Origin of the sequence: Mesorhizobium sp. M0047 (genome assembly GCF_040323315.1) — a bacterium.
Classification (GTDB): domain Bacteria; phylum Pseudomonadota; class Alphaproteobacteria; order Rhizobiales; family Rhizobiaceae; genus Mesorhizobium.
Window position 1 is genome coordinate 1 of record NZ_JAMYUW010000003.1, and the last position, 57,671, is coordinate 57,671.

Below are 57,671 nucleotides of genomic sequence, written 5' to 3' on the forward strand. Positions count from 1 at the left end.
GAGGCAATTAGCAGATACGGCGCAAGTCTGGAGCGGTCATGTATTCGGCCTTTGATGCGGTCGATTTGTTGACCGCTGGCCCTCAAGGGTTACGCGGATCGGGTTCCAATCATCCCAGCGCGCTTTTGTATCGCGATGACGAAGGCGGAGTGTCCCGACCCAGGTCCTGACCATTTTGCCGTGCTGCCTTTTGCTCCTTACGCTGTTAGGGGCCTCGATTGCGGTTTATGCCGCAGCCGGTGCCCTGTATTCCTGTCCCGAGTTCAGCATCGCCCAGATGATGCGGGCGGTCTTGGCTGCCTGGGCGACGACCGCGACCCTGACCGGCCGCCTGGCCAGCAGGCCACGAATCCAGGTCGAGCCCTTGTCGGGCTTGGCCCTGACCTGACGCAACCAGGAACTGGCGCCGAGAATGAGCAGCCTTCGCAAGCCGCCATCACCGGCGCGGCTGATATGACCTGTCAGCCTGTGCTTGCCGCCGGTGTCGTGGTTCTTGCGGGTCAGACCAACCCATGCGGCGAAATCCCTGGCCGAGGCGAATTGACGGCCATCGCCGATGGCGGCGATCGTCGCATGCGCGATGATCGGGCCGACGCTGGGGATCGTCGTCAGGCGCAGAGCCGCCCGCTGCTGCCTGACCTGAGCCAGGATCTGCTTGTCCAGCTTGCCGATCTCACCATCCAGCGCCCGCCATTGCCCGGCCAGAGGTGCCAGACAGATCAACAGTGCCGCAGGGATGGCTTCATCCTGCGTTTCGATGAGCAGCAGCAGCCTCTCGATGCCCGCCGCCCCCTGAGGGCTCGCAAGGCCCATTTCGTAGAGATGGCCGCGAATGGCGTTGGCCAGCTGCGTGCGCTGGCGCACCAGAAGATCCCGCGAGCGATGCAGCGCGCGGGCATATTGCTGTTCGACCGTCTTGATCGGCACGAACCGCATGTCGGGCCGGCTCACCGCCTCGCAACAGGCTTGCGCATCGCGGGCATCGTTCTTGTTGCGCTTGACGTAGGGCTTCACATAGGTCGGCGGCATCAGCTTGACCTCATGGCCCAGTGCGCTCAGCGTGCGGCCCCAATGATGGGCCGAGCCGCAGGCCTCCATGCCGATCAGCGCCGGCGGCTGTGCGGCGAAAAACTTCACCACCTGCGCGCGGCGCAGCTGGCGCTGCACCACCACGTGCTCAGTCGCATCCACACCGTGCACCTGAAACACATTCTTGGCCAAATCGATTCCAAATCTGATAACTTGCATGTCGGACGGTCTCCTCCGCTGGGGGTTAATCACAACCCAGTTTGGCACATTCGATGCCGCAAGGGGCCGTCCACCCATCATCCCAGTCGATCATGGTGTATTCCCGCACCGCGCGGTGCGCCTTCCAAAGCCCGTGTCTAACACATCGAACAGCAGTTCGGGCGGTCATCATAGCCTATGTCGACGAGTGCGCCCCAATTCCGACGGCGGACACCGATCGTCGCGGTTGGCGTCAATCGTCCAGCCGGATCGATTTCGCACCACCGATGTGCGCGCTTCCGCACTCAACAACTGACGCCGGCGGACCCATTTCGAGGTCCTCGGGGGCAGATGCTGTCCCGACACCACGAAAGGAGAAGTCATGGGAAAGCTTGAGGGTAAGGTTGCAGTCATCACGGGCGGCGCTACCGGCATCGGACTCGCCGCAGCGAAGCGCTTCGTCGAAGAGGGCGCCTTCGTCTTCATCTTCGGTCGCCGGCAGGAAGCGCTCGACGCCGCTGTGGCGGACCTTGGGCCCAATGCCCGGGCGGTGAAGGGCTCGGTCTCCGATGGGGCCGACCTGGACCGGCTCTACGCGGCGGTCAAGGCCGAGCGCGGATCGCTCGACATCGTCTTCGCCAACGCCGGGGCGGGAAGCCCGCTTGCGCTCGGCAAGATCACCGCCGAGCACATTGACGAAACCTTCGACATCAATGTGAAGGGTACGATCTTCACGGTCCAGAAGGCGCTGCCGCTGATGGGCCAGGGCGGTTCGATCATCCTGACCGGATCGAGCGCCGGCACGACGGGCGCCCCGGCATTCACCGCCTACAGTGCGAGCAAGGCGGCAGTGCGCAACCTCGCGCGGACCTGGGCGGAAGACCTGAAGGGCACCGGCATCCGGGTAAACGTGCTGTCGCCCGGGGCGACGGCAACCGAACTCGCTAAGGAAGCGCTAGGCGAGGAGGGCCAGAAGGTCTTCGCCTCGATGACTCCGCTACAGCGCATGGCCGATCCGGCGGAGATTGGAGCGGTGGCCGCCTTTCTCGCGTCGTCGGACAGCAGCTTCATGACCGCCAGCGAAGTCGCCGTCGACGGCGGCCTGGCGCAACTCTGACGCACCGCGCCCGTCCGGCGCTCCATTCGCTCGTTCGGAGCGCCGTACGGCGTGATAAACCCAAGGAGAATAGATATGAGCTACGCAATTATCGGTTTCGGCAATATCGGCCAGGCTTTGGCCAGGGCGTTTGCCCGTAAAAACATAGACGTGACCGTCGCGAGCCGCCGGCCGCCAGAGGCGTTGGTGCCGCAGGTTCGGGCGATTGGACCCACGGTCGTCGCCAAGTCGCTGCAGGAAGCACTCGAGGCCGACACAATCATCTTGGCGGTCCCGTTCGGGGAGCATCGCGAGGTTGCGAAAGCCCTGCCGAACTGGAAAGGCAAGACGGTCATCGACGCAATGAACGCGTTTCCTGTCCCTGAAGAGCTGGACGGCCTCCCGTCCTCCGCATTCGTCGCGAAGGGCTTCACCGGCGCCAAGCTCGTAAAAGGTTTCAATCACCTCGTTGCGGCCACCCTGGCTGCCGATCCGATCGTCGAGGACGGGCACCGGGTCGTCTTTCTGTCGAGCGACGACGAGGACGCGATCGCTCCCGTAGCCGCCCTGGCCAAACAACTCGGGTTCGCACCCGTCAAGTTGGGAAAGCTCAACGAGGGTGGCGCGCTGGTACACGCACGCGGCCGCACTTGGGGCCAGCTCATCTTCCAGGATTTGTTCAAGAAGGAGCAGTAGTCGATCTAAGACCGTGTGACTTGGCCCGAGAATTGGTCGCGCGCGAACTTCTTCGAGCAGCGCGCGATCCAGCTTTACCGGATCCGAGCACACGGAATAAGGACGAAGAGACACGCGATCTATGGGCACGTTGCAGTCAGCCCGGTCGGGTACCCCCCCGGCGAACGCCTCGATCAGCGGCGCATACCTGTCGAGATCCGGCTGGCTTTCAAAGCTGTGAACCGCGTTCGTTACTGCCCAGGGTAGCTTCTCGGCGGTGAAAACCTCGATAAACGGCCGATACCAGCGGTGATCGTCGAGCATCGTCGCACGGACGTTGACGAGCCAATCGAGGCCATGCGGGCGCGTGCACACCCAGTTCTTGCAGTGTGGGCAATAGAGCTGCTGGTGGATGCCGTGAAGACCACCACGCGCGAGCTCGCCTTGCGTGATCGTGAAGCCTTCGCTCGGCATTGCAAAACTCAAAGAGTACGCGCTCGCCGTCAGCCTTTGGCAGCCGGTGCAATGACACGCCAATGTCAACAGAGGCGGCTTGGTTATGCGAAAGCGAATCTGACCGCACATGCATCCACCATCCCAAGGTAGCTTCCAGCCTTCCATCGTTGTTCCTTCCAACTCTTGGTCCAAGGCGGCCCGCCGTTTCCCTGTATTTATACGTCACAGAACGACGACCCCATCGCGGTTGTTGCGCCGCCCGGCGCCGACCTAAATACGACCGGGAATCCGTTGCGAGAAAAATTCAGTCACCCAGCGCACGCGTGCCGGAACAAGGCGGCGCTTTGGCCAGACAAGATTTATATCCCTGACATCGACTAGAAATTCTTCGAAAAGCGAAATCACGTCCGGATGCTGCAGGTCATCGGCAAGAGAGACTTTGGCGAACATACCGATTCCCATGCCCGCCAGCACAGCAGACCGGATCGTTTCGACACTATTCGATGAAAGATTCCCACGAACCGGCACGCTGAATTCGCCGTCTGGTCCGCAAAACGGCCAATTGGTGGACTCTATAAGCCCATTATAAAGCAAGCAGTTGTGGTTCACGAGTTCGGCAGGGGTCCCGGGCACCCCTCGTTCCTTGAAGTATCGACGGGATCCAACGCACACCAATGGGGTACGAGCTACGCGCGTGACGACCGCGTCTGGTTCGTCGACTGGCCCCACCCTGATCGCCAGATCAATCCGGTCTTCCACCATGTCTCGCATCGAATCCGACAGGATGAGATCCAGCTGAAGGCCGGGGTTGAGCGAGAGAAGGACGGGGATAAGGGGCAGGATGTGAAGGCGACCAAAGGTGGCGGAAACGGCGATCCTGATTGGGCCGGAAACGTTGAGCGTGCTGCTTGTCAGTTCGCTGTCGGCGTCATCCAACTCCCCGACAAGGAGCTTGGTCCGGTCATAATAGCGTTGCCCTTGGTCCGTGAGGCTCACATTTCGCGTGCTTCTATTGAACAGCAACACCCCCAGCCGCTTCTCCAGCGCGCCGACGGCCTTGCTGACGGCCGGTTGTGAGTCGCCGGTTCTCCGGGCGGCAGCTGTGAACCCGCCTGCTTCAACGACCGCGATAAACGCACTTAATTCCTGAAAGCGGTCCACGTCATTCCTCAGAAGAATGAATATTATGTATTCTTAGCCAATTATGCGGCATCTGAACATTGTCTATATCTCGCACACCACGAGCTAGAGGTGACAAGTCATGAATATCGACTTCCAAGGTCGCAAGGCCATTGTAACGGGCTCCACGGTGGGCATCGGTCGCGCAATTGCCGAGGGACTGGTGCGCGCGGGCGCTTCGGTTGTGATCAACGGCCGCGGCCAGGAGCGCGTCGCCACGGCGGTCCGTGAGATTCGTGAGCTTTTCCCGGGTTGCGATGTGACGGGCGTTGCCGCCGACCTGGAGACTGCCGAGGGGGCCAAAGCCTTGTTCGCGCAGGCGCCGGACGCGGATATCCTGGTCAACAATGTGGGTACAGCGCGTCCGAAGACGTTCTTCGAGCTTGCTGACGACGACTGGCTGAGCCTTTTCCAACTCAACGTCATGAGCGGCGTCCGCGCGGCGCGCCACTATGTGCCGAAGATGATAGGGCGTGGCTGGGGACGCGTCGTGTTCATCAGCAGCGAGTCCGCCCTCAACGTCCCAAAAGAGATGATCGACTACGGCATGACCAAGACGGCGCAACTCGCCATCTCCAGGGGGCTCGCGGAAGCGGTTGCCGGGACGGGCGTGACGGTCAACGCGGTCCTCCCTGGTCCAACGAGGTCCGAAATCCTGTCCAATATGATGAGCGAGTTGGCGCAGTCGCAAGGCATCACGCAAGATGAGGCGGAGCAGATGTTCTTGAAGACAATGCGTCCTACGACGCTGATCAATCGCCTTGCGACGACCGAAGAAGTCGCAAACATGGTCGTTTATGTCTGCTCAGAGCAGGCGTCAGCGACCAGTGGCGCCGGGTTGAGGGTCGATGGCGGTGTCGTTCGGTCAATCGTCTGAGGGCGCTGTCGGTTACGCCATGGCCAAGGCTAAGCGTGGATGAGTGTCCTCGGATCTTCGTCTAACCTTATCAGTCACAAGTCGCCCGCCGCACACGTAGGATTGATGCTCTACTCGCGAATCTCTGGCCGTCGAGCCGGGCTGCCGGCGGTCACTCCCTCTTCTCCAAGCCATGGGGTTTGGCTCACTTCTCGGCGAAGGTGTTCAGTATCGGCGTCATCACCTTCACATGCTCGTCGATCCGCTCGAGCACCTTTGCCGGGATCACGTCGCGCTCAGGCAGACGCAACCAGTGCTCGTTGACGAGTTCGACGGTCTCGACCACTGCCTTCAGGACTGCCGGCTCCGGAAGCCTTGCACGGTTCGCAAATGCCTTCCATCGCGGTGCTGCTAGCGCCTTGAACGAGCGCTCCCCTCCAAGCGAAAGCGCCATGGCGTCGGCGGGAATATATGGCACGGTGGACAGGACGTCGTAGATTGGTGCAAGCGCCGGCTTGTCACCGTTTCTGGGATAGATCAACGACCAGTTCTTCAGGTGCATGTCGCCATTGCCGGTGATGACGGTCAGTGCCAGGCGGCGGACGAATTCGAGAGCCGCCGTAGGCGAGACGGCCGCGCCAAGGGCCGAGGCTATGTCGTGATAAGCGGCGCCCTCATATTTATGCGAGGGATAGACGCCGAAGACCTGAGCGAAATCCTCGATGTGAATCCTCTCGCCCTCAGCGCCGCGATCGAAGCGTTTGACGAGAAGGACCTTGCCCTCTGACAGCGTGTTGAATTCTTCGGGAATATCCTCGAAATCGGACTTCTCGACAAGTTCGCGTTCAGGCACCTCCATGCCGATCGCTGCGGCCAACGCGAGGTTGGCGAATTCATTTTCGGAAATGCCTGGAAACGCCGTCGAAGGGAACTTGGCGATGTATCGGCCTTGCTCGTCGTCCATCGGCAAGGTCAGGCCGCTGCCTTTTCCAGTGTTCTTCATGACCGACAGCTTCATCTGCACGCCGGCAAGTGAGAACCGAGCCTTGGGCTTATCTTTTGAAGCATCCTGCGGGACCGCTATCGAGCCATCACTAGGCAATGCCTGCACGGCCCCTGGCAGATCGGTGCCGAGTGCTGCAAGCAGATCGAAATCATTGCCTGGTCGCACATTGCCTTCGTGGTGCTTTTCCATCGCCTCGCGTAGCTTCTCCTCCGGTAGGAGGTTCGCGAAAAAAGCCGGCAAGGCGCCGGCCAGAGGCTTCGGATTTTTCCGCAATCCTCCCATCGCTGCCCGGAACGACAGGCTGAGAACCGGCAAGCCGCCCGTCGCGCGGTAGGCCTCATCGAAGTTGAACGCATTGAAATCGCCCGGCGTCCTGACGAGTGTGCCGACCTTCAGGGTGTCCAGGAGCACGTCCAGCGACGGGATCGTCTTAGGTGCGTGAAAGACTGGAGCCATGATCGTCATCGTCAGATTGAGGAACAAAGGCGGGCAGGTCGTCATCATCATGCGGGCGCAACAGAGCCTGGACAGCCGGCACCATGACTTGCGGAACCAGCATCATTTCCAGACCGAGCGCGCGAGCGACATTCATGAGCGTCGTCGCACGCGCCGCTGCAGCTCCCTTTTCGATATCGCGATAGCGGGGACGGGATATGCCCGCCAAATCAGCGACCTGCTCCTGTGTCATGGTTGCGGCGAGCCTCGCATGTCTGAGAACCCTCCCGATTTCACGTAGAATTTCCGATTCAGAGGTCATAATTGAAATGATGCCTATACGATCCACAACCATGTGTAATGATCTGCAAAGATATCTCATTCAGTAAACATGTCAACCTTTTATGATCCGTTAACATATCATCTTTAGAAGCTATGGTGCGCAAAGAGATCAATTCCTCACTCGGGACCTGCCTTTGGCTCTCGGTTGATATCGACCTCCGCGCGACCTCACTGGCGACGAGATCGATGCGGCGATCATCGAACGAACCAGTTCATCATCAGCATCGCGGCCTTCAGCACGAAGCTCTCGGCATCACGTGAAACTGCAGCGAAGCGAGTCAGGACCAGTTCGAAGCTCTGGCCGCCTCCCAACAACAACGAGGTCAAATATGATCAAGAAGCTTGATCGAATCGCGTTCTGACGACGTGTCAACAGTCAACGCCGGTCTTGACGAGACGCGAGAACAAAGCGAAAACATCCAGGATGGGTTTGGACAGGTGGCGATCGCCTATGCAAATTGCGAATGACTCGGCGGATCTGTTCCGTCACGTGAGCGCCGAGAAGGCTGCATTCTACCGCTGCATCATGGACGTCTTCGCGGCGGCCAAGCGGCAATACCGCCTGCAGTTGAGGCCCGACGAAGTGCTTGCCGAAGCCCGATGGTCGGCCGGGCCGCCGCGCATCGAGGAAGTGAATACGGCGCTTACCCAGCTTGCAGAATGGGGCAATCTCGAATCACATCCCGATACCGCACGGGTTTCCAGCCTCAGCGACTTTTACCGCGCACGCTTTCTCTACCGGCTCTCGCAGGGCGGCGAGGCGGTGGAATCTGCGTTGGCGGTCTTCGTGCAGACCTTGCAACGTCGCGCCGAACTGCAAACCGTGGCGCTCGAAGATATAGCGAGCCGGCTGCAGGCGCTTCAGGCATTGGCCGGCGCGGCCGAACCCGACGTGGCCAAGATCCACTCGCTGCGGGATCTGGTGCGTGTATTCGAAGGCTTGGCCGAGAACGCGCAGGCGTTCATGGCCGGCGTCGCTCGCAGCATCGAGCTGCAGCAAGCCGAGGCGGTGGCGGTTGCAAACTACAAAAAGCGGCTGATCGACTATCTGGAACGTTTCATGGGCGACTTGGTGCGCCGTTCCGACACCATCGCGCGCCTCATCCTGGCTTTGGAACCGGGCGTCGATGCCCTGCTTGGGCAGGTGGCCGAGCGCGAATCGCGCGACGCGGCTCCCGGCGGCGCGCAGGATCAGGCCGAGTCGCGGAACGGCTACCTGCGAGCCTGGCGAGAACGCTGGAAGGGTCTGCGCGGCTGGTTCCTCAGCACCGGCCACGAGCCGCCGCAAGCCGAACTGTTGAGGGCACGGGCGCGGTCCGCCATCCCGCAGCTTCTCGCTGCGATCGCTGCGCTCAACGAGCGGCGCAGCGGCCGCAGCGATCGCTCGGCGGACTTTCGCCTGCTCGCCGGCTGGTTCGCCGCTTGCTCCGACAATAGCGAGGCACACCGGCTTGCGCGAGCCGCCTTCGCGCTTAATCCGGCGCGGCATTTCTCGCTCAACGCCGACGCGGACGCCGAACTGCCGGCCAGCACCTCCTGGGCCGACGCCGCACCGCTCAGGATTCACCCGCGTCTGCGCGAATATGGCGAAGCCACCCCGCGCGGACCGCTGCCGCGCGTGCGCGACCGCGCCGAGGAGCGTGCGCTCCTGTCGCTTCAGCTCGCAGAGGAATCGCTCCAGGTCGAAGCGGCGCGCAAGCGCCTCGCCACCAGCCGCCCCGCACGGCTTTCGGATCTAGGAGAGCTCAACATGCATGCCTTCGGCCTGTTCCTGGGCCTGCTCGGGGAGGCGCTGAGTGAACAGGCCGGGCCGGAGACGCCGGTGGAGCGGCGGACGGGCGACGGCTTGCTGCACATCCACCTGAAGCCGCTCGCCCCCGACAGCCGCGCCATGATCGAAACGCCGCGTGGCGTCTTTGCCGGGCGCGACCATCTGATCACCATTACACCCTTGCAGGACGGTCGATGAAAGCGGCGAACGGCTCCAACGACAGTCGCAGCATCGGCCTGCTGCAGCAGCGTTTCCAGCGCGAGGAGTTTCGCGCCTGCGTGCGCGCCCTTCTGATGACGCCGCTGATGGGTCCGGCGCATGAAGATTTCGCTGGCGTACGCCGCCAGGCCGAAGCATTGCGCGAATGGTTTTCGCGCGAGGCGGGCTGGATACTGCAGGTCGAGCGCGAGGGCGCGCGCCTCTACAAGCGGCCCGGAGATCTCGCCGACCCCATGCGCGGCCTTCCCGGCTACGACCGTCGCCGCTACGTTCTGCTTTGCCTCGCCTGCGCGGTGCTCGAACGCGCCGACCCGCAGATCACCTTGCGGCTGCTGGGAGAGAGGCTGCTGGAACTCGCCGCCGAGCCGGCGCTCGACTTCACCTTCACGCTCGAGGCGCAACATGAGCGGCGCGAACTCGTGTCGGTGTGCCGCACCTTGCTGGGCCTCGGGGTGCTGCACCGCGTCGCCGGCGATGAAGAAACATTCGTGCGGGCCGGAGGCGATCAGGCCGATGCGCTCTACGACGTGCAGCGCCGCATGCTCGCCGGCATGCTGGCGGCGGTGCGCGGCCCGTCCACCTGGACGCCGGAAGAAGCGCCGGTGACGCTCGAAGCGCGGTTGCGCGCCATGGTCGACGAGCATGTAGCGGACAGCGAGGAAGGCCGGCGCACCGCACTGCGCCACCAGCTCGCACGTCGGCTTCTCGACGATCCGGTCGTCTATGTCGAGACATTGGACCCGGAAGCCCGCGCCTACTTCTTCAACCAGCGCGGAGCCATGGCCGCCCGCCTGTGCGATGCAGCCGGCCTAGTGGCGGAGCAGCGCGCCGAAGGTTTGGCGCTGGTCGACGAAGCCGGCCTGCTGACCGATGTGGCGATGCCGGCCGAAGGCACCGACGCCCATGTGACGCTGCTCGTCGCCGAGCATCTGGCCGCTGGCCAAAGGCAGCGGCGAAAGGATGGCGCCTACACGACGCAGGCACCCGTCATGCGAGAGCACGACATTGCCGACTTCCTGCATGAGGCTAAAGGCAAGTACGGACGCTACTGGCGCAAATCGGCACGCGAGCCCGGCGCCGAACGCGAGCTCGCGGCAATCGCTATCGATCGGTTGGAAAAGCTGCAACTGGCGGTACGAAAAGCCGGCGCCGTACACCCGCTGCCGGCGCTCGCCCGCTTTGCGCTGGGCGAGGCCGAAATTCGCGAAACCCGCGATGCGCCAGCCCAGGCCACCGGCTCTCTGTTCGGACCGACATGAACGACCGCTTGAACCTGCTCATTTCGCCATTGGGAAAGCCCGCGTTGCCTACACCGACGCGGCAACGCTGGCAGCCTCTGCGGCTGGGTCTGGTGGAGCTCTATCACTATGACAGCGAGGAATTCTGGTTCCGCGACGGCCATCTGCTGCTGCGCGGCAATAACGGCACTGGCAAGTCCAAGGTGCTGTCGCTGACACTGCCGTTCCTGCTCGACGCGCAGCTCAAACCCTCACGCATCGAGCCCGATGGCGACGCCGGCAAGAGGATGGCCTGGAACCTGCTGATGAACAGCCACGACCGGCGCAACGGCTATGCGTGGATCGAGTTCGGTCGCGTCGCCGAAGACGGCACACCGCATTACCTTTCGCTCGGCGTCGGCCTCTCGGCAACGGCCGCCCGCTCCCAGGTCGACAGTTGGTTCTTCCTGCTGGAAGACGCCGACGGCGCGCCGCGCATTAACCAGGATCTGTGGCTGACGAGCGAGCATCGGATCGTGCTCACCAAGGAGCGCCTGCGCGATGCACTTGAAGGCCGCGGCCAAGTGTTCGACACCGCCGCCAGCTATCGCCGCGCGGTCGACGAGCGCCTGTTCCATCTGGGCGCCAAGCGCTACGACGCGCTGATGGATACGCTGATCCAGCTTCGCCAGCCGCAGCTTTCCAGGAAACCAGACGAAGCCGCGCTGTCGAACGCGCTGACCGAGGCCCTGCCGCCGCTGGCGCCCGAACTGCTCGGCGACGTCGCCGAGGCGCTCGGGCAACTCGAGGAAGACCGCCGTCAGCTCGACGAATATCAGGCCCTGGCCAAGGCGGTCGGCCGCTTCGAGGAGCGTTATCGCGTCTATGCCGGTACGCAGACCCGCAGGCAGGCGCGTCTGCTGCGCCAGGCCCAGACGGAGTTCGACAATGCCAGCCGGGCGCGCGGCGAAGCCCAAGCCCGGTTCGACGAAGCGCAAACGCGGGAGGCGCTCGCCCAGACGGCCCATGACGATTCGGAAATCACCCTGGCGCGCGGGCGGGCGCGGCTCGACGCCTTGCGCTCCGATCCGACGATGCAGGACGCCAATCGTCTCGAAAGCGCCGAGAAGGAGATGGCGGCACGCCGGCAGGCGATGCAGAAAGCCGCGGCGGCGGTCGAGCAGGCAGGCCGGCGGCTGGGACTCAGCGCCGAAGAAACCAGCCGCACCGGTCGGCGCGCCGAACAGGCGGAGCGCGCCTTGGCCGAGCTGCGCCGGCAAAGTGCCGTTCACGCCGACGCGGCAGGCATCGCCGGCCAGCACACCGCAAGCCCGCTTGCCACATTGGAGGCTTCCGCGCTGGTCGAGTTGAGGCAGCATGCTTTCGACAGAGCCTGCGACGAGCTTCGCAGCCTTGTTGCCGGCCGGCGTGAGCAGATCGCCCTTCTGCGTCGCCGTCACGGCGAAGTCGCGCAAGCCGAGGCCACCTATATGCGGCGTCGCGAAACCCAGGACGAGCGACAGGTCGAAGCCGAAGAGGCTGCTGAACGTCGCACGCAGGCCGATGCGGAGGTCGAACGTCAAGGCCGGGACCTGATGGAAAGCTGGGATCGCTATTTCATCGGCCTGAAGCAACTGCGAGTCGATCCAGACGCCAAATTCGCGGCCCTGACGACCCTGGCGGAATGGGCCGCGACGCCGCAAGGTGACAATCCCGCCCGGCACCTGCTGCAATCGGCGCATGAAGCGACAAGCTTCGCGCTGACGCAACGTCGCGCGGCGCTCGACGGCCAACGGCAGACGCTGGAGGCGGAACGCGGGAGCCTCGACGACGAACGCCAACGCCTGGAAGCCGGCGACGACATGGCGCCGCCCCTGCCCTATACGCGCGACGCCTCCGTTCGGGGCGCGCGTCAGGGCGCGCCGTTCTGGCAAGTGTTGGATTTTCGCGACACGGTGGCTGCGCCGCAACGCGCCGGCCTCGAAGCCGCCGGCCTGCTCGACGCGTGGATCTCGCCGGACGGCCACCTTCAGTCCGGCGATGATGGCGCGCCGCTATACGACACGCAGGTGCTGGAACGGCGAAAGTCTTCTCCATCGCTTGCCGACTTTCTGGATGTCACCGTGCCGGCCGGCAGTACGGTACCGGCCGATGTCGTCGAGCGCGTGCTGTCCAGCATCGCCTGCGCGGATAACGACCCTGTCGATACCGAGGCCTGGATCGCCGCTGACGGCCGATATCGTCTCGGCGCCCTGACCGGCGCCTGGGGCAAGCCGGCGGCGGTCTATATCGGACACGCAGCCCGCGACGCGGCCCGCACGCGGCGGCTGGCCGAGATTGCCGAGCGCCTGACGCAGCTTTCCGACGAATTGGCAGCGGTGCAGGCCACGGCCGGGCAGATCGTGCTGGACCGCGAGCAGACCGACGAAGAATGGCGCAAGGCGCCCGCCGACGAGGTGCTGCGCAGCGCTCACTTGGCCGCCGCTGCCGGCACCCGCGCCGCGCGCCTCGCCAGTGAAAGGCTTGCCGAAGCGGATATGCGATTCCGCGAGGCCGAACAGGCACTCAAGGCCGTGCGCGAACAGCTCGCGGCGGATGCCGCTGACCTGCGCCTGCCCGGATCGCCCGAGGCGCTGCCCGCCGTCGAAACGGAGGTGGATCATTATCGCGACACGCAGGTCCGGCTCGAGCAAGCCGCCCACGAGCTGCGCCTGGCGCTGCCCGAATGGCAACGGCAATTTGCCCGGGAGAACGAAGCGCGGGACGATCTCCAGCAGCGCGAGCAGGAGTCCGCGGCGGCCCGCGTGGAAGCCGAAGAGGCCCTTGCCCGGCTCGAAGTGCTGCGTGACATGGTCGGCGCCAAGGTCGAGGAGTTGCAGCGGCAGCTCGCCGAAGCACGTGTCGCGGTCGAAGCCGGAGAGGTTACGCTAAAGCTGGCCGGTGACGCCCTGCGCAAGGCGGGAGAGACGCGGGCGGTGGCGAACCAGCAGGCCGAGACCGCGACCAGCGTCTTGCACGAGCGCGGCGAGGCGCGCGCCCAGGCGATCTCCAAATTGCAGCAGTTTGCCGGCACCGGCCTGCTGTCGGCAGCACTGCCGCGTGTCGAACTGCCGGACATGGGGGCTCAGTGGACGATCGATCCGGCGCTGACCCTGGCCAGGCGGACGGAACAGGAACTGTCGACCCTCAAGGACGACGACGAGGCATGGGCGCGCGCTCAGCGGCAGATCGCCGAGGAATTTACCGAACTGCAGCGCACGCTCGGCGCGCTGGGCCACCAGGCCCGGGCCAACCCCAGCGACTGGGGGTTCAGCGTCGACATCATCTACCAGAATCGGAGCGAACGGCCGGACCGACTCGCCGGCCGACTCGCCGACGAGATCGCCCAGCGCAGCGAATTGCTGACCGCTAGCGAGCGGACCGTTCTTGAGAACCATTTGCAAGCCGAGATCGCCGCTGAAATCCAGCGTCTGCTGCAAGCCGCCGAACGGCAAGTCGATGCCATCAACGGAGAGCTGCACAAGCGCCCCACCTCGACCGGCGTGCGCTATCGCCTGCTGTGGCAGCCGCTGGCCGAGGAGGAAGGTGCGCCGGTGGGCCTCGACGTGGCGCGCAAGCGCCTGCTCAACACCAGCTCGGATCTCTGGTCGGCGGAGGACCGGCGAGTCGTCGGCGCCATGCTGCAGCAGCGCATCTCGGCTGAGCGGGAACGTGCCGATTCCAGCAGCGGAAAGGACAGCGGCACCCTGCTCGACCAACTTGCCCGCGCGCTGGACTATCGCCACTGGCACCGTTTTCGCGTCGAACGCTGGCAGGAGGGGCATTGGCGCAAGCTTTCCGGACCCGCCTCGAGCGGCGAGCGGGCGCTCGGCCTGACGGTGCCGCTGTTCGCCGCGGTCGCCAGCTTCTACAGCCAAGGCAGCTATGCCCTGGCGCCGCGGCTGATGCTGCTAGACGAAGCCTTTGCCGGCATCGATGCGGCGAACGTCGATCCGCAAGGACTTGGAACGGCGGCCGAAACGGGATATCGGCGAGCTACGCAAGCGCGCCAGCAAGGCCACCCAACGTCTACCCGCGCACCACTGATTTCGCTGGTTTCGACTTGCCGGTTCGCCCGGGGTTAGCGCGCGCTGTCGATGATCGAGCCGCCGGCGATACCGGCGTATTCCTTCCAGGTGGTCTCGTGAGTCGGCGGCGTGATGCTCGCTTTCTTGAACGCTGCCTCGTCGTAGAACATGGAAAAGGAGTTGAGACCGAGGCCGACGCCCCAGAGCTTGCCGTCGATCGTCGTGAGGTCCAGCAATTGCTTGTCGAAGTTGTCCACCTTCAGCGCGCCGGGAACGAACTCGTCGAGAGCCAGACATGCGCCGCGCTTGGAATAGTCCGAAATCGTGCTCGGTTCGAGCTGGAAGACGTCCGAGACGTTACGGCCGGCCATCGCAGTCGCCAGCTTCGTCCAGTACCCGTCGCCGCTGATCGTCTCGCCGATAACGGTGACATCGGGGTTCTTCTCATGGAACAGCCTGGCGACGGCGACCGTGCGTTTGGCGCGGTCGTTCGAACCCCACCACATGGCCCTCAGGGTGATATCGTCCGCAGCCCAGGTGGCCTGCCCGGTTGCGCCGAGCGCGAAGCCTGCCATTGCGCCTGCCGAGCCCAACAGAAATGAGCGGCGACCTATTTGCATTTTGAGATCCTCCCCTGTCCTGCCTGCGCAATCCTCGGCGAAGCTTAATGCAAAGCAATTGCGTAGCGCAAGGATTTTTCTTGATCTTGCATATTTGCATAATTTGCGCAATGTTCGCTCCATGATGGAAAATCAAACAAGGCGTCTCCGTCAGGCAGACATCGCCAGCAAGGCGGGGGTTTCAGTCTCCACGGTCTCCCGCGTGCTCGGCAACGAGCCCGGCATCAGTGAGGCCGTGCGCCGACAGATCCTGCAAGTCGCAGCCGACCTCGGATATCCGGCAAGGACTGCCTCCGCGGCCGTTCCCGGATCCCTGGCGCTGATTGCCAGCGACGGCGTTACCGGCGGGCTCAGCGTTTTCTATGAAGGCATTGTCGACGGGCTGCGCGGCGGTGCCGCCAATCGCGGCATGCCGTTCGGGATACGGCTCGTGCGCGAGAACAGGATAACTCCCGAGGTTGTCGCCAGTCATCTCGAGAGCGCCGGCGCCGACGGGCTGTTTCTGGTCGGTATCGATCCGACCGACAGCCTGCGGAGATGGCTCGCCGAAACGGGGACGGCGATGGTTCTCGTCAACGGAACGGACCCGCTTTTGCAATTCGATGGGGTCTCGCCCGCGAACTTCTTCGGTGCCTATCTGGCAACGAAGCGCCTGCTTGCCGCGGGACACCGCCGTATCCTTCATCTCACCGGCTCCCAGCGGCATACGATCCGCGAGCGCGAACGCGGTTTCGAGGCGGCGATCGCCTCGGTCGAGGGGGCAGAAGGCCGGTTGCTCCGTCTCACATTTCAACGCAGCGCCATCACCGAGGCGCACGAAGTCACTGCAACTGCGCTCGCGGAGTATCCCGGTTTCACCGCGGCGTTCTGCATGAACGACTTCATCGCCGTTGGTGTGCTGGAAGCCGTGACGGAGGCCGGCCGGCGCGTGCCCGATGACTTCGCCATTGTCGGCTTCGATGACCTCCCTTGTGCGGGCATGACCAATCCCCGGCTTTCCACCATGCGTGTCGACCGTGCCGCCATCGGGCGCGAGGCCGTCAGTCTGATGATCGCGCGCCTTGGCGACCGAAACGCTCCTGCCCGCCAAGTCTGCCATGCCGTCGTTCCCGTTGCCGGCGGCTCCCTGCCGAATGACCAATAAACGCGTGAGGCTGAAGGCACGTCGATGACTTACGATCCTGTCAGCGCCAATCCGCTCGCCGGCAATCCGCTCGCGACGCGCGCGGACATGCGGCGTGCGCTTGCCGATCTGTTCGATCCGCTGCTGCCCTATTTCTCCGTGGCAAACGCGCGCGTACGTCTCGACGCGGCTGGAGCCCATTTCGACCGCGCGGCGGCCGACCTCGAGGGCTTCGCACGGCCGCTCTGGGGGCTGGCGCCGCTCGCCGAAGGCGGCGGGGAATTCGCGCATTGGGATCGCTACGCCGAGGGCATCGCCAACGGCACCGATCCTGATCATCCCGAATACTGGGGCGCGGTTCGCGATAAGGACCAGCGCATGGTCGAGCTCGCCGCACTCGGCTTCGCCCTTGCCCTGGTCCCCGAGAAAATATGGAACCCGCTCGACCGGCGCGCCCGTGCCAATGTGATCGCCTATCTCAAACACGCCCGACGTTTCGACTACGCCGACAACAACTGGAAATTCTTCCGGGTATTGGTCGATCTCGGTCTCGATCGGCTCGGCGTCGACTATGATCGCCAGTTGACGGACACTTATCTAAATCAACTTGACGGCTTCTATATCGGCGACGGCTGGTATCGCGACGGCAATGTGCGCCGCATCGATCATTACATTCCATTCGCCATGCACTTCTACGGGCTCATCTACGCCCGCCTCGCCGAAGATGAGCGCGCCGACCGCTTCCGTGAGCGCGCTGCCTTGTTCGCGAAGGACTTCCGCCACTGGTTCGGCGCGGATGGCGCGACGGTGCCTTTCGGCCGCAGCCTGACCTATCGCTTCGCCTGCGCGGGCTTCTGGTCGGCGCTCGCCTTTGCCAATGTCGAGGCCCTGCCATGGGGCGAGATCAAGGGGCTCTGCCTTCGCCATTTGCGCTGGTGGGCCGACAAGCCGATCGCCAACCGCGACGGTGTGCTGCCGATCGGCTTCTGCTATCCCAACCTGCTGATGTCGGAGAGCTACAATTCGGCCGGCTCGCCCTATTGGGCCTTCAAGGCGTTTCTGCCGCTCGCACTTGGCGGCGATCATCCCTTCTGGACCGCGGAGGAAGCGCCCGCCGAGACAATGGCCGCGGCTGTGCCGCTTCGCCATCCCGGCATGGTGATGATGCCCGCTGGCAGCGACGTCGTCGCGCTTTCCTCCGGTCAGGAGAACCTGCAAATGCGCTGCGGCACGGAGAAATATGCAAAGTTCGCCTATTCCTCGCGTTACGGCTTCAGCGTCGAGGCCGACGAGCGTGGCTTCGCGGGCGGCGCTTTCGACTCGGCGCTCGCCTTCAGCGAGGACGGCGTCCACTACCGTGTGCGCGAGACGAACGAGGACGCGAAACTGGCAGGGGACCTCCTCTATTCGAAATGGTCGCCTTGGCCCGACGTCACCGTCGAAACATGGCTTCTGCCGTCCGCTCCCTGGCACATCCGCGTCCATCGCGTCACCACGCCGCGCCCGCTCATGACGGCCGAAGGCGGCTTCGCCATCGCGCGGCGGGATCTCGATGCGGATACGCTCGAGGCAACCGGCGGGGCTGCCTACGCGATCGGCGCGGAGGATCTTTCCGGCATCGTCGACCTCGGATCGAGCATCGCGCGCGAGGGGCTTTGCCAGAAAGCTCTTCCCAACACGAATCTTATGGTCGCCAAGACCATCGTGCCGCAATTGCGCGGCACGATCCCGGCGGGCGAAACAATGTTGGCCTGCGCAGTGCTTGCCCTACGCGACACGGCGGCGGCCGGATGCATATGGGCAGCGCCGCCGGGCGCTCCACCGGTCGCAGAGCTCACTGCACTCGTCAGGGATAAGGGTGAAACGGTCAGCGCGATCCAGGCACCGGGGCATATGCGGTGAAGCAGCCAGCCATTACCTTCGCCATGCAACCGGCCCGCACGAAGCATGTCGTCACGCCAGAGATCATCGAGCGGCTGGCGGCCGCGGGACGTATTCTCTCCTCCGAACCGTTCGAGGATTTCGCCGATCCGCGAGCCAAACGGCTGCTTGCCGAAACCGAAATCCTGATTACCGGCTGGGGCTGCCCGCTTATCGGCAGCGACGTCCTCGCATCAGCGCCGCATCTGAAACTTGTCGCGCATGCCGCGGGAACCGTGAAAGGACTTCTCGATCCCTCCGTTTTCGAGGCCGGCATTGCCGTGACGCACGCAGCACAGGCGAATGCCGTGCCTGTTGCCGAGTTCACGCTTGCCGCAATCATATTTGCCGGCAAGCGGGTATTCCGCTTCCACGAACTCTATGCCGTGGACCGCAACCGCCATCGGGTGAACCAGATGCAGGCTGAGGCGATCGGAAATTACCGGCGGACGATCGGCATCGTCGGCGCTTCCCGCATCGGGCGTCGGGTCATCGAACTTTTGAAGCCGTTCGACTACAGCATCGTCCTTTACGATCCGATGATGGATGCCGCGGAGGCGGCGCGCCACGGTGCGGAAAAGGTCGAGCTGAACGCACTGATGTCGCGTGCCGACATCGTGACGCTGCATGCTCCCTCCCTGCCCGCGACGCGGCACATGATCGGCGAGGCCGAACTTGCCCTGATGAGAGACGGAGCCACGCTGATCAACACGGCGCGTGGCGCCCTCATCGATGAAGCCGCCCTGTTGACGACGCTGAAGGCCGGCAGGATCGACGCGATCATCGACGTCACCGATCCGGAAGTGCCCGAATGGAGCTCGCCGTTTTATTTGCTGCCCAACGTCTTTCTGACACCGCATATTGCTGGCGCGGTCGGGCTGGAGCGATCACGCCTAGGCAACATGGCCGCCGACGAGGTGCTCCGTTACATAGCGGGCAAGCCGCTGCTTCACGAAATCCGCGGGCAGGACCTGGAGCATATCGCATGACGTGTTTCGAGCCGGCCCTTTGTAGCGTGACCTTTCGCGCGCTTCGACCGATGCAAATCGTTCTGCTCGCGCGCGAAGCCGGGCTTGCCGCGATCGAATGGGCAGGCGATGCTCATATGCCGCCAGGGAATTTGGAAAATGCTGCCGAGGTCGGGCGGATGAGCCTGGAGGCTGGATTCGCCGTATCCTACGGCTCCTATGTCGCGCCGCCAGACGACGATCTGAAAGCCTTTGAACAGGCTCTAGAGACAGCCGAAACCTTGGGCGCGGCCAATATCCGCATCTGGCCGGGCGCGCGCAATCGCAACTCTTCGGACTATACGACTGAGGAAGTCCGTTCCGCCGCGTACCTGATCCGGAATATGGGCGCCGAAGCGGCAAAACGAAAGATCGCAGTCTCGCTGGAATATCACCCCAACTCGCTGACAGATGCGACGGACGCCGCGCTCAGGCTGATCGAGACCGTCGCGCATGACAATGTCTATCTCTACTGGCAGCCGCGACCGGGACTGCCTCTCAATGAGGCGCTGTTCGAGATCGTGCGCATCGGGCATCACGTCTCACACATCCACGTCTTCGCATGGGACCGTGACGGCAAACGCTTTTCGCTTTCCTCCGCGGAAGAATATTGGCGCGCCGTCATCGAAGGGCTGCCCGTCTCGCGTTGGAAAGGGCGGCGTTTCGCGATGCTGGAGTTCGTGGCCGGCGATGATCCGGACGCTTTCCGCACCGATGCGGCAACACTCAAGGCGGTGCTCGGAGGCTGACTGCCACCTCTACCGTCAGACGAGCAGTCCGCTGCTGTCGTTGCCCCACAGGTCGGCTATGGAGACCGGCGACCCCGTGCGGCTGCTCCGGAAGGCGGCAATCCCGCAGAGAACCGACATCGCGCCCGCGCGCGAGCCCGCGCGCTGTTTCAGCTCGTCGTTCGGCCTGCGGCTGAAAAGCATGTTGCGCAGCCGGTCGTCGCCACCATAGTGGCCACCGCTCGAATGCGGCACCCAGATGCGCTCGACGCCGTCGAAGTTTCTCATGACGACAATCTCGTCGGCGGGCGGCGTCGTCCATGCCTGCGCCTCGTATTGCCGAAGCTCGATGCGCCCCTCGTGACCGTTGAAGGCGATGTGGTGGCCTTCGATCGGCATATAGGTGTTGAGCGAATAGGAGACATCGACGCCATTCCGGTAGCGGATCGAGGCGACCATGGTGTCGGGGATGTCGATGCCTTCGCGGAAGACGCAGGCGTCGCGGACATAACCGTCGACGGTCGACGGGTCCTCGTACAGCCGCTCGAGGAACGGGTCCTTTGAGATGTCGAAGAAATAGTCGCACTCGCCCTTGTGCGGACAGGTACGACAGCGCTCGCCGCGGAAAGGGCCGTTCCTTCCATAGTGCCTCAGATCGGCTAAGGCCGACACCTTCTCGGGATCGGAATCGAGGTACCAGTTCAGCAGGTCGAAATGGTGGGTAGCCTTGTGGACAAACAGGCTCCCCGAATATTCCGAGAAGGCGTGCCAGCGCCGGAAATAGTCGGCGCCGTGGCTGGTGTCGAGATACCAGTGGAAATCGACCGAGGTTACCTCGCCGATGACGCCGGAATTGAGCAGTTCCTTGATGCGTGCCGCCGTTGGCGCGAAGCGGTAGTTGAACGAGATATCGACACGCTTCCCGGTGCGCCGTTCCGCCTCCAGGATGCGCTTGATCTTATCGACGGTGGTTGTCATCGGCTTCTCGCTGATGACGTCGGCGCCGGCTTCGAGAGCCTTGATGATGACCTCGTCATGGGTGGAATCGCGCGTGCAGACGATGACGAGTTCCGGCCTCTCCGACCGGAGAAGTGCGTCGAAATCCGTGTAGATTGGCGCGCTTGCGCCCATGTAGTCGCGCGCCCGCTCGGCCCGCATAGGATTGAGGTCGCAAATCGCGACCAGTTCGACCGCGTCGTTCCATCGCTCCAGGAGGTCCCTGCCCCACATCGTCGTGCCGCGGTTTCCGGTTCCAACGAGAGCGTAACGGGTTCTCTTCGACGTCGGCATGATTCCCTTCCGGTTTCGACGGCGTTTCAGCACACCGTCCGGAAACGTTCGACAACCGTATCCAGCACGACTTCGCCCGGTTTCTTCCACCAGTTTTCCGCGGAAAAGATCTCCACTTCCTGCGGCCCGTGGAAACCGGCCGCCTCGACCTTGTCGCGAATCCCCGGCAGGTCGATGATGCCATCACCCATCATGCCGCGGTCGAGAAGCAGGTCGGTGGTCGGCACGAGCCAGTCGCAGATGTGATGGGCGAAAATCCGGTTTTCCCGACCGGCTCGCGCGATACCCTCCGCAAGTTCGGGGTCCCACCAGACATGGTAGACGTCGATCGCCACACCCACATCCGGCCCGAGGCGCCCGGCGAGATCGAGTGCCTGCTTCAGCGTGTTCACACAGGCCCGGTCGGCCGCATACATCGGATGCAGCGGCTCTATGGCGAGCGGCACGTTCGCGACGCGGGCATGCGGCAGAATGGCATTGAAGCCGTCCTCGACCATCTGCCGCGCTGCGGCGAGGTCGCGCGAACCCTTCGGCAACCCGCCAACGACGAAGATGAGACAGTCGGCGCCGAGTGCTGCGGCCTCGTCGATGGCCCTTAGATTGTCGTCGATGGCGGCCTGCCTGCCGGCTTCATCGGCTGCAGGAAACATCCCGCCGCGGCAGAGGCCCGTCACCTTCAGGCTGTTCAAATGGACGATGCGCGCTGCCTCGTCGAGCCCGACAGTGGCAACCTGATCCCGCCACGGCGCAATCGCCGTGATGCCTCGGGCAAGGCAGCCGTCCACGGCCTCGGCAAAGCCCCAGCTTCCGCGCGTGGTCGCAAGATTGATGGAAAGGCCCTCCACCGTCATCAGTGTCCTCCCCCAGACATCGGCGTCATCGCGTTCCAGTCAGGTTCCACGGCCGAGCCGAGGCCGGGGGCGGCGATCACCGAGCCGATCGCCATGCGGCCTTTTTCGATGCGCAGGCGCGTGCGGCCGTCCTGCGTTCGGTAGAGATCGGCGTGAGCGCGCGCAAAGGCCGTCTGCTCGGCCTCCGGCGCCCCGGCCATGCCGTCGACATAGTGGTGGCCGTTGCGCTCGACATGCGTCATGCCCATCAGGCTGGCGAGCGCCAGATCCTGCTGCACGGCGAGCCCGCCTTGTGTAGTCAGGTCTTCGGCGGACATGAAATAGTTAGGTCCGCCTTGCGCGTTCCAGTGCTCGACCCTCGTGCGATTGAGTAGCGCGCGGTAGAAACCCTTGCAGGATTTCGACGAGATCCCCGTATAACCGAGACTGCGGGCGGTGACGAAGGCGTCCATCGTCGCGTCCGACTCGTCGATCTCGACCGGCTTGAAGGCAGCGAGCGCGGCAACCGATTTTTCAAAAGCATGGGCACGCGCAATAGGTTGCTCGATGAAAAGAACGGATCGCGCAAACTGAGCGAGATTCGGCCTTGCCTGGATGCGCGCGAGGAGTTCGGCAACCTCCTCGGCCGACGCGAACTGCTCGTTGCCGTCGAGCGTCACTGAATAACTGCCGACTTTCGCATCGAGCAGGTCTGCGATCCGGCCGAGACGCTCGACGTCGGCGTCCAGGTTTCCCGACACCTTCACCTTGAAGAAAGTCAGGCCGTAAGCGTCGATCGCCTCTTCGAGACTTTCGGGAAGGCCATCATTCAGTCGGCCATCGGCACGCACCTCGCCGGCTGTTATGGCGTCGACGAGGCCGACGGTATGGCGTGCAGCGATCGTCTCCGGCGGCTTCAGCCCGGAGAGAAAGGCTGCAAGATGGAAGCCTTCGAGATCGGGTGTTGTTGCGGTATCGATGCCCGGCAGGTTTGCGTTCACCGCCTTCGCGACCGACGAACCCTCCAGCCGACAAAGCGCATCAAGGATCGCCCGGTCGGCGAGTGCAAGTCCGAAGGAGGCGACGAGGCCGTTCAGGCCTTCAGCGGCCGCACGCGCGTGATGCCCCTTCTCGACATCGGTATGGAGACCGAAGGCGGTTTCTTGGCCCGCCGCGCTCAAGGCGTCAAGGGCGAGAACGAGCGAGCGGCGAAGTTGGTTTTCGTTGTCCGCATTCGTCAGGTCCGGGGACTTGTCGAACCATTTCGGCACCATCAATTCAGCCGCCATTCCAACCATGGAGCGGCCCGCGGCATCCTCGATGCGCACGCGCAGGAACGCCTGCCGTGCCTTGCTGAGCGTCGCGGCACCGAAGCGAAACGGCAGGCGCAAATGCGCCGGCCGTTCGAAAGCCTGCGCTTCGACGAGACGGATCTTCAAAGGATCGGTCATAGTCTCAGGCAATTCCCTGCGCCGCGAGAAAACGGCCCATGCGGTCGCTGGCATCGTCCGGATCCGCAAGGACATTCGCCTTGTCGGCGAGGCGGAAGAGTTCTGCGAGGTGGACGAGCGAACGGGCGCTCTCCTGCCCGCCAATCATACGGAAATGGTCCTGCAGGCCGTTCAGATAGGCAAGGAAGACGACGCCCGTCTTGTAGAAGCGGGTCGGCGCCTTGAAGATGTGGCGCGACAGCGGAACTGTTGGCTCCAGGATATTGAAGAAGGTATCGGACTTGCCGTTGCCGAGCGCGGCTAGACCCGCGGAAGCTGCAGGCGCTATCGCATCGAAGATGCCGAGCAGCGCATCGGAGAAATGCTCGCCGTCGCCGGCGATCAGTTCGGCGTAGTTAAAGTCGTCACCCGTATACATCCTGACGCCCGCCGGAAGGCGCCTGCGCATGGCGACTTCCTTCTCCTTCGACAGGAGCGAGACCTTGATGCCGTCGACCTTGTCGGCGTGTGCGGAAATGGCCTCGAGGCAGGTGTCCATGGCCGCCCAGTGGTCGGACGATCCCCAATAGCCTTCAAGCGCGGGATCGAACATCTCGCCGAGCCAGTGAATGATGACCGGCTGCTTCACCTGGCCCAGAATGCGATCATAGACCTTCAGGTAGTCGTCCGGCCCCCTGGCGGTGAAGGCAAGCGCGCGCGAGGCCATCAGGATAATCCGCCCGTCCATTGCCTCGACTTCGGCGATCTGATCCTCGTAGGCGCCGATGACTTGATCGATGCCGAGCCCCGGCGCGGGCGCGAGATGGTCCGTGCCCGCTCCGCATGCGATCAAGGCATCAGGTCGTCCGTTCGCTTCGGCAAGCGAGCGGCGGATCAGTTCCTTCGCCTCACCCCAGCCGAGGCCCATGCCGCGCTGCGCGGTATCCATTGCCTCGGCAACGCCCAGGCCGAGATCCCAGAGCCTGTGCCGGAAGGCAAGCGTGCGCTCCCAATCAATCGCAGGATCGAGCCAGGGATCGCTATTGGCTAACGGGTCGGCGACGACATGCGCGGCGGCGAAGGCGACGCGCGGAAAATCGGACGCGGAGCGCCGCTCGAGAGCGATCGGCGTTCCGCTCGTCTCGTAGGTTTCGATCGTGCGATCAGTCTTTGGCAATCGAACCGTCGTCATCGTCAGACCTCCAAAGGCTCGACATCGAGCCACCGCCGCTCTTGCCAGGATTTCAAGCCGAGTACGGCAAGCTGAACGCCCTTCGCCCCCTCGACCAGCGTGTATTGCCACGGCGCATCCTCGATGACATGGCGCAGGAACATCTCCCATTGAATCTTGAAGCCGTTGTCATAGACCTGATTGTCGGGCACCTCGTCCCAGGTCCTGTAGAAGTCGATCGTCTGCGGCTGGTCCGGGTTCCAGACCGGCTTCGGCGTGTTGACGCGGTGCTGCGTCCAGCAGCGGGTAAGGCCCGCGACCGCAGAGCCGTGCGTACCGTCGACCTGGAAGGTGACGAGATCGTCGCGGCGCACGCGGACCGTCCAGGACGAATTGATATGAGCGATCACGCCGCCTTCGAGCTCGAAGGTTGCATAGGCGGCGTCGTCGGCATCGGCCGCATATGGCTTGCCGTCCTCACCGACGCGTTCCGAAATGTGGGTCGCACCGAGACAACTCACCGCCTTCACGGAACCGAAGAGATTATCGAGCACGTAGCGCCAGTGGCAGAGCATGTCGAGGATGATGCCGCCGCCGTCGGCTTTGCGGTAGTTCCACGACGGACGCTGCGCAGCCTGCCAGTCTCCCTCGAAGACCCAGTAGCCGAACTCGCCGCGCACCGAGAGCATCCTGCCGAAGAAGCCTGAGTCGCGCAGCATCGCCAGCTTGCGCAGGCCTGGGAGGAAAAGCTTGTCCTGCACCACGCCGTTCTTCAGGCCGGATGCCTTCGCTTTCCTCGCGAGCGCGACAGCCGTTTCGAGATCGTCGGAGATAGGCTTCTCGCAATAGATGTGCTTGCCCGCGTCGAGCGCTCGCGAGATGAGATCGGCGCGCATTAGCGTGGTGCCGGCATCGAAAAATAGGGTGTCATCCGGATTGGCAAGCGCCGCATCGAGATCGGTGGTCCACCGCTCGATCCCGTGGGCGCGCGCAAGCGCCTCGAGCTTCCCCCCGTCGCGGCCGACGAGGATCGGGTCCGGCATGACCCTGTCGCCGTTCGCCAGGCGTAGTCCGCCTTCCGCACGGATGGCGGCGATGGACCGGACCAGATGCTGGTTCAACCCCATCCGTCCCGTCACGCCGTGCATGATTAGCCCGATTCTTCGCATGAGCTCCTCCCAAATTCGCGCCGGCACGAACCACCGCTTCAACGACGGAACGTGCGAGGTCGACCGTTTGTCGGTAGTAACTATCTGGTTACAAGATCGCTCGCCAAAGTCGGATTTGTCAATCGTCGGATGAAAGTTTTTGTGAGGAGGTCAGGCCCGGATGGAGGAAAGAGTCACCGCGACGATGTGCTCGCCCCAGGCTTTGAGCGCCTCGAACTCCGACAGGTCACGCTCGAAAATCGTCGACAACGTATGGCGGTTCGAAAGGTAGAAGAAGCCGAGGGCGGCAATCGTCAGGTAGACGGAGACCGGATCGATGTTGGGCCGGAAAACACCTTGCTCCGCGCCGCGCCGGAGCACGTCGGAAAGCTCGCCGATGAAGTGCGAGTGCATTTCCGTGATCTTCTTCGAACGTTTGAGAAAGCGCGCCTTGTGCAGGTTCTCCGTGACGAGGAGGCTCAGAAATTCCGGATGCTTCAGGAAGTAGTCCCAGGTGAACATTGCCAGCTCGCGTATTCCCTCCTCGGGATCGCGGTGCGCAAGGTCCAGATGCTTTTCGGCGCTTCTGATCGAAGCATAGGTCGCCTCTAGAACCGCCAGGTAGAGCGCCTCCTTGTCACCGAAATAGTGGTAGAGCATGCGTTTGTTGGTCTGTGCGCGCGCCGCCACAGCATCGACACGGGCGCCGCCGAAGCCGTTCGCGGCAAATTCCTCGGTCGCGGCTTCGAGGATCGCCGCATGGGTGCGCTGGGGATTGCGCGAGGCCCCCCTGCGTGGGCCTTTCTCCGCTTTTTCGCCACTGTCGACTTCCTCCGCGGCGAATTGCCTGCTTCCGCCGCCCACCTTCTCCGTCGCCATATGCACCTCTCTTGCTGCGCTATCTGTCTGAAAATAGACCGTTCTCACTTTTCGCCAAACGCCTGCCGGCATTTGCCTTTCGATTGTCGCTTGACAGCCAAACGGATTCTATCCAACTTGTAACCAAATAGTTATTTGCTGAAAAGCAAGTTCGAAAGTTCATCACCTGAGCTGGGAGGAGACCAGGATGACCTTCACGATCGACCGCCGCCAATTTCTGATCGGCACAGCGACCGCACTTGCATTCGGCGTGGCCAGCCTCGACCGCGCCCAAGCCGCGACTTCAATGCGCTTTCTGTGGTGGGGCTCGAAGGAGCGCGCCGACCGCACCCACGATGCGATGACGCTGGACACGTCTGGCAACGCAAGCGGCCGGCGGCAATGCACCGGACCTGATCCAGATGGACTATCGCTACATCTTCGAATATGCGCGGCGCGGCGCGCTGCTCGATTTCACCCCTTACCTGGATAAATCCCTGAAAATCAGCGATTTCGGGCAGGCGAACGTCGATTCCGGCAAGGTTGACGGCAAGCTCTACGGCGTCAATCTCGGCGTGAATTCGAGCGCCGTCATGGTCAATACGGTTGCCTGGAAGGAAGCCGGCGTCGAAGCGCCGACCAACGACATGACCTGGGATGGCTTCGCTGAACTCTGCGCAAAGCTGACGAAAGCCAAGAAGCGCCGCAGTTTCTACGGCACCGCCGATGCGAGCGGCCTCGAGCCGGCTTTCGAGGGCTGGCTGCGCCAGCGCGGAAAGGCGCTCTATACGAACGACGGCAATGTTGCATTCGAAGCCAAGGACGCAGCCGGCTGGTTTGACTACTGGGCTAAGCTGCGTGAGATGGAAGCGTGCGTACCAGCCGACATGCAGGCACTCGACCAGCTGACCATCGAGACCAGCATGATCTCGCAGGGCAAGGCCGCCCTCAGCTTCGCCCATTCGAACCAGTTCGTCGGCTTTCAGGCCATCAACAAGGAAAAACTCGGGATGATCAGCTACCCCGTTCCTGCAGAAGGTGGGAAACCGGGGCAATATTTGAAGCCGTCGATGCTGATGAGCGTCTCGGCCGCCTCGAAAAATCCGGATGCGGCGGTCGCCTTCGTGAATTTCCTCGTCGAGGATCCCGAGGCGGCAAAGGCGCTCGGCGTCGAGCGCGGAGTGCCGGCATCGGAGAATATCCGCAACGCACTGACGCCGGAACTCGACGAACTCGGCAAGGCGATGGCCGACTATATCCAGATGCTGACGCCCAAGGTGGGCCCGCTGCCGCCGCCGCCGCCAAACGGCGCTGGCGAGAACGGCTTCTTCCTGAAGAAGGTCGCCGAGGAGGTCGCCTTCGGCAAGCTGTCAACCGATGAAGGCGGCGCAAAATTCGCCGAGCAGGCGGCGGCAAATCTCAAGCGAGGCTGACGTCGTGGGAAACCAGCGCACCGCCATTGCCGGCGAGCCGGGCGTCCGCATTGCCGGTGCCGCACCACGCCAGAGGCTTCCCGGCGCGTTTGCGCGCAACGCGCCGGCTTATCTGTTCCTGCTGCCATGGTTCGTCGGCTTTTTCGGCCTGACGCTCGGCCCGGCGCTGGTTTCCCTGTTCCTGTCGTTCACCGACTACAACCTGCTGCAGCCGCCGCATCTGGTTGGTCTCGACAACTATGCCAGGATCGCCACCGCCGACGACAAATTCATCTCGTCGATGAAGGTGACGCTGTTCTATGTCATCTGCTCGGTGCCTCTGAAGCTTGCATTCGCGCTTGCCGTAGCACTCCTGCTCAATCGCGGCATCAAGGGCCTGCCCGTTTATCGCGCTATCTTCTATCTGCCCTCGCTGCTCGGATCGAGCGTGGCGATCGCCGTGCTCTGGCGCCAGCTTTTCGACAGCGATGGCGTCGTCAACACGCTTCTTTGGAAATTCGGCATAGAGGGGCCGAGCTGGATATCATACCCGAACTATTCGCTCTACACGCTGATCGTCCTTGCGATCTGGCAGTTCGGTTCGCCGATGATCATTTTCCTGGCCGGCCTCAGGCAAATTCCTGTCGACATGTATGAGGCGGCGAGCCTCGACGGGGCGTCCAAGACGCGCATGTTCTTCAAGATCACCCTGCCGCTTCTGACCCCGGTCATCTTCTTCAATGCCGTGATACAGACAATCGACGCCTTCAAGGCGTTCACGCCGGCCTACGTCATCTCGTCCGGAACCGGCGGGCCGATCGATTCAACGCTTTTCTATACGCTCTACCTTTACCAGGAGGGCTTCGGCTATTTCCGCATGGGGTACGCCGCAGCGCTCGCCTGGGTCCTAGTCATCATCATCGCGATCTTCACAGCCTTTTCGTTCCTTTCGGCACGCTACTGGGTGCACTACGATGACTGATGCTACGCTTGCCTCGGCCGCCGATAGCATCGAGCCCCCGCGAGAGCGCTCGCGTCTGCTATCGGTCATCATTCACGCCGCGCTGATCGCCGCATCGATCATCATGCTGTATCCGCTGATCTGGATGTTGGCCGGATCGGTCAAGGACCAAAACGAGATTTTCGGCACCGCATCGCTGATCCCCAGCCATTTCGATTTCAGTTCCTATGTCCGCGGATGGGAAGGCGCCCAGGTTTCTTTCGGCAAGTTCTTCTGGAACTCGCTCGTCATTGCCGTGCTGTCGGTCATCGGCAACGTGATGTCATGCTCGCTCGCTGCCTTCGCATTCGCGCGGCTGAAATTCTGGGGACGGAATTTCTGGTTCGCGCTGATGCTCGGCACGCTGATGCTGCCCTATCACGTGACCCTGATCCCGCAATATATCCTGTTTCTGGAACTCGGGTGGGTAAAGACCTTCCTGCCGCTGGTGGTGCCGAAATTCCTCGCCGGCGATGCCTTCTTCATCTTTCTGATGGTGCAGTTCTTCCGCGGCCTTCCGCGCGAGCTTGACGAGGCGGCGATGATGGACGGTTGCAGCGCATGGCGTATCTACTGGAAGATCATGCTGCCGCTCTCCCTGCCGGTGCTCGCAACGGCCGCGATCTTCTCGTTCATTTGGACCTGGGACGATTTCTTCGGTCCGCTGATCTATCTCTCGGACATCAACACCTACACGGTTCAGCTCGGCCTTCGCTCCTTCGTGGACTCGACCGGCAGTTCTGATTGGAGCGGCCTGTTCGCCATGTCGAGCCTGTCTCTGGTTCCGGTGTTCATCATCTTCCTGTTCTTCCAGCGCCTCCTGATCGAGGGAATTGCGACCACCGGGCTGAAACGCTGAAGCAAACAAGCACGAAAGGAATTGCCGCATGAGCGCCCTGCGCTTTGCCGCCATCGGCCTCAACCACGACCATGTCTACGGCCAGGTCAACGTGATGCTGAGGGCCGGCGCCGAACTGGTCTCCTTCCACGCTATCGAGGACGACCTCGCGAGAACCTTCAAGGAACATTTTCCGCAGGCTCAGCGCGCCGACGATCGGCGGCGGATCCTCGAAGATCCCTCGATCCAGCTCATCGTCAGCGCGGCGATTTCCAACGAGCGCGCCGGCGTCGCTATCGACGCCATGCGCCACGGCAAGGACGTCATGCTCGACAAGCCCGGCATGGTGACGCTCGAACAGTTGGCAAAGGTGCGCAAGGTGCAGGCCGAAACCGGCCGCATCGTCTCGATCCTTTATTCCGAGCACTTCGAGACCGCCTCGACGGTCAAGGCCGGCGAACTGGTGAAGGCCGGCGCGATCGGCAACGTCATCCACACGACGGGCCTCGGACCCCACCGGCTGCGCAAGCCGACGCGGCCGGACTGGTTCTTCGACCGCTCCCGCTACGGCGGGATCATCGCCGACATCGCAGCCCATCAATGCGAGCAGTTCCTGTTCTTCACCAATTCGCTCGAGGCGGAAGTGCTTTCGGCAACGGTAGCCAACCGCGCCAACCCCGACACACCGGGCCTGCAGGACTATGGCGACATCCATCTCAGGACGCCCGCCGCTACGGGCTATATCCGCGTCGACTGGTTCACCCCGGACGGTCTGCCAACCTGGGGGGACGGACGGCTATTCATCGTCGGCACAGAAGGCACGATCGAACTGCGCAAATATATCGACATCGCCGGGCGCCCGGACAAAGACCATCTGTTTCTCGTCGACAGAAGTGGCGTGCGCCATATCGACTGCTGCGAGGTCGAGCTTCCCTACGGACGTCAGCTTGCCGCTGACATCCGCGATCGAACCGAGACGGCGATGGGACAGGAGCACTGCTTCAAGGCGATGGAGCTTGCCCTCAAGGCGCAAGCGCTTGCCGAAGCCTCTTCTTCCTCCCAAACACAGAAATAGAAGCATGCCGGATATCAAGAAAGTCGCCATCATCGGTCTTGGCATCGGCCGTTCGCACATCGTGGAGGGCTACCTGCCGCATCCTGACCGATTCGAGCTTGCCGCGCTCTGCGATCTGAACGAGGAGCGGCTGGAGGCAAACGGCAGCGAATTCGGCATCGAGCGGCGGACAACGCGCTTCGCCGACGTGCTGGCAATGAACGATATCGACATCATCGACATCTGCACGCCGCCGAGCAGTCATTTCGAGTTGATCAGCCAGGCACTCGCCGCCGGCAAGCATGTCGTCTGCGAAAAGCCGCTCGTCGGCTCCCTGGCCGATGCGGATACCATCATCGAACTCGAAAAATCGGCGCGCGGCCGGCTCATGCCGATCTTCCAGTACCGCTATGGCGACGGTGTGCAGAAGGCCAAGCGCATCATTGATGCCGGCCTCGCCGGCAAGCCTTACGCCGCGACCTGCGAGACGCACTGGATCCGCACGCCGGAATACTATGCCGTGCCGTGGCGCGGCAAATGGGCGACCGAGCTCGGCGGCGTGCTCATGACCCAGTCGATCCACCTGCACGACATGCTGACCTATCTGCTGGGGCCGATCGAAGCGCTGTTCGGCCGCGTTTCGACGCGCGTCAACGATATCGAGGTAGAGGATTGCGCGAGCGCCAGCCTGCTCATGCAAAACGGGGCCCTAGCGACGATCAGCGCGACGCTCGGCTCGGTCGAGCAGATCAGCCGGCTCAGGATGTGCTTCGAGAATGTTCTGATCGAAAGCAATCACGAGCCTTATAGCCCCGGCCAGGATCCGTGGAAGATCGTCCCGGTCTCGGAGGAGATCGGCAGGAAGATCGATGCGCTTCTTGCAGGCTGGCAGCCCGTGCCGATCCGCTTCGAGACGCAGATGAAGCTGTTCCACGAAGCGCTCGTCTCGGCAGGACCGTTGCCGGTGACGACGGTCGACGCGCGAGCCGCCCTCGAACTCGTCACCGCTTTCTACGAATCGTCGGAAACCCGCTCCGAGGTGAAATTTCCAGTCGGGTCGGAAAGTGCAAAATACAAGAGTTGGAGACCCGCATGATGTTGGCTCCATCCGCGATGGTTGAGGAGGAACGAAGCATGGCGACGAATGTCTCGCTGCAGAAAGTGGTCAAGCGCTACGGCGAGCACGAGGTCATTCGTGGCATCGACCTGAAGATCGATCCCGGGGAATTCGCCGTCTTCGTCGGCCCGTCCGGCTGCGGCAAGTCGACACTGCTCAGGATGATCGCCGGGCTCGAACCGATCTCCGGGGGCTCGCTCTTCCTCGACGGGGAGCGGATGAACGAAGTGCCGGCCGCTCGGCGCGGCATCGCGATGGTCTTCCAGTCCTACGCGCTTTATCCGCACATGACCGTCTACAAGAACCTCGCCTTTGGCCTGGAGACGGCAGGCATGAAGAAAAGCGAGATCGCGCGACGCGTCGAACACGCTGCCGAGATCCTGCAGATTTCCCAATTGCTCAATCGGCGGCCGAAAGCCCTTTCCGGCGGCCAGCGCCAGCGCGTGGCGATCGGCCGTGCCATCGTGCGCGAGCCGAAGATCTTCCTTTTCGATGAACCGCTCTCCAACCTCGATGCCGAATTGCGCGTGCAGATGCGCGTGGAGATTGCGAAGCTCCACCAGAACCTCGGCAACACGATGATCTACGTGACGCACGACCAGGTCGAGGCAATGACGATGGCCGACAAGATCGTCGTTCTCAATTCCGGCCGGATCGAGCAGGTGGGGGCGCCGCTCGATCTCTACAACAAGCCCGTCAACAAGTTCGTGGCCGGCTTCATCGGTTCGCCCAAGATGAATTTCATCGAAGGCGAACTGGCCGGATCGAATGACGGAATGACCTCAGTCCATTTGAACGGTCAGACAATCAGCCTGCCACGCCCGATTGGTGCGGCAAAAGCGGGAGATCGTGTGACGTTTGGGGCCCGTCCCGAACACATCACCGTTGGCGAACACGGTACGACGATCGGCGATGCAGGCGTCGACCTCGTCGAACATCTCGGCGGCCAGACCATCCTCTACCTCTCCATGAAGGGCGGGCAGAGCCTTACCGTCGCGCTCGACGGCCAGCAACCGGTCCGCGCGGGAGAGACATTGACAGTCAGCATCGATCCTCAACGCTGTCACCTGTTCGGCACGGACGGAAATGCGCTTTGATCAGCGCTGTTGCGAAATCGGCCAAAGGGTAAAGAAGATCTACGGGCCCTGTTCGTCAGAATAGATGCCGGATTTTCGATTGATCAGGCGCATTGCGGAAAGTGCAACAGATGAACGAGCAAAACATCTCATGCACCGTTGGCAGTTGCCGATGTATCGCCTCGACCTCAGGCGAATCGATGTCCCAATAGAAGAATTGAGGCAACAACGGGACGCGAACTCCTAGGCTTGGGCGGGCTAGTCTAGTAAGAACTGTGGCGCTGAACGTCGGCAATAGGTTAAACTAGGTCTGTCAGCCGCGCCGAACCGCCTCGATCGTATCCATCATCGCCTCGAACGCGCGTTTTGCTTCATCGCTGCCCGCGGCCAGCGCCTCAGTCAGCACGTGCGGCGAGGGCGACATTCCGCTTTGATCAAATTCCGAATCTTGGTCCGCTGCAACGCGCGCGCCGAGCGCCCGAAATGCTTACGATCCTGCCGTCACTCATAGCGTGTCTCGAGTAGAGCCTTCGTCTCGGACACCTCGGCCCGAATCTGTTCGCGCGATAGAAGCAGCGGCTGGCGATAGAGCAGCATGGAATCGCCGAATTCATGCGCACGGTAGTGGTAGGCGGTGAACGCTGCGGAGGCCTTGGCAAGCAGAGCATCGTCGGCAAAGGCGCGCAGGAGTTCGAAATGGCTTTCGCCGGGCTGGTGGACGCCTGTGAGAATCGCATCAACCACCCGAAGCCGCGTACCCCGCGCGATATGCCCTGTCGCAACGCCATTTCCCGCCCGCACACTGCCGTCGAGATTGGCGGCTGACTCAAGCGCACGCACTGCGCTCGTGCCGATCGCAATAATGCGGCTGCCACGAAGCTTCGCCCGCGCGACCTGCATCGCGGTGTACTCAGGGATGCGGTACGGCTCGTCGAAGGGAAGGCGCGCGTCGAGCGCGGCATCGCCGGTGGAAGAAACGCCCGCGGCATGCGTGAGTGTTGCGAAGCCGACATCGCGCCGACGCCAGGCCTGGAGCGTGAGCCAGTCGAGAGCAAAGCTTGCCGATGGCGCCTCGAACGCGACCGGCCTGGCGGCAATCTTTGTCCAAACATCCCACAGTGCCAACGGCTCGGGAACATGCGCATATTGGATCGGCCGGCCGTGCTGCGCCAGTCCTGCAAGCACCGGTGCGCGGTTGCCTGGGAAGCGCAACTCTAGAAGTCGAGAATGGTCGAGAAGGCGCTCTACGATGGCTTCAAGCGGGCCGAGCCGAAGGCGATCGCCTGGTGACAGCGGAGGCGGAGGCAGCCGGTCTTCCGTGCGCGTGCGGTGATCGCCCGAGCCGAAGGCAATCGCCACGAAACGGGTTGGATCGGGACGTGACAGCCAGCCCGCCAGGCGAATCTCGATCGCCTCACCGCTTGGGACATGCGTGCCGTGCAAGCTGGCAGGCAAGGTCGCGGCGTCGTTGGCGACGACCAGATCGCCGGGGTTGAACAGCGTCGCGAGGCCAGCTCGCGGCAGGTCGCGCATCGTGCCGTCCGCCTCGACGACGAACAGCCTGGCGGAGCGCCGATCGGGACGATCGGCGGCAATCATCCATGTGCTCCGGCGAGAAGCGTAGAGCGGACCGGCAACGCATCGAGCATCTTTTCGATGATCTCGGCAGCTGCCTGCTCGGGGCGCTTCAAGGTCGCCGGATCAGCATCAGGGATCGCGAGCGCGTGCAGTGGGGTGTCCATATCGCCAGGGTCAAGCGCGAGGAGCCGGATGCCGTCTGCTTTCGCCTCCTCGTCCCAAATCGCCGTCAGATGGGCAAGGGCGGCCTTGCTCGCGCTGTATGCTCCCCAGCCGGGATAGGCGTTCACCGCGGCGTCGCTGGAAATGTTGATGACCAGCGCGCCGCGGCCCTCGCGTGCGGACGCGGCAAGCGCACCGAACAGGGCTTTCGTCAGCCGGAACGCGCCGATGAGATTGACCGCGAGCGCCATTTCCAGCTCCTCGCACTCGGTATCGGCAAGGAGCGCCAGAGGGACAGGGCCGAGGCTCGACGCATTGTTGATCAGGACGTCGAGTCCGCCAAGGCTGGCAGTGACCTGAAAGGCGATCGGGTAGATGTCGTCCTTCTTGCCGACGTCGCCGACAATGCCGTGCGCGCCCGTCTCGTCGGCGATGCGTTCGACATCCGCGGCGGTGCGGGCGATGAAGGCGACGCACGCATTCATTGCGGTAAGCTGCCGCACAAGTGCCAGTCCTAGGCCGGACGTGCCGCCCGTGACCGCCACGCGAAGTCCCAGAAGATCGATATTCGTCTGCATTGCCGGTGCTCCTTCAATCCGTACCGCCCGTTGCTACAAGTTCAAGTTAACTTGAAGTCAAGCGCGAATCGTGCTTTCGTTCATGCATGGATTCCATGCTGACCATCACCGATGTGTCGAGGCGCAGCGGCGTCGCCTCATCGGCCCTGCGTTTCTACGAGGAGCGCGGGCTGATCGCATCCGAACGGGCCGGCTCGGGACACAGACGCTATCCGCGATCTGTGCTGCGCCGGGTCGCCTTCATCGTCTTCGCGCAGCGCATTGGGCTGACGCTTGAGGAGATCGGCGCCGAACTCACCAAGTTGCCAGCCGATCGCGTGCCGTCGCGTCGGGATTGGTCGCGGTTGTCAGGCGAGTGGACAAAGCGCATCGACCAGCGCATCGCCGAGTTGCAGCGCCTGAGGTCCGGGCTTACCGAGTGCATCGGTTGCGGCTGCCTTTCGATCGACCGGTGTAGCCTTGCGAACCCTGCCGATATGGCAGGACGCAAGGGGCCAGGGCCGAGATATTGGCTGGGGTGAGTTGGCAGCGTGCCTGTCACTATTCCAGCGCTCGGCACCGCAAGACTTCGCCAAGTGCGAGACGCCGCGGTCGCGGTAACGTTTGGCGGCGGTATTGTTGGTCCCGGGCAACCAATTCGACCATCTCACGTACCGGAACCGCCGAAGCTGACATAACCGAGATGAAGTCTGCAAAACCTCAGGACTCATGCTTATCAGTCGTCTCGCCATAACAATTTCTTCTGCCGCTCGAACCGCCAAATCGGGTATGAGACTGCCTCTCGAAGAGCCCTTCAGCCTTTCCGAGCGCTTTGGCCAGCCTGGCGTGCTATGGAGTGGTTGGAGGATAGGATCTGCCCTTAACTTGCGGGTCGAACGATGCATTGCAGGATGCTGGCCCTGCTGGCTGCTGACGATCATAGCGGACTGTTTGTGCACTTGCTTAAATCGAAACAGACGTCCCGGGCAGCCAGAGATGCCCGATTCTCTCTTGCCGTGCCTATATGTTTCGGCAGAGGCGCGGCACTTTGAGCCATCCGGGTCGGACGGCGTCAGAACCAGGTGCACGTGGTCCGGCATCAGACACCACGCCCAGATGTCGACATCGGCAACGCGCCAACGCTCGTCGACGTAGTTTACGTCTCAAGTTCATTCCTTTCTGACCCACCGATTTGCACGCCTTGGTACGCCAAAGCTCTCCGCGAGACAGAATAGGATTTACTTCAGAACCGACGACGTATCTGATCGGCCAAACGGTCAGGAAGAAACGCAGGAAACAGTTTAAGACATCTGACGCGCAGTAAAAACAGGAGAGCGAGCAGGGCTGCCTTTCATACGCTATCGCCGCCGTCTCCCCCTACTCCCACTCGATTGTTTAAACAGCATATAACCCATTGAAATTACTGCGAAATACTTTTCATCGCCGCGCAAACTCCAACATCGAAACCGTTAAAAAGTTACGCTGTTGATTTTAAAGTGAAAATCGCCGCAAAAAATATTTTGAGGTTTCACCAACTATTGGGACCAATCGGGCGATTTTTTGCACTTGCGGCGTTCGCCGCCGCGCCACAGCCGTCTCGAAAAGTACCGTCGCCGCTCCAAACTAGGGCATTTTTTCGTTGCGATATCAATGATCATGGTGAGCCCGGAGGGCGTTGTTCAAAGTATCCATTTCATTATCTTTTTCGTGGCCAAAATCAGACGTCTTCCCGTATCGCTCCGCATGCCTCGAACGGCCATTGGACATAGGAGCATCAAATCAGGCGGTTGCTTTCCGCAATTTGACGCGCCCGCCGCACCGTCCCGTGTGTCGGCGGACCTTCGTCTTGATGCTTCGTCGCTTCTGATCGTCAGCCGCTTCGACAGGATTTTTCCGGCTTCGACGATCGGCTTGACAGGTGTGGCTGGCGCGTCCGGGGTTTTCATATTCCTCATGCTTATTGTCCTTTTTGGCAAAAACGAAAGAGAGCGCGGAGCGGCTGTCCGCCCCGGCACCTTGCACGGCGATAAGATTACGATCGCACGATCCAGGCCAGCAAATGAAGGACACTCCACGGGACACAAAGGAACATCCTTGCGATACTTCCAAGCGTCTCTCTTGTCTTGCCTAACTACAGCCAGCGCCGGCAGGAACGGAGAACCTAGTGCGCTCGGCCGTGTCAAGTTCGCGTCCCGCCATCTTGCATGCGGCGGCAACCCAATCCGATTGTCGCATGGAAAGAGTTACTGCTCGCCTCATCGATGAAAGCACCAAGCTTAGGAACTGTCCGTCCGGCGAGAAGGCCGCGATATTCCGGTCGTAGTCATTGGTGGGTACACCGTCCCCAAGCGGTTGAAGTCGCATCGCATCCCAAAGCTCGAGTGTTAGTCCGTGGACGCCGCCTTCTGTCTTCGCTACCTTGCCGTTGGGCACCCCCACCCCCTCAATAACGAAGTATCTCTGGTCGTCAGATATGGCGAGTATTCTTGCAGGCCCTGAGAAGCGGTTGAGATCGCCCGAGGCGAGCTTACCCGTTTGCACGTCAAGTCGAAACAGGCTGTGACGTCCCGTGAGTGCAGAGAGGAAAAGCCAATCGCGGCTTGTCTTCATCCACCCGATGAAATCGGCGGATGGAATGATAGCGTTGAACCTGACTTGACCGGAGTCCGAGTCCACACTTTGCACTTCGCCGCTCGTAGCGGATCCTGCGAACAGAGAATCGCCGTTGCTTGAGATGGCGATGTTACGAATCTTGAACGGAGTGTGAGCCAGTACGCGCCATGCACTCGTGTCGCTCTGATTTGTCCAAATCGCGTTACTCTCGTCGAAAACAGCAATTACCCGTCGCTTCTGCTTGTCATAAATCACCTCGGTCGAAGCAGAAAACTCCTGCCCGGGTGGTGATTGAACGACGGCAACTTGTCTGAGGTCAGTGTCCCACAAAATGAGGTTTCTGCTCTTCGTCAAAGCGAAGATGCTCGACCCGTCTACAGTCGCTTCAGGTTGAACAATGAGGTCGCTCTCCAGAGCGACGTGCTCTCCGACGGCTTTGCCTTCATTGTCACACGGGCGACGCTCGACAAAGGCCTTGGTGGTAACAAGCATAAAACATTTTCCGTCTGCCCAGGTCGTAAGCAGAGGCTGCACATCACCCTCTACCGCGAAGGCCGATCCGGAAATGAAGCTCTCAAGTGAATATTCGCCGAGCTCGCCGTCTATAGTTCCAACGAGCAATGTCTGCTTCTGGTCGTCAACCATAAGGGATGAAACAAAGGTCGGATCAATCCTGAGGACCTCACGCGACCATTTCCCGCCTTTCCTGGCGCGATATTCCGTTCGGTCATATCCTGTGGGCATGTCTCGTGTGGAATAGAAGGCAATATCTGGTCTCATCTTCCCGATCTCCGCAGGATCGGCAATTGGCTCTAGATCAAGACATGACTCTGCCAGCCCGCCGGTGGAGATGTTCCAGCACAAAAAACCCTGCTTGCCTTGGTCGGAGGTCTCGATCGACTGGCGCCCCTGCTCCACGCCCAAGGCCGCGATGATCAGACCATCATGATTGTCCACTTCCAGGCCCACAAATGCATAGCCTTGCGGTGCCGGACCGCCCAACTGGCGCCAGCCATCTTTCATCTTGAACCAAATGCCAGCGCTCGCCATGAATGCAAGAATCTGGTCATCACCTACGCTGAGCCGGCCATCCGTGGGATCGTCTGCAGGAAGCCGTTCGCTTGTGACCGTGTCTCCGGAGGAAGAGGAGACAGTCACCAACACACCGTCGGCCGTTGTGATGTAAACGAGCGAACCATGAGGATCACCGACTAAGCTGATCGCACCTTTTATCGTCAGCGTTGTCATGATCTGCGCATGCTTGGAACCAGCGTCGAAATTGTAGATCTCAACCACGTCACCTCTCCTGAAGACGAGGCGCGTTTCGCCAGAAACGATGACAAAATCATCGAAGCCGTCACGAACGCCGGAGATAGGCTCGGCATCACCATTTCTTGAGCCCGATGACCAAAATAGCAACTTGCCGGAGTTTGCGCTCGACCGGGTCACAATGGCTTGGTTTGACAAGACAACCAGATCGCCAATCGCGCCGTTCGCACCGTGCAGCAGCCGAACCAGCCGGGCGCGCTTCGTCAGCGCCGAGAACAACGCAGCCTTCGACTCGAAATTTGATTCAAGCCGGGAGGATGCAACCGCAATAAGGAGCGACTGGTCCACTTGCGTGGCCAGTTGCGAAGCAAGTGCCAAGCGATTTGCTTCGCTTCGCGTTCGCTGCTGATTGGAGGAATAAGCAAACCAAACGGCGCCAACGGTCAGCAGCGCAAGCACCAACACGGTAGCATCTCTGATGGCACGGTTCCACCGCGCGCGTCTTATGCTCTGGTCTGCGAAGTCATTTTCTGCCCTGTTCAGCCCAGGTGAAGCAGTTGCCTGTAGCCTTTTGACGGCTTCTACGCGCTCGGGGTCTGACCAGAGCCTGCCCGTTTGCTGCTTGGGCTCTTTCACCCATTTCTCGGCATCGGGCGTGAGCCGGCGCAGGTCGGCGATGAGGAGCGCGTCTTGGCGAACCCAATTCAAGAGCCGGTCCCAGCCGAGGATCAGCGCGTCATGTGCCAGTTCCAAATAGGGCTTGTCGGCGACCTCGTCGGTCACCACCAAGCGCGCCTCAACCAAACGATCGAGGATGTTGTTAACGCGGGTTTGCTCATCCGGAGCGGCGACCGCGAATTCTTGCCGCAACACCCGCCGCCTAGCGAACTCTCCGACATCGACCGACACAAATCGTTCGAGGACGCGTCGAGCGGTCTCCTGGTATGAATCGAATGCCTGCTTCACCCAGGCGAGGAGGTCCTCCAGAGTGGGAGACGTCCCATCTTGGGCGAGTTGCAGCGATCGTTCGTTTTCCTGCTTTCTGACGATGAGGCCCGCGTCCTCCATGCGTGACATTACCCGCTCGGCTCGGGCGTTCTCGACCGGATCATTGACGTCTAGCCCATCGACCAACAAGCCATGGCGAGTGTCCACCGACAGGAGCTTTTCAATCACGCGACGCGCCGTGGTTTGGTGCGGTTCATCCCAAACACCCACCAGTTCATTGGCCCGCATGCGCAGCGATCCGGTGACGCCGCCATCGAGAGCCTTGTAATCGGCGCCAGTCAGCGTCCTGTCGTCGCTCCGGCGCTTCAGGCAGTTGGTGTACATCTGGCTCAGCGCGAAGGAGAGCAGCGGCAGCGCGCCTGGCATCTGAACCACCTCGTTCACCAGATCCTCGACCAACTCGCCCGGCTCGAAGCGCATCACCTTGACCGCCGCAGGACCCTCAATCACCCGCCGCAATTCGTCCTGCGTCATCGGCGGAACCAGAAAGCGCGCATGCGGCCAGCGATCCTTAAGCGGCGACTGAGCGAACTGCGGCTCGAACTCGGAGCGCACCGTAAACACCACCCGAAGACGCCCCTCGTCCTCGCCAAGCGCATTGTCGACCAGCGGGAGATAGCTATTCATGACCGCATCATCACGGCTCATGGTGATTAGCTCCTCGGCCTGATCGATCACCAGCAGCACTTCACCCCGCCCTGGCCGCGACTTGGCCCAGGCCGCCAGGGCGTACGGATCAATCTTGAGGGCCGTCTCATCAGGGACGTTGATCCCCACGGGCGTCGCATTCCTCAAAGCCCGCGCCAAGCCGGCGAAGGGCGCCGGACCAGGCCGGACCACAATCGGCTCAAGCGGTTTGCCTTCGAGACGTGGGTCGTCCTTGAGACGAGACAGCAACCCGGCCTTGACAAGGCTCGATTTGCCGATGCCCGATGGTCCGGTCACAACGACAAACCTGTCGCCCACAACCCGCTCGACAAGCTTCTTGGTGACCTCGCCCCTGCCGAAGAACAGCTCAGCGTGCCGGGCCTCGTAGGGCTCGAGGCCGCGCCAAGGATTGGCGTCGGCGTCCAGGGGAGGCGCATCCGGCAGGGCAAGTGCCCTTCCCGGCACAAGGAACACGAACTGGCCCTTGTCATGCTTCTTCAACGGCCAGAAGACCGGCGTCTGCCGAAACCCCCCGCTCCTCTTTGGCAGCAACTCGTTCTCCAGGTAGAGATAGAGTTCTGTTGCCGTGATCACACCATCCCCGATGCTGCCGATAGAGGCTTGGTCCGCTGCCCCCTTGAGCCCTCGGATTAGGGCTCCTGCAAAGGGTGAATGCTCCCGGGTGTCATCACGCTTGCCCAGTGGCTGCCCGCCTGCGACATCAATCGCCTCCTGATCATGCGCCGCCGAGGCGATGGCCTGCCAGGCCGCATCCTCGATGAACCACCGATAACGCTCCTTGTGCAGGTTCCCGCAGCCGGAACCACATGGCGGAAGCTCCCCCATCGGAACGCTCCCGCGAAGCAACAGTCAAGAACCACCAGCATGTGCCGGCACGGCAGTGCTGACAGCGCCTTGTCTAAATCAGCCATGGCCAGAAGATTGCGCTTACTATCGCGGCTGGCATCCTGGGGAAAAATGAACCCCTCCGGACCTTCATCACCTTCCAGCGCGATACCATGCCCAGCGAAGTAGAAGATTACCCGATCATCGCTGCCAACACGCGAGGGGAGCTCCTTCAAAAACGATCGCAGCCGGCGAGCCGTCGCCTGCCCATTCGCAATGACCTCTGTCTTGAAGCCATGCTTTTCCCGGAGCACCTCCGCCAGCTCCTCCGCATCCGAAACTGGCGTCCGCAGCGCCGGCAGTCCGCCCCCATAGCGGTCAACAGCCACCAAAAACGCAAGACTGCGAGCAAAACCCCCAATCGTCCCCACGACGGCATTCTCCATGCCCAAGTCTGATCCGTTCTCGTCCACCTAGCGTACTTGCGAACGGCTCATAGCAGCGCTTTGGACAACAGGTTTAGGGTCTGTGGTTGCCGAAAGTAGCTCATGTGATCCGACGCGGTTATTTCGACCTCGCAGACATGCTGACGACCTTCAGGTAAGTTCTGCATGCTCGACAGTGAGACGGCGATGTCATTGTTCGAACCGCCAAACATCAGGTTCGCTACGTCGTATTTGGTTCGATCTGACCAAAGCCTCGCCAGAAGCCTTTGCAGCTTTGCATGGCGCTCCTGGTTTTCCGAGGTGCTTTGGATCAGGGAGGTGTTCCCCGCTATCAGAAAATAGGAGACGTCGGGACCTGGATCCGGGCTTCTAGACAGATCCTTTAGGAAATCCGAATCCGCCATCATTTCCCCAAGGGTTATCTGCGCCGTGCTCGTGGCTTGAGTCAGGCCCGCCAACACCGCCGCTGGCCAAACGATCTTCGATAACTCGTTCAGCCCGACAGCCAGTGCGGTGGTTGCCCAATCGACGACATTCGGCCACGGAGATCCACCATTTGGAGTCCCTAGCATGACCAACCGACGGACCACCCGATTGCCTCCTTCGCGCTCGATGAACCAGCGGGAAACCAAGCCGCCCATCGAATGGGCGATTACGTCGAGTGATTTGCCGTGTTCGGGCCCCAAACCAACGGTCTCAAGCCGGCCCTTGAGCGCACGCGCTGTTTCGGCAATGGGATCCTGCAGGTTCTCATAGTCAAAGGTGAGGATCAGGTCGTAGTCGGCAATCCTGGCCCGATTGAGACTGGCGGCCATATCGCGGGTATCACCAATGATGCCGTGCACGAACAGCGCAATTCTGTTCGCCCTAGCGACGCGCGCTCGGATGGCCAACAGGTCTGGTTCATATCGAACGGTGAGATTGGCGCCGACTTCGGCTGCCGCGAGGATCGGATAGTCGTACTCAGTGCCGAATGCACGGGAAATGACTTTCTGGAAGAGGATGCGAATCGAGCCGCCCAGCGTTCGGCTCTCGGCCTCGGTGGGGCGCGGCAGTCGTTCCAAAATCACCCTGGTTTCATCCCCCATGGCCTCCGACCGGCCCAACGGCAGGAAGAATTCGCCGTCGAACGCGATTGGCAGTACACGCTCGCCTCGCCCAAGAGGGCGGGGAATTGTGATCAGCAAAGGGTTGAATCGAGTTATTAGCGCCGAATCGTTCACACCGGACAGTTCCAGAACGTTCAGGGCGTCGCGGGCTGCTCTGGTCGGTACGAGGTCAAACGCCTGCAACACCGTCGGGTCTTCATGGAGCCAACGCGGAAGCGACGCCAGTGCACCTATGGCCCGGGTGGCCACCGACATACTCGTCAGCCGGATCTCAGCCGCAGCTAAAGCGGAATGCGGCTCTATCCGAATTTCGCCAGCAAGTGTCACGCCATTGCCAGGCGACAAGCGCTGAGCTGTCAGCGGACGGACTGTTGTGATCGCGTATTGAAAGGTCCGCCAATCGTCAATGCGTCTCGTGGGCTCCTGTCCGGCGTGCCGCGTTTGAACCCGCTCCATGAGTCGCTCGAGGGTCCCGAGGTCGCTAGGGCTACGGGTTACGCCGCGCTCCACGAGGTCAGCAGCACGGGAGCGCGGCAAATCGAGATCGGGCTGCTCCATTCGCCTTGCGTCGAACGGGGTTGTGCTGACAATGACCTTGATGACGTCCTTGATCTCAGTAACGCCGCGCTCCCAGAATTCGTCGGGAACGGTGACCGGTATTGGATCGCCATTGTTGGCGAAGGCCTCCTGCCCGGCTTCCAGTTTCTGGCAACCGACATTTTTCAGCATATTGAAGATGCCGAAGGTCTGGGGCAGATCGAGCAGCCCGACATAAAGCGTTCGTTTGCCTGAGTTCTTGAGCCGGATCGTAATTTCAGGATTGATCCATTGGCCCCCGTCAGCCTGCGAGTACTCCATCCGAACTTCTGGCTCAGCCAGGGCCCTCCCTTCCTTCAGAATCTCGACCTCCACTTCGGACGAACCGATGGAGGAAGCAGGATTGTCCAGTTTGGCGGAAGCCTTCCAGCGCTCGATATGTTCCAGGCGTGCAACGGCTCGACTAGCTGCACTGTCGGTGTAGCCCGAAATCTGCTCGACAAGCGGAAGGTCGCCGTCAGCCTCGGCAATCAGATACTGCTGCCCCTGCGCAATCAGGCGGATATCAGCGGCCCCACCCTTTGATGCCGTGCGAACGAACTGCGATGTCGCCAGCGCCTTTTCAGCCAGCCTGATTCCTTGAGCGTCGCCCTCTAGCCGTACGCGCAGCCGAGGCGTCGCGTGTCGCGTGATGACTGCTTTGAAGGGCCCCTTGGCGGCGTCCAGTGCTGGGCCAATTATCTCAAGCCGGCTGGTGGTTCCGAAGACCTCTGCGACCCTGACCTTGCCGACCCCCTTCGCGGGGTCCTTCAGGTCTTCGTCCGAGGCGGTAAAGGCAAACAGAACCAATTCGGTTTTTTCGTCGGGTGTCGGGTTGGGTATGCCATGCATCCGGCCGGCATCGATCACCCAGTGGCCACGGTGATGACTGGCCAAAAACGTATGCGGGGCCTGCCGGATCGCCCCGCCAAGGAAGGGTCGCAGCAGATCTTCACTGACTGTAGCCTCGAGCTGGGGCGACTGCCGCTGGACCTGGCCCTGAACGAGCGCGGCGGCTCGCGCGAACAGGTCGCGGTAGGTGATGGCACCTCCAACAGTGCGCAGCGTTTCGCCCAGGAAATAGGAGAAAGCCCCGCGGGTCGTATCTCCGCCCTGGTACTCCTTGGCCTCTTCATCGTCTCGGCATGCAGCGAGCAGTACATGCCGTCCGGTCCCCTCCCAACCCGAGGGGCTTGTCCGCAAATCGCGGGTTGAGCCTACCTCTGATAACTCGTCTAGAGTGAATATGAAGCTCTCCAAGGATCGTTGCCGCAGATCGGTCGGCGCGCGCCTCACAGCCGTTACCGAAACGCCCGGCGCGCGCGTGCCTGAGCCAGAGTGGCAGCAGTCTAGCAACACAACAACGTGGGCGCCCCGCTTCGAAACCTCGGTGATCAGCTTGGACAGTTCTTTGTCAGCGAGGTCCCACGAACCCTCACTTCGGCTATCGTGCAGAACAAGTGTTTCGTCCAGATGATCGGGCTCGATATTCCAGAACTGTTCTGGAGACTGTTGCTGCGAGCCGTGACCACTGTAGCCGAACAGAACAACGTCGTCCGGCCCGGCGTGGCCGAGGTGATTGCGGAAGGCGTGGATGACGGCGTCGCGTGTCGCCTCTCCGTCAATCAAAGTCTTGATCTTCAATGCCTCTTCGAGAGCGCGATGCCCCGGATCCACTCGGGCGTGGAGATACTGTTTCAGTTCACCGATGTCATTTACACATCCCTGCAGCTTAGGAATCGGGAGAGGATAGTCGTCTATGCCGACCAGCAGAGCGTAGATCGTTCTTTCCATGGCATTTATCCTCGTGTTGTTCCGACGGGCAGATTCCCCTTCAATTCTCCTCGACCAAGAGGGCTCTTCGCATTTGAAAGGCTTCGATAGCCTCCACCTCTTGCGAGGTCGCCAGTTCTGCACCGTGGCCCAGCCGACTTACTGCTGCAGGTAATCGATTCCGCGCAAATCGCCTGTCAGGACCTCCCGTTCGATTGGATCGTCTGGCATCCTCCTTTCCGCAAAATTCCGATGCCGATCGTCTGATGCGTGTCATTCGAAGACCGGAGGCCAGAACCGCTGCAACATGCTCTTCCTGCCGCTCTCACCGCCGTCGCGTACCATTCCTTTGCGCCGGCCTTGTGCTTTTCTGGCCCCGTCGGTTGACCATTCTCGACATACCTGCACGAGCGAAACTGCCGGATGAGGCTGACTGCAAGGGGAAATTACCACACTGTGGCGTTTGTGTATTCGATAAGCGCGTCTGAATCGTATGAAGTGTCATATGAGTACTCATCGCCGATTTCTAATGGCACTGGTCTGGTCCGCGCGCAGCGTGGCCGTCATGGAGGGAACAATGCTTCACCAGAAACGCCAAACTCAGAGAAAGACCCTTCATCGCTCCCCACCCTGCCCACGCCGTCCACGTAGTCTTGAAGGATTTTAACTATCTAGATCGAAAAAAGAAGTCTCTATTGGTAAGCGAAGTGGTCATTACTTCGGAGCCGACCCGCCACAAACAGGGGCCAACAAACTTTTGTCATCCAGAGCTGTCACACCTTCTGTCCAATTCCAGTCTTCGGATGCAGATGTCTCGATCAGAGTGCAGGCGATTGTGGCGAGGACCGAAGGATCGACGGTATCCAAAATAATGCGCCCATTGACCGTGCCTGCCGCCAGCCTTCCCTTGCCGTCCAGGGCTAGCGCGCGGGAAGCCCAGGCCTGTTTGTTTGAAAATACAATTGGTTCCCCGTCCAGGTAGTGCAGATCCCATACAAGCACCCCGCCGTCTGAATCGCTGGCCGCAAGTAGATCGCCAGATGGAGAGAAAGTCACCTTCATTGCTGTACTCAGCATTGGCAGTTCTGCCGATACGCTTACGTCAGAGGTCTTACGGAGAAGGTAGACAGTCGAACCTGCACCGACCGCGAGCAAGCCCGACCCAGCATCGACTGCGAGCGACATCACCGGTTTGCTCAGGTGAATTGGCGCCCTGGATTGGCCCGACCCGTCGCGTCTCCAGAACCTGAGCATTCCCTCATCATCTCCTGAGATGACGTCCATGTTCCAAGGGGAAAAGCCAACTGCGCGCGTCGTGACACCAAGCCCGGTCGAATCGATCTGGCGCCGGCGGCCCGAAGCCCGATCAATCAGTTCCAAGCGGGAATCGTCGACCGAAACTGCGAGTGTGTCACCGGTTGGATCTACCGCAAGCGACCATCCCACGCCGCTTGTTCCGGGTCGGAGAAGGCGCTCATGATAGTCGGCCAGACTCCATTCGCGAACAACGCTGTAAGGATCAATTGTGAAGACATGCGAGGCGTCCGGTGGGACGTACGCTGACATGACGTGCACTGATTGTGGAACTGGAGGAAGCTCACGCGCGTTCGTGCCCGAAATATCCCACAGCCGCAGCGCGTTCGGGACTTCTTGAAGCGCCCCCGCAATCAATAGGTTATTATTTCGCCCAAACGCCAAATACGACAGTGTTTCCGACTGCCCTCTGTCGTGACCGTCCCGCATTAGGATCGCTTGGGAGAGGGAGAGCACATCCGCTGCCTCGAGAAGCGCCATGGTTCCAGACTTGGCCACGAGCAATGAATGCCGTTTCGCGAGCGAAGCGAGGACTTGCAATCCGTCTCCACCGAGATTGCTTTCGACTCCTTCCGAGGTGGCGTACAGGGTCGTCCCATGATTCTGTGTCGAGATCAGGAGCCTCGGCGGATTAGATTCTGACACGATCCCAACGACGGCACTCGCCCTCGATGGGAGCACCTCGTGCATGATATGGGGACCGGCTCGATCGCATTGCTGAACCGACCCACTAAAGGTCCCTACAACAGGATTGCCAGAAGTCGCGTCGATGGCAAGCGCCGAAACTTCTCCGCGGTCGGGGAGGCGGCAGACCTCGAAGACCTGCTTCGGATCACTTCGAGCTATAAAAAGCACCTTGTCGCCGCCGCCGACGTAGAAACCATCCTTGGCAGAGGCAATGGCCGTGACCCGTGGCACCTTCAGTTCCGGTGGCCATCCCACGTCGAGCCTTTCGGGCGCGGCGAAAGCAGGAGATGTTGCCTTTTTCGCAACCCACTCGATGAATCCCCCCTGCCCGTCGCCGGCCAAGAGTGCGGAGCCGTCGATGGAGAATGCAATGGCCGTCAGTTCTACCTGCTTGTCGTCAAGCAACGTCTCAACGTGATCGAATGTATTGCCGGTGCGCAAATATACTTTACCGCCCTTTGCTGCGCTGGCGATCATCGTGCCAGAGGGATGAATATCCGCCGTTACATTCTCTTCGCCCTCGATTTGGGCCAGCCTAAACGTTCGGCGCTCTTCGATGTCGAATACACCCAACCCGCCATCTCTTTCGACGAGCACAGCGCGGCGTTCAGCAGAGTCACTCCTAGCAGAGACGACCGACAGGTCGGCGGCGTCAACGCTTCTTAGGTGGTAGGGTTGGGATAGAATCTGCCGCAGGACGTCCCCCACCTCGAGCATGCCAGCGCCCTTGGCCCGGCGGCTGAGCTCGAACGCCTCTTCGGCAATCAGTATTGATGCTCGGTTGTATTGCGGGGCATCCCGCAACGCGCGCTGCGCTAGCGCGCGGATCATCGCTGCCTGCCTCTGATATTCTTCCTGCTGGCCAGTCACCCAGGCCACGAAACCCAGGACAACAATCAACAGCACGGCGGCAGCAGCCCCAAAGGCCACGCCAATTCTGCGCAATCGTGAAGTTCTGCGCGCCTCCTTGCTGCCCTCAATTAGCTTCACCTGGTCCGGTGTTGGTAGACGCATCCCCGGCAGGCCCAGTTCCACCAGTTCTAGATCGCGCTCGCTCAGCGGCCGGAGCGCATCCGGGCTGGAAGCGTCGATGGGCCTCATGCGCGCTTCGAGGATGCGGCGTGCACGCTGTCCCGGAGATTGCGATTCCTCGAACCTGCCGCGGACATACGAGGCGATGACGTCATGTGCCAGCCGGTTCGCCGGCAATCCGGCGTGGGTACAGGCCACAAGGAAATACAAACCGCTCAGTTTTTGTACGAGACTGAAAATCGAATGGCCGTAGTTGGCTCCGAGCTCCGTCTCCGTACGGTCGCGGGCAGTGCCGTTGGTGTTCGTGAAGTACTCGAGAAGATCCAGTACGAGCCCGGTGCGGACGGCTTCTGGCACTTCACGTCGGAGGTGATCGATCTGTTCGTCGAAGAAATCATGGAGAAAACGCTGCCTGTCTATCAAGTCTCTGAAAAGTTCGACGGAGAAGTGCCTTGCACCCGTCGGCGCCTCCTGTGTGTCATCCCACATTCGAGACAATTGAACTTGCAGAAGCGGGGTGACATTCGAGACGGCGTCGCTGAGCACGTACTCGGCCATACGGTCCGGCAAAGCTGGGTCAATCGAGAGCTTATAAGCACTGCGCAGACGATCGGTGCGAGCAGCACTATTAACTATGTCGACTACACCTCGGCGCGAGAGATCGTGAATGGAGAAGGTTTCAAAGGGAATTGAGCGCTGGACAAGACCGGCTTCGATGTCTGCAAGGTATTCCTTGCGGAACGCAAGGATAAGGCGGCCCCGCGGACGATCGCGCGCACCGAAAAGCTTTGACAAATCGTCAAGAAATGTCGGCAGGGCTCCACTCTGCCTTTCATCGGCACCGGCTAGTGCCCGATCCATTTGATCCAGTACCCCGAGCACGGGTAGAGCGCTCTCTTCTGCCACTCGCCACGCGTCTTCTAGAGCTATGGCGGAGGTTCCCGCTAGCGCATTCGCCAGAGAGCCCGCCATTCCGAGGCCGCTGTCGCACACAACAAATCGAGGCAAAAACGCCCTCAATCGTGGCAGGAGGCCTGCCTGGAGCACAGACGACTTGCCCGCCCCAGATTGCCCCGTGACCAACATAAGCTGAGCGCGATCAGGGCCTCCCAACCAGTCATAGAGAAATCTTATCTCGTCCGCACGGCCCGAAAACAGTTCGGCGTGCTCCTCGCTATAGCTTTGCAGATGTCGGAACGGCCTGTCGGGCAATTCGCGAGGCGCCGGCTGCGGAAGTGAAAACAGAGGATCGCCTACGGCCACCGGGAGGCTCCAGTTGGCCGCGTCGATCGCTCCGGGTCGCAGATGAAGGCTCCATGGCCATCGGTCGGCGCTCCATTCGACCTGATCGGGATGATACATATGCCGGGGGTTAGCACCGTGCTCCGTTTTGACAGCCGCGACTGCCTCCGCGAATGCGGTTCCGATCGAGGCACCACTTCCGAAATTCCTGTAAAAGCGGGTAGCAAAGTCTGTCGCGGTCTGGTCGGCAACAGCGCGATCCGTCGCAATAACTGCGTCGACACCCGCAACCAGCAGATCCTCTACATGCATCCTGGTTGAGCATCCATTCAGAAAGACCAGTCGTAAGCTCTTCTGTTGACCCAGATACTCCGCAAAGCCCCTGCGATCAGCTGCTCGCAATCCCCCTTCAGCCGACCTCAACAATAGCTGAAACGAATTCGCGTGCCCCGCATAGTGGAACACGGCAACGTGATCCCTATTTGCGGGGTCTGCGAACGAATCGAAAATCCTTGACGCCGTCGCCTGGCGTTCTTCGAAGAATCTACATAGATCGAGCGCTTCGGCCCTGCGCATCGCTTCAGCCAACGCATCGGCCTCGGCCTCGAGCTTGCGCAGGTAACTGCCTTGGATTTCGTCGTCGTTGGCAAAGAACAAGAGGACGCGTGGCAACTCGCGGGTTGGCCGTGCCGCGGCTGCGTCAATTGGCAAAGAAACCGGAGCGGAGGACATTGGGTGCATCAGGTCAACACCTCCGAAATTGGGCGAGGATCACCCGCGATGCGCACTCACGTCTCTAGCAATCGTGCCAGCTGCAAACTATCTCAAACCGGTCGAAATCTACAAGCGGGCACACAGTTTCAGATTGAACTACACACCGGAGAAAATGGCTACTATAATGAAATGAACCTTCGTTGTTCGACCTGCTGATCAGAAGCGCATCCTCCTGTGAGCCATGGCCACTGTAGTGGAACAGCGCGACATCCTCTGGACCTGCTTTCGTCATCGGTTCTTGAAAGCCTCCGATGATGGCGGAGCGAGTCGCATTGGCATCCTTCAGCACCCGCAGATTGACGTCGAACCCGCCGCCAGATCCGACTTCCAGAAGTAGGTCCGGACCGCGTCGATGTCGTTCACGCACCCATTGAGGCGCGGCACTGGCGAGCGATACTCGTCAATCGCGACGAGAAGACCGTAGAGAGTTTTCGGCATCCGGATTTTCCTTCGCCTTCGTGATCCAGGGCAAAGTGGTTGGCAAGCAACAAAGCAGATTTGTCGGTCGGCGAGAAGGGTTGCAATAATTTTGTAATTGTTTTGGCATTGGCGAATTGGGAGGAGATCGAGTCGTATGGGTGTACAAAAGTTCTGTGTTGTCTCAACAGCAAGTCGGTGTAAGTTCAAAACTCCTGCGTGAATTGGGGTCTGGTGCTCCGCAACAGCAAGCATTCACATACCGAGCGCGTAGAAGGCCGTGCCCATGTCGATGACACAAGCCGAATTCAGACGTCGCGTCGAGCAACACATGGCTGGTGACCTCGGTGACAACGAAGGCGTGCGCTGCAACATCAAAGAAATCTATGAGATCGTCCGCAGCGACCCCGCAACTGCGCGGGAGTTCGTCGAGTTCCACCTCGCTTCTCAATCCGGCAATCTGCTGTTGCTCACGGCCGTTACCGGCGCCTATCAGATGGCAACTGGTGACGGCAGCCTATGGCCTCGTCTCGAAAACCGCGCACAGGAAATCTCATATATCATGTACGAGATGGTCGAGATTTTTACGGCGTATCACCAAGCTGATCTGTGGGATCAGCTACCGGAGCGAAAGGCAGCGGTGGAATATTGGCTCGTGTCGGGCCGTGAGAACGCACGCTGCGACTTCTGCGAGGTGCCGCTACCTCAAGGTTCCGGATTTCTTGTCCAACGAGGGCCCGTCGACTTCGGGGGGCACATTGGCGCAATAATACAGATCGTCCATGGCGCCGAGCTGTTCTGCGATCGGTGCTTCGACGGGCCAGAGTTTCGAAAACACCGCCTGCTGCGCAAACCCCGCAGGCTGGAGGAGTGGGATCAGTATCGCGGCCCGCAGCAATTCGCCCAACATGATCCCCCCGACGTCACGCAAATATTTCTCGAGTGCAGCGCGGCCGAGCCGTCGCTCGACGCCCTTCACAAGTGGATCGACGATTACCGTCGTCCGGATGCGCCGCAAGGTTCCTTCCAGCTGAGACTGCAAGGTCGGCAAGCCGAGTTCTCCTCTCCAAAATTCGAGCAGTGGACCAAGTGGGAGAGACGCCTGGAGCAAGAGGCAGATCGCGCAGAGCAAATTCGCGAGACTGATCCGGAGTATGCGCTCGCTCTTGGGCGCACAGCTCTCAGGTTGTCTACAATCATCACCTCGCCGCTCTTTAAATTAAATACGCTTTCGTCGCTCATGGTGTTCTTCCGAAATATTAACCGGCCGCTTGAGCTGTCCGATGTCTTGGGGCAGTTGGTCGCTGCGGCGCGCTCACTGCTCGACCTTAAAGCGGGACCCGCCCTGGCCAAGAAGCAGGAATTTCTCCTACTATTCCTGACCGAGTTGACGGCGTGTCTTTCGAGGAGCGAACGACATGACGAAGCGCTCGCTCGCGCGTTCGAATGGCTCGCAGTCGCCAACAACACGAGCGGCCGTGAAGCAGCGAGGGAACCGCGCCGCTGGGTTGCGGAGTCGCTCTTTGCGTTTGGAAAATATGCGTTGACCAAGGAAGCATTGGAGAACAACGGCGTTGGACTCTTCATGTGGATGGAGATGGAAGCAGACATCGGTGAAACAGACGACAAGACTTGGGAACAGGGTGTTCTCTATGCGCGCACCCTGCGCGCCGGTGGGGAACTCGCGCAAGCGATCCAGATTCTCTCACGCCTCGTGCAGAAGATTCCACAATCTGTAGAGCGGTTCGAGGTCGGCTTGGCATTGAGTGAGCTCGGATTTGCCCTTGGCGATGTCGGGCATCGTGAGGAGGCTGCCGAAAATCTTCGCAAAGCCGCACTTGTTGCAGACGAAATCGGCATGGAACACTTGGCGGACCGCTGGCGAACAGCAAGTCGCGCATACGCCAACCCTGCGGACCTAGATATTTATGCAGTCGCCAAGGCTGACGACGACTTCTTCAATCGGGCGCGCGATATTGAGGAAGAAGCGCGCAAGACGAACAACCTGCTCGATCTGGCAAACGCACTAGCCAATCTTGCTTTAAGCGCTCCGCCCGACGAAGACGAGCGGTATTTTGAGAAATATCTGCAAACCGCGGAAAAGTTTGGGAAAAATACCGGCACCACTAGACTATATGCTATGTTCTCTGCCCGGCTATTCGCGACCGGGCGGCTTCGTGAATGCCGCTCCGTTCTGGATAGAGCGCAGGTCTTGCTCGACGGTCTGCTGTCGACGAACATTGACTCGGCTAGTCGGCAGGAGTTGGTATCGACCTTGTCGGACCTTCTCGATGTACGAACCGAACTGGCATCCCATGAAGGAAATTGGCCCGATGTGACGGCCTTCGGGGAACAGTTTAGAGCGAGAAATCTTTCACGGTGGATGAGGATCGCAAGACTTGGGGAGGGCTCGCAGTCCGACACTGGCGCAGACGAGTCACTGAGCTTGGCGATCCAGCGACATCGCGCTGCCGAAGTTGAGGCCGAGGTCCGTCACCTGCTCGGCGAAACCGACGGCGAAAGCCTGCGCGAACTGGACCGCCGCCGCCGCTCGGGTGCAGCATATATCCAGCACCGCCGGGGGTTGCCCGCGGCGGACTTGGATAAACACTTTATCGCTTGGAGCCACGTACACGACAAGCTCGCTAGCTTGCTCGAACCGGATGTCGGCGTCCTGTCGTTCGTCAGTTGCAGAAGGCGGACTGTCTGGACGCTCGCGTCAAAAGATCACGCGACCAATAGCCTTATGCTCGGCGGCGCTCGACACACAGACGAGGTCGATGCGAGTTCTGGCGTGCCGCTCTTCCGCAATTTGCCGTACGAAAGGCGGGCTTTTGTCTCCGAGACGATACAAAAGCAGCTCGGAGGCGCGAGAAGCGACCGCCACTTGAGGCTCGACCCCATTGTAGGCGCGGACCTGCCGAACGCCCTGCCGGTCTGGGAGAGCGAACTGGAGCTTATCGCACAGGCGGTCGAAAGGCGGGGCGTGAAGCGCCTGTTCGTCGTGCCACATCGTGAACTCGCACGACTCCCCTTCTGGGGGTTGGTGGATATATGCGAGCTTGATGCCATCAGCATCGTCCCGAGCGCCGAGGTTGCGGCCGCATGCCTGTCACGCAGCCGCAGCATGGAAGGCGACAGCCTACTTATTCCTGATCGGACCTCGACGTTGGCGTTTGCAAGGAGGGAACTTGCCGAGGTGTTGTCTCTTCGTGCGGATCACGGAACGGCGCGCATGGTCGACGACTACCCCTCGCTTACTGAAGAATCTCGGACTGCATCCGTCATCCACGTCGCGGCGCATGGTTATTTCAACAGTGACAATCCGTACGATAGTGGGTTCGGCATCGGTCCAGCGGATGGCGCGCGGCAATACTTCGATCGCTTCACGCCGCTGCACGAATTTTGCCCTTCCCGCGAACCAGGCTCAGGTGATATGCGGCTACTCACGGTCGCCACGGTTATGAGCGAACTGCGGCTGGATGCATGCCGGCTTGTCGTGCTGTCGGCCTGCGAGTCGGGCGTCCCGCGGATACATAGTGGCGGCGAACTGACCGGGTTGCCAAACGCCTTCCTGCTCGCAGGGGCAAAGTCGGTCATCGCTAGCTTATGGAGGGTGGATGACCGCGCAACATACCTCTTGATGCGGTATTTCTACGAGGAATGGTGCGGAGGGCGCGGCACCGAGCCGTCACCTGCGGTAGCGCTTGCTAAAGCCCGCCAGAGGCTGAAGCGTACCGACAGGGTGGCGGCGCAGACGGTACTCGGTTCCAATGATCTGTCCCATCTAGTGGGCGAGTATCCATTCGAACATCCCCGCTTTGTCGATGCATTCCACTGCTATGGTGCTTGGTAGACGATCCGCGCCCGCAAGGCCAAGATGTGTTTGTAGCCGTCGTCATGACTGACCTTGCAACCGCATAGTCGCATGCGATTTGAGTGATGGTGTTGGGAACGGCAGGAACTTGTTCGAACTCGCAACGATGACCGATGATGGCGATGGAACCAAAACTACCAACAGATGAAGAATTCCTCGCTCTTCGAAGCTTCGCCGGACAGCCGGTCGGGACCCGACCGAGGATACAGCGTTCCTGAGCGAAGCCGTGAGCATGCTGCGCGCTGGAAACATCTTTCCGGTCGACACCGACATCAGTCAGAAGGTGAAGGAAATGTTCGACCCCCAAAGAGCCTTTCGGGGTTGGGCAACCCAGGCACTGCGAGATCACGCCGTTTCGTTTCTGGGCGCCGACGAGCAATACCTCCGCTCGATTCCAGTCGGAATGCTGTTTTTGCGTGAACTCAACGGCCATGCCATCAAGACGCCTCGTGGTGGCGCAGCCATAATCCTCGACAAATGCATTCTGGTCATTGAGGGCATGCTGGCGCGCTGCATGCTCGCACTGACCAGTTGGTCATCGCCAGAGCCCTTTGTCGGGAACAGACCCCCTCAGATTTCGTAACAGCGATCCTTTGTTTGGCGAATTTCGACGTGACCGCCGACTATCGGTACCTCGACCGTGTCAAGGTTCGTCACTGCCCCTCGCTCGATCCATGGGACCTTCAGAGCGTTAAGCTCGGACTTCTCGCCTCGGCGGAATTGGGCGACTGCAACTTGCACAGCAGCGCGCGTGATCTCTATCTAGACCGGAAGGTCGACGGTCAGATCGACGACTGCCCTAGGCGCAAAGGAAATCGTTTCCGGTCCCTTGCCGATGTCCACCTCCTGGGAAAAGACGTCTCGGACCCCGGTTTCGGGCTTTCCGCCGATCGCCGTTTGCCGAGGATAGGCCAAAGTGATCTTGTACGGCTTGCCCGCTTCGACAAGATATCCGCCGGACGGGGGAAACCGCCGCAAATCTCGCCCCATGACTCGCTGGAAGCGCGCCCTGAAACCCTCATTGCGCAGCGTGCCGGCGATTCCCGCATGCACGGCGACGGCGTCGGCCGCCTGCTCGATTGTCACGATGATAGTCTTCAAATCCCTCACCGGCCCGGTGACCCGCAGTGAGAGCCATGCCTTGGTTTGGTCGATGGCAGGCGGAACAGGCTCGGTCGGCGTGGACCGAATGCCCAATTGCTCGAATATGCGCATCATCCCTGCACTGCCGCCGGCCAATATCGCAGCACTGATCAGCCACGTCGCACTCCAGGCATCGGACGGCGGGACCATTATATCCCCAGCAAATGCAGAGACGCTGCGACGAAATACATCCAGTGCAGGAAAGTTATACGTCAACACTGCACTCACAACAAACATGATGGGCGTGCGCCAGCCTGCGACAGAAAAGAACTCTCGAAAGAGCCGCCATTGGAAAAGCAGCCCAAAGCCCGACTCGAACAATACCACCACGCCAAAGAAGGCCAGCAGCAGAGCGCCGATTGTCGCGTAGTCTGGCTGAGCCTCGGTGGGCGACGCCGCCAAAGCAGAGACAGGCATTCCTAAGGCGAGAGTAATCGCGAAGATGGTTACGGCTCCTCGCCGAAAAAATAATATCTGTTCGCACGGATTTTCCATTTTCCCCTCGCCGCTAAACAAATGCATTCGCTTGGTCGGCGGATGATTTTAGCTCAGTCTCGCGGCCTGGACGTGCATCCAGTCGAAATCGCGGGAACGTCCAAGGCTGATCCAGCCCTCCGCCTCCCAGATTTTCCAAAAATCCTGCGCATCCGGCTTGGCAAGACGGGCTTCGGCATGATGCGTTTTCAGGGCGTTTCGTTCGGGATCGAAATCGATCGCAATTCCCCAACTATGCATGCTGTAAGCGCTGCCGCCGCGCATTTTTCGGACGTTCAAGGAGCCACCGAACAGGTCGATGCCAAGCGCCTTGCGTGCGGCCGCGTCGTAGGTCTGCGCGATTTTTGCAAAAGCCCGGCCAGCACTGGCGTGAACCTTTTCATGCACGCTAATGCGATTTATCGTGACTGTCTTCTTCCATGCGAGCTTCATTGGGAAAGGGAGATCGAGCGCCTTCTGGTTGAGACCTACCCCGCCGTAAAAGGCCATGCAATCCTTCTGCAACGGCCATGCACCTGAGGCCGCGCTAGGCGGCGAAGGAGCTTCGACCGGATCCGTAGTCTCAGGCGTCTGATCACCTAATAGTGCTGCTGCCGTGATTGGGCCGACCTTGCCATCTGCCGTCAGACCCTCTGCAAGCTGAAATGCCATGATGGCATTTGTCGTCTGTGCCCCTAGCCGCCCATCCAAGGGGCCAGGATTAAATCCCAATTCTTTCAAACGGTTCTGGATATCTATTACCCTCATAGCTGCCCTCGTTAGCATTAAAGAATAATGACACTAAGCAAGAATTCTTCAGCAAATCACGGATAAAAAGTTGAGTCAACTCGCTGAACGCAGTTCGACCCGACAATAATCGGCCCAGATTCGCTAAGAACAAATTTTCTTGCCAGCATTTAGGATGGCCGTTTTCGTGCCTGCGTGTTCGAGCATAACG

35 protein-coding genes and 6 pseudogenes are annotated in these 57,671 nt (G+C 61.1%); 19 read left to right on the forward strand and 22 right to left on the reverse strand.

Going from position 1 to position 57,671, the window contains the following annotated elements:
• Positions 1-225: 225 nt before the first annotated feature.
• On the reverse strand, positions 226-1,248 hold the full coding sequence (locus NKJ89_RS03355; protein WP_352599847.1) for an IS110 family RNA-guided transposase: 1,023 nt from the start codon (positions 1,246-1,248) through the stop codon (positions 226-228).
• A 361-nt stretch (positions 1,249-1,609) separates the two neighbouring features.
• Here NKJ89_RS03355 and NKJ89_RS03360 point away from each other — a divergent pair, with 361 nt between their 5' ends.
• Both NKJ89_RS03360 and NKJ89_RS03365 read left to right on the forward strand, forming a co-directional pair.
• A complete protein-coding gene (locus NKJ89_RS03360; RefSeq protein WP_352599849.1) occupies positions 1,610-2,344 on the forward strand; it encodes an SDR family NAD(P)-dependent oxidoreductase in 735 nt (244 codons plus the stop codon).
• Positions 2,345-2,419: 75 nt separating this feature from the next.
• Entirely contained in the window at positions 2,420-3,019 is a 600-nt protein-coding gene (locus NKJ89_RS03365; protein ID WP_352599851.1) for an NADPH-dependent F420 reductase, read from the forward strand.
• Between the two features lie 159 nt (positions 3,020-3,178).
• Here the strand turns inward: NKJ89_RS03365 and NKJ89_RS03370 are convergent.
• Both NKJ89_RS03370 and NKJ89_RS03375 read right to left on the reverse strand, forming a co-directional pair.
• A pseudogene (locus tag NKJ89_RS03370) lies at positions 3,179-3,619 on the reverse strand (GFA family protein); the annotation flags it as partial.
• Positions 3,620-3,724: 105 nt separating this feature from the next.
• Positions 3,725-4,615, reverse strand: coding sequence for a LysR family transcriptional regulator (locus NKJ89_RS03375; protein ID WP_352599853.1), 891 nt, complete (start codon positions 4,613-4,615; stop codon positions 3,725-3,727).
• A gap of 100 nt (positions 4,616-4,715) precedes the next feature.
• Here NKJ89_RS03375 and NKJ89_RS03380 point away from each other — a divergent pair, with 100 nt between their 5' ends.
• Complete coding sequence (locus NKJ89_RS03380) at positions 4,716-5,510, forward strand: SDR family NAD(P)-dependent oxidoreductase (protein ID WP_352599855.1); 795 nt, start codon at positions 4,716-4,718, stop codon at positions 5,508-5,510.
• Between the two features lie 184 nt (positions 5,511-5,694).
• Here the strand turns inward: NKJ89_RS03380 and NKJ89_RS03385 are convergent, their stop codons facing one another.
• Positions 5,695-6,951, reverse strand: a complete 1,257-nt coding sequence (locus tag NKJ89_RS03385; RefSeq protein WP_352599857.1) for a type II toxin-antitoxin system HipA family toxin — start codon at positions 6,949-6,951, stop codon at positions 5,695-5,697.
• Positions 6,926-7,252 (reverse strand): helix-turn-helix domain-containing protein, encoded by a 327-nt coding sequence (locus NKJ89_RS03390; protein ID WP_352600313.1) that lies wholly within the window; start codon positions 7,250-7,252, stop codon positions 6,926-6,928. Before NKJ89_RS03390 ends, NKJ89_RS03385 begins: the two co-directional genes overlap by 26 nt.
• Positions 7,253-7,723: 471 nt before the next feature.
• On the opposite strand from NKJ89_RS03390, the gene NKJ89_RS03395 reads away from it, so the two are divergent.
• Genes NKJ89_RS03395 through NKJ89_RS03405 form a run of 3 tightly spaced genes read left to right on the forward strand, consistent with a single transcriptional unit; the run spans position 7,724 to position 14,603 of the window.
• Positions 7,724-9,241, forward strand: coding sequence for a TIGR02677 family protein (locus tag NKJ89_RS03395; RefSeq protein WP_352599859.1), 1,518 nt, complete (start codon positions 7,724-7,726; stop codon positions 9,239-9,241).
• Complete coding sequence (locus tag NKJ89_RS03400; RefSeq protein ID WP_352599861.1) at positions 9,238-10,521, forward strand: TIGR02678 family protein; 1,284 nt, start codon at positions 9,238-9,240, stop codon at positions 10,519-10,521. The genes NKJ89_RS03395 and NKJ89_RS03400 overlap by 4 nt, the downstream gene beginning before the upstream one ends.
• Positions 10,518-14,603: a TIGR02680 family protein gene (locus tag NKJ89_RS03405; RefSeq protein ID WP_352599863.1), complete on the forward strand. Its 4,086-nt coding sequence runs from the start codon at positions 10,518-10,520 to the stop codon at positions 14,601-14,603. The genes NKJ89_RS03400 and NKJ89_RS03405 overlap by 4 nt, the downstream gene beginning before the upstream one ends.
• 26 nt (positions 14,604-14,629) lie before the next feature.
• Here the strand turns inward: NKJ89_RS03405 and NKJ89_RS03410 are convergent.
• Positions 14,630-15,166 (reverse strand): annotated as a pseudogene (locus NKJ89_RS03410) (ABC transporter substrate-binding protein); the annotation flags it as partial.
• Positions 15,167-15,287: 121 nt separating this feature from the next.
• On the opposite strand from NKJ89_RS03410, the gene NKJ89_RS03415 reads away from it, so the two are divergent.
• Genes NKJ89_RS03415 through NKJ89_RS03430 form a run of 4 tightly spaced genes read left to right on the forward strand, consistent with a single transcriptional unit; the run spans position 15,288 to position 19,965 of the window.
• On the forward strand, positions 15,288-16,310 hold the full coding sequence (locus NKJ89_RS03415) for a LacI family DNA-binding transcriptional regulator (protein WP_352599865.1): 1,023 nt from the start codon (positions 15,288-15,290) through the stop codon (positions 16,308-16,310).
• A 24-nt stretch (positions 16,311-16,334) separates the two neighbouring features.
• Complete coding sequence (locus NKJ89_RS03420; RefSeq protein WP_352599867.1) at positions 16,335-18,191, forward strand: DUF2264 domain-containing protein; 1,857 nt, start codon at positions 16,335-16,337, stop codon at positions 18,189-18,191.
• Complete coding sequence (locus NKJ89_RS03425) at positions 18,188-19,198, forward strand: hydroxyacid dehydrogenase (RefSeq protein ID WP_352599869.1); 1,011 nt, start codon at positions 18,188-18,190, stop codon at positions 19,196-19,198. The genes NKJ89_RS03420 and NKJ89_RS03425 overlap by 4 nt, the downstream gene beginning before the upstream one ends.
• Complete coding sequence (locus NKJ89_RS03430) at positions 19,195-19,965, forward strand: sugar phosphate isomerase/epimerase family protein (protein WP_352599871.1); 771 nt, start codon at positions 19,195-19,197, stop codon at positions 19,963-19,965. The genes NKJ89_RS03425 and NKJ89_RS03430 overlap by 4 nt, the downstream gene beginning before the upstream one ends.
• 15 nt (positions 19,966-19,980) lie before the next feature.
• Here the strand turns inward: NKJ89_RS03430 and NKJ89_RS03435 are convergent, their stop codons facing one another.
• From NKJ89_RS03435 to NKJ89_RS03460, 6 genes are all read right to left on the reverse strand, one after another.
• Complete coding sequence (locus tag NKJ89_RS03435; protein ID WP_352599873.1) at positions 19,981-21,234, reverse strand: Gfo/Idh/MocA family protein; 1,254 nt, start codon at positions 21,232-21,234, stop codon at positions 19,981-19,983.
• 26 nt (positions 21,235-21,260) lie between these two features.
• Positions 21,261-22,085, reverse strand: a complete 825-nt coding sequence (locus NKJ89_RS03440; protein WP_352599875.1) for a sugar phosphate isomerase/epimerase family protein — start codon at positions 22,083-22,085, stop codon at positions 21,261-21,263.
• Positions 22,085-23,515 (reverse strand): enolase C-terminal domain-like protein, encoded by a 1,431-nt coding sequence (locus tag NKJ89_RS03445; RefSeq protein WP_352599878.1) that lies wholly within the window; start codon positions 23,513-23,515, stop codon positions 22,085-22,087. Before NKJ89_RS03445 ends, NKJ89_RS03440 begins: the two co-directional genes overlap by 1 nt.
• 4 nt (positions 23,516-23,519) lie before the next feature.
• Complete coding sequence (locus NKJ89_RS03450; protein WP_352599881.1) at positions 23,520-24,686, reverse strand: dihydrodipicolinate synthase family protein; 1,167 nt, start codon at positions 24,684-24,686, stop codon at positions 23,520-23,522.
• Between the two features lie 2 nt (positions 24,687-24,688).
• On the reverse strand, positions 24,689-25,834 hold the full coding sequence (locus tag NKJ89_RS03455) for a Gfo/Idh/MocA family protein (RefSeq protein WP_352599883.1): 1,146 nt from the start codon (positions 25,832-25,834) through the stop codon (positions 24,689-24,691).
• Between the two features lie 150 nt (positions 25,835-25,984).
• Positions 25,985-26,692, reverse strand: a complete 708-nt coding sequence (locus NKJ89_RS03460; protein ID WP_352599885.1) for a TetR/AcrR family transcriptional regulator — start codon at positions 26,690-26,692, stop codon at positions 25,985-25,987.
• A gap of 187 nt (positions 26,693-26,879) precedes the next feature.
• Here NKJ89_RS03460 and NKJ89_RS03465 point away from each other — a divergent pair.
• From NKJ89_RS03465 to NKJ89_RS03490, 6 genes and pseudogenes are all read left to right on the forward strand, one after another.
• Positions 26,880-28,104: pseudogene (locus tag NKJ89_RS03465) on the forward strand (ABC transporter substrate-binding protein).
• Between the two features lie 94 nt (positions 28,105-28,198).
• A pseudogene (locus NKJ89_RS03470) lies at positions 28,199-29,065 on the forward strand (carbohydrate ABC transporter permease); the annotation flags it as partial.
• The gene (locus NKJ89_RS03475) at positions 29,058-29,942 is read left to right on the forward strand and encodes a carbohydrate ABC transporter permease (protein WP_352599887.1); all 885 of its coding nucleotides are present in this window, start codon (positions 29,058-29,060) and stop codon (positions 29,940-29,942) included. The pseudogene NKJ89_RS03470 and the gene NKJ89_RS03475, both read left to right, overlap by 8 nt.
• A gap of 28 nt (positions 29,943-29,970) precedes the next feature.
• Positions 29,971-30,996: a Gfo/Idh/MocA family protein gene (locus NKJ89_RS03480; protein WP_352599889.1), complete on the forward strand. Its 1,026-nt coding sequence runs from the start codon at positions 29,971-29,973 to the stop codon at positions 30,994-30,996.
• A gap of 4 nt (positions 30,997-31,000) precedes the next feature.
• Positions 31,001-32,071, forward strand: a complete 1,071-nt coding sequence (locus tag NKJ89_RS03485) for a Gfo/Idh/MocA family protein (protein ID WP_352599892.1) — start codon at positions 31,001-31,003, stop codon at positions 32,069-32,071.
• Positions 32,072-32,109: 38 nt separating this feature from the next.
• Entirely contained in the window at positions 32,110-33,189 is a 1,080-nt protein-coding gene (locus tag NKJ89_RS03490) for an ABC transporter ATP-binding protein (RefSeq protein ID WP_352599894.1), read from the forward strand.
• Between the two features lie 292 nt (positions 33,190-33,481).
• On the opposite strand, the pseudogene NKJ89_RS35695 reads toward NKJ89_RS03490, so the two are convergent.
• The 3 genes and pseudogenes from NKJ89_RS35695 to NKJ89_RS03500 form a co-directional block, all read right to left on the reverse strand.
• A pseudogene (locus NKJ89_RS35695) lies at positions 33,482-33,583 on the reverse strand (VOC family protein); the annotation flags it as partial.
• 86 nt (positions 33,584-33,669) lie between these two features.
• Positions 33,670-34,767, reverse strand: a complete 1,098-nt coding sequence (locus tag NKJ89_RS03495) for an S-adenosylmethionine:tRNA ribosyltransferase-isomerase (protein WP_352599896.1) — start codon at positions 34,765-34,767, stop codon at positions 33,670-33,672.
• Positions 34,764-35,486, reverse strand: coding sequence for an SDR family NAD(P)-dependent oxidoreductase (locus tag NKJ89_RS03500; RefSeq protein ID WP_352599898.1), 723 nt, complete (start codon positions 35,484-35,486; stop codon positions 34,764-34,766). The genes NKJ89_RS03495 and NKJ89_RS03500 overlap by 4 nt, the downstream gene beginning before the upstream one ends.
• 86 nt (positions 35,487-35,572) lie before the next feature.
• Here NKJ89_RS03500 and soxR point away from each other — a divergent pair, with 86 nt between their 5' ends.
• Positions 35,573-36,007, forward strand: coding sequence for a redox-sensitive transcriptional activator SoxR (soxR, locus tag NKJ89_RS03505; protein WP_352599900.1), 435 nt, complete (start codon positions 35,573-35,575; stop codon positions 36,005-36,007).
• Positions 36,008-37,592: 1,585 nt separating this feature from the next.
• Here soxR and NKJ89_RS03510 read toward each other — a convergent pair.
• The 5 genes and pseudogenes from NKJ89_RS03510 to NKJ89_RS03530 form a co-directional block, all read right to left on the reverse strand.
• Positions 37,593-41,849: an nSTAND1 domain-containing NTPase gene (locus NKJ89_RS03510; protein WP_352599902.1), complete on the reverse strand. Its 4,257-nt coding sequence runs from the start codon at positions 41,847-41,849 to the stop codon at positions 37,593-37,595.
• Positions 41,850-41,866: 17 nt separating this feature from the next.
• Positions 41,867-42,295 (reverse strand): annotated as a pseudogene (locus NKJ89_RS03515) (caspase family protein); the annotation flags it as partial.
• Between the two features lie 47 nt (positions 42,296-42,342).
• Complete coding sequence (locus NKJ89_RS03520) at positions 42,343-45,774, reverse strand: DUF7379 domain-containing protein (protein WP_352599903.1); 3,432 nt, start codon at positions 45,772-45,774, stop codon at positions 42,343-42,345.
• 693 nt (positions 45,775-46,467) lie between these two features.
• Entirely contained in the window at positions 46,468-50,769 is a 4,302-nt protein-coding gene (locus NKJ89_RS03525; RefSeq protein WP_352599905.1) for an nSTAND1 domain-containing NTPase, read from the reverse strand.
• A gap of 315 nt (positions 50,770-51,084) precedes the next feature.
• Positions 51,085-51,240: a hypothetical protein gene (locus NKJ89_RS03530; protein ID WP_352599907.1), complete on the reverse strand. Its 156-nt coding sequence runs from the start codon at positions 51,238-51,240 to the stop codon at positions 51,085-51,087.
• 265 nt (positions 51,241-51,505) lie between these two features.
• On the opposite strand from NKJ89_RS03530, the gene NKJ89_RS03535 reads away from it, so the two are divergent.
• Together NKJ89_RS03535 and NKJ89_RS03540 are read left to right on the forward strand one after the other, a co-directional pair.
• Complete coding sequence (locus NKJ89_RS03535) at positions 51,506-55,075, forward strand: CHAT domain-containing protein (RefSeq protein WP_352599909.1); 3,570 nt, start codon at positions 51,506-51,508, stop codon at positions 55,073-55,075.
• 247 nt (positions 55,076-55,322) lie between these two features.
• Complete coding sequence (locus NKJ89_RS03540) at positions 55,323-55,679, forward strand: hypothetical protein (protein ID WP_352599911.1); 357 nt, start codon at positions 55,323-55,325, stop codon at positions 55,677-55,679.
• Between the two features lie 179 nt (positions 55,680-55,858).
• On the opposite strand, the gene NKJ89_RS03545 is transcribed toward NKJ89_RS03540, so the two are convergent.
• Both NKJ89_RS03545 and NKJ89_RS03550 read right to left on the reverse strand, forming a co-directional pair.
• Entirely contained in the window at positions 55,859-56,761 is a 903-nt protein-coding gene (locus tag NKJ89_RS03545) for a hypothetical protein (protein ID WP_352599912.1), read from the reverse strand.
• A gap of 21 nt (positions 56,762-56,782) precedes the next feature.
• Positions 56,783-57,481 carry a peptidoglycan-binding protein gene (locus NKJ89_RS03550; protein WP_352599914.1) on the reverse strand — a complete coding sequence of 233 codons (699 nt, stop codon included), beginning with the start codon at positions 57,479-57,481 and terminating at the stop codon, positions 56,783-56,785.
• Positions 57,482-57,671 lie beyond the last annotated feature (190 nt).

Coding starts and splice junctions, on each gene's coding strand:
- NKJ89_RS03355 (WP_352599847.1), bottom strand. CDS start 1,248: ATGCAAGTTATCAGATTTGGAATCGATTTGGCCAAGAATGTGTTTCAG.
- NKJ89_RS03360 (WP_352599849.1), top strand. CDS start 1,610: ATGGGAAAGCTTGAGGGTAAGGTTGCAGTCATCACGGGCGGCGCTACC.
- NKJ89_RS03365 (WP_352599851.1), top strand. CDS start 2,420: ATGAGCTACGCAATTATCGGTTTCGGCAATATCGGCCAGGCTTTGGCC.
- NKJ89_RS03380 (WP_352599855.1), top strand. CDS start 4,716: ATGAATATCGACTTCCAAGGTCGCAAGGCCATTGTAACGGGCTCCACG.
- NKJ89_RS03385 (WP_352599857.1), bottom strand. CDS start 6,951: ATGGCTCCAGTCTTTCACGCACCTAAGACGATCCCGTCGCTGGACGTG.
- NKJ89_RS03390 (WP_352600313.1), bottom strand. CDS start 7,252: ATGACCTCTGAATCGGAAATTCTACGTGAAATCGGGAGGGTTCTCAGA.
- NKJ89_RS03395 (WP_352599859.1), top strand. CDS start 7,724: ATGCAAATTGCGAATGACTCGGCGGATCTGTTCCGTCACGTGAGCGCC.
- NKJ89_RS03400 (WP_352599861.1), top strand. CDS start 9,238: ATGAAAGCGGCGAACGGCTCCAACGACAGTCGCAGCATCGGCCTGCTG.
- NKJ89_RS03405 (WP_352599863.1), top strand. CDS start 10,518: ATGAACGACCGCTTGAACCTGCTCATTTCGCCATTGGGAAAGCCCGCG.
- NKJ89_RS03415 (WP_352599865.1), top strand. CDS start 15,288: ATGATGGAAAATCAAACAAGGCGTCTCCGTCAGGCAGACATCGCCAGC.
- NKJ89_RS03420 (WP_352599867.1), top strand. CDS start 16,335: ATGACTTACGATCCTGTCAGCGCCAATCCGCTCGCCGGCAATCCGCTC.
- NKJ89_RS03430 (WP_352599871.1), top strand. CDS start 19,195: ATGACGTGTTTCGAGCCGGCCCTTTGTAGCGTGACCTTTCGCGCGCTT.
- NKJ89_RS03435 (WP_352599873.1), bottom strand. CDS start 21,234: ATGCCGACGTCGAAGAGAACCCGTTACGCTCTCGTTGGAACCGGAAAC.
- NKJ89_RS03440 (WP_352599875.1), bottom strand. CDS start 22,085: ATGACGGTGGAGGGCCTTTCCATCAATCTTGCGACCACGCGCGGAAGC.
- NKJ89_RS03445 (WP_352599878.1), bottom strand. CDS start 23,515: ATGACCGATCCTTTGAAGATCCGTCTCGTCGAAGCGCAGGCTTTCGAA.
- NKJ89_RS03450 (WP_352599881.1), bottom strand. CDS start 24,686: ATGACGACGGTTCGATTGCCAAAGACTGATCGCACGATCGAAACCTAC.
- NKJ89_RS03455 (WP_352599883.1), bottom strand. CDS start 25,834: ATGCGAAGAATCGGGCTAATCATGCACGGCGTGACGGGACGGATGGGG.
- NKJ89_RS03460 (WP_352599885.1), bottom strand. CDS start 26,692: ATGGCGACGGAGAAGGTGGGCGGCGGAAGCAGGCAATTCGCCGCGGAG.
- NKJ89_RS03475 (WP_352599887.1), top strand. CDS start 29,058: ATGACTGATGCTACGCTTGCCTCGGCCGCCGATAGCATCGAGCCCCCG.
- NKJ89_RS03480 (WP_352599889.1), top strand. CDS start 29,971: ATGAGCGCCCTGCGCTTTGCCGCCATCGGCCTCAACCACGACCATGTC.
- NKJ89_RS03485 (WP_352599892.1), top strand. CDS start 31,001: ATGCCGGATATCAAGAAAGTCGCCATCATCGGTCTTGGCATCGGCCGT.
- NKJ89_RS03490 (WP_352599894.1), top strand. CDS start 32,110: ATGGCGACGAATGTCTCGCTGCAGAAAGTGGTCAAGCGCTACGGCGAG.
- NKJ89_RS03495 (WP_352599896.1), bottom strand. CDS start 34,767: ATGATTGCCGCCGATCGTCCCGATCGGCGCTCCGCCAGGCTGTTCGTC.
- NKJ89_RS03500 (WP_352599898.1), bottom strand. CDS start 35,486: ATGCAGACGAATATCGATCTTCTGGGACTTCGCGTGGCGGTCACGGGC.
- soxR (WP_352599900.1), top strand. CDS start 35,573: ATGGATTCCATGCTGACCATCACCGATGTGTCGAGGCGCAGCGGCGTC.
- NKJ89_RS03510 (WP_352599902.1), bottom strand. CDS start 41,849: ATGGGGGAGCTTCCGCCATGTGGTTCCGGCTGCGGGAACCTGCACAAG.
- NKJ89_RS03520 (WP_352599903.1), bottom strand. CDS start 45,774: ATGGAAAGAACGATCTACGCTCTGCTGGTCGGCATAGACGACTATCCT.
- NKJ89_RS03525 (WP_352599905.1), bottom strand. CDS start 50,769: ATGCACCCAATGTCCTCCGCTCCGGTTTCTTTGCCAATTGACGCAGCC.
- NKJ89_RS03530 (WP_352599907.1), bottom strand. CDS start 51,240: ATGCCGAAAACTCTCTACGGTCTTCTCGTCGCGATTGACGAGTATCGC.
- NKJ89_RS03535 (WP_352599909.1), top strand. CDS start 51,506: ATGTCGATGACACAAGCCGAATTCAGACGTCGCGTCGAGCAACACATG.
- NKJ89_RS03545 (WP_352599912.1), bottom strand. CDS start 56,761: ATGCATTTGTTTAGCGGCGAGGGGAAAATGGAAAATCCGTGCGAACAG.
- NKJ89_RS03550 (WP_352599914.1), bottom strand. CDS start 57,481: ATGAGGGTAATAGATATCCAGAACCGTTTGAAAGAATTGGGATTTAAT.